Below are 57,671 nucleotides of genomic sequence, written 5' to 3'. Positions count from 1 at the left end.
AAGGCTACAAGAACATCTTCTGCATGTTCCCGCGGGCCTCGCGCCAGCTCTACAACACGATCGAGTATTTCAAGGTGCTCCAGCCGGCGCCGAAATCGATCATGTTCGCCATGGCCAACGACGCCTTCTCGAAGACGCTGGCAGAAGGCGCCATCGCCTTCGGCAAGGAGAAGGGCCTGCCGATCAACGACATCGTGACGCTGCCGGAGAACATCACCGACGCCTCCAGCCTGGTGAACCAGATCCGCAGCAAGAAGCCGGACGTGCTTCTCGCTACGACGCATGACCAGAACTCGCTGCTGATCGCGCGCCAGCTGATCTCCTCCAATGTCGATGTGCCGCTGCTCTATCTCTCGCTCGGCCCGCAGCTGAAGAGCTTCCGCGACGCACTCGGCGGGTACTCGGAAGGGCTCTACTTCCAGCAGTTCTGGGATGAGCGCTCGCCCTACAAGGATGCGTTCTTCGGCTCGGCCCAGAAGTTCGCGGACTATTACCGCCAGCACTTCAAGCGCGACATCGCCTATCACACCGCCTCGGGCGCGGCCTGCATCGTCGCCTATGTCCATGCGATGAAGGCCGCCAACTCGCTCGATCCGGCCAAGGTCCGCGACAAGCTCGCCACGCTCGACGTGGAGTCGCTCTATGGCCGCATCAAGTTCACCCCCGAAGGCGATGGCGACCCGGTCCATCTCGGCTCGACGGTCGGCCAGGTCCTGAAGGGCACGGCGGAGGTCGTGTTCCCGGAAGCCTCGCGCACTGCCGCTCCCGTGTTCCCCGCCCCGAAATGGGCCGAAAAGCGTCGCGGCTAGGCCTGATCGCATGACCATGCAAACCCTTGTCGACGGCCTCGTTCTCGGGGGGCTGTTCTCCCTTTCGGCCGTCGGCTTCTCGCTGCTCTTCGGCGTGCTCGGCGTCGTGAACCTCAGCCACGGCGCCTTCGTCCTGATCGGCGGCTACGCCGCCTATACCCTGCACGAGAAGCTCGGCCTCGATCCTCTGCTGGCGCTGCCGGTGATCATGCTCGGCATGTTCTGCCTCGGCTATGCCTTCCAGCGCTCGGTGATCCAGTGGGCGACCAAGCGGGCGAGCCTGCTCGCCTCGATGTTGCTGACCTACGGCTTCGCGCTGATGATCCGCAACGCGCTGGTGCTGATCTACTCGCCCGACTTCAAGAGCGTGACGCCGGCCTATGCGTTCGACTCGCTGAGCTTCGGCGAGGTCACGGTCGGGCTGACCCGCGTCGCCGCTCTCCTCGTCAGCATCGTGCTGCTTGCCGCACTCGCCGCCACCCTGCGCTACAGCAGTATCGGCCGCACGATCCGCGCCACGGCGCAGCAGGAGCAGGCGGCGGCGCTCTGCGGGGTCAATATCCGCCATGTCTTCGCGCTGACCAGCGGACTCTCCGCCGCCTTCGCCGGCGCGGCCGGCGTCGCGATCGGCCTCGTCATGCCGTTCTCGCCGCCCGACGAGACGCTCTGGACCGTCAATGCCTTCGTCGTCGTGACCCTGGGCGGCATCGGCAGCCCGGCGGGCGCCCTGGTCGGCGGGCTGATCCTCGGCGTCGTCAATACCATGACGGCTCAGCTCATCGGCGCGGCCTTCCCCAACGCCATGATGTTCCTGCTGCTCGTGCTGATGCTCGTGGTGCGTCCGGCCGGCCTGCTCGGCAACAGCTTCAAGGGCTCGCGATGAAACTCTTCGTCTCCGGCCGTTCGGCCTGGGTGTCGATCGCGATCACCCTCGCCGGCGCCCTCCTGTTCGCCCTGCTGCCCGCCTTCCTCTCGCCTTATGGCGTCCGCGTCGGCCAGCTCTTCGTCCTCGCCGCCGGGCTCGCGGTCGCCTGGACGGTGCTCGGCGGCTTCTCCGGTTACTGGAGCTTCGGCAACGCCGCCTTCGTCGGCACCGGTGCCTTCGTCGCCGCGCTTATCGAGCTTGCCCTGCCGGGCTGGTCGCCGGCCGGCGCCTTCACGGTCGCCCTGCTCGCGGCGATGCTGCTGAACGGGCTGCTGGCGCTGGTGATCGCCTGGCCGATCCTGCGCCTGCGCGGCATCTATTTCGCGATCGCCATGCTTGGCGTCAGCCAGGTCTGCTACGAACTCGTCAGCAATATCGACGCCCTGCGCGGCGCGCTCGGCGTCAACCTCATCGACATCGTGCCCAAGGACGTCCGGCCCGAGCGTTTCTACTACTGGGCGCTGCTGCTGGCCGCGACCGCCATCATCCTGATCGCGATCTGCGTGCGCCATTCCAAGCTGGGCTATGGCCTGCTGGCGATCCGCGAGGACGAGGACACCGCCCGCATGCTGGGCGTGCCGACCGCGCCTTACAAGATCTCGGCCTTCGTGATCTCGGCGATGCTGACGGCGATGATGGGCGTGATCTATGCCCACAACCTCGGCTACATCACCGCCAACTCGGTGTTCCGCAACGAGTTCAACCTCAACGTCATCGTCTACTCGCTGCTCGGCGGCATGGGCACGATTATCGGCCCGATCGTCGGCGCCGGCGTGATGACCTACGTCACCCAGGTCCTGCTCGGTGACCTCCTCGACATCCACATGTTCATCACCGGCCTCTTGCTCGCGATCCTGGTGCTCGCTGCGCCGAACGGGCTCTACGGCATCTACGACACCTACAGGCTGCGCCTGAAGCGGCAAAAGCGGGAGGCGGGACGATGAGCGCGGATGTGATCCTCGCCGTCCGCGGCGTCAGCAAGTCCTTCCGCGGCCTGAAGGCGGTGCGGGATGTCAGCTTCGAAGTGCCGCGCGGCGCGATCTGCAGCCTCATCGGGCCCAACGGCGCCGGCAAGTCGACCTTCTTCAACCTGGTCACCGGCTATTTCCGTCCCGACAGCGGCACGATCCTCTTCGAGGGGCGTGACATTGCCGGCGCCTCGCCGGTCGACGTCGCCCATCTCGGGGTGGCCCGCGCCTTCCAGATCGCCAAGCCCTTTCCCGGCATGTCGGTCACCGAGAATGTCCGCATCGGCGCGCTCTTCGGCCGGGCCGGGCCGCGCGATGTCGAGGCGGTGACGCAATCGGCGATGCAGCTCGCCGGGCTCGCCGAACTGCATGACCGCGAGGCGCGCGAGCTCACCGTCGGGCAATTGCGCCGGCTCGAGGTCGCACGCGCGCTGGCCGCCCGGCCGTCGCTGCTGCTCGCGGACGAGCCCTGCGCCGGTCTCAACCCGACCGAAACCGCCGAGATGGTCGCGATCCTGCGCCGGGCCCGCGATGCCGGCGCGACCGTCGTCCTGGTCGAGCACGACATGCCGGCCGTGATGGAGATCTCCGACACCGTGCTCGTGCTGGAAGCCGGCGCATTGATCGCGCAAGGCGCGCCTCAGGCGATCGCGCGCGATCCGCGCGTCATCGCCGCTTATCTGGGAACCGAGGAATGACGTTCATCAAGAGGAAGGAACTGACGCCGCAGGAGCGCGCCGCCAATGGCGCCGCCGCGCTCGCCAAGGCGCTCGATGCCCGCGGCTACCTGCTGGCCTATCACCGCATGCTCTGCACCTACGATCCCGATCTGATGGGAGCGTATGACAACTATTATCGCGAGCTGACCCTGCTCGAGCGCTCCTTCACCTATTTCGAGCGCGAGGTGGTCTGGCTGGTGCTGCTGACCTCGGCCCGCGAGGCCTATGGCGACATCCACATGCCGCGAGCCGAGGAATCCGGCCTGTCACGCGCCCAGATCCACGATTGCATGGCGCTGGCCGGCGTCGCCGAGGCCTACCCGGCGATGGATTTCTCCAAGAGCTGGTCGAAGTGGATCTCGCCCGAGGAGGCCGATGCCCGCTATGCCAGGATGGTCGAGGTGGCGCGAGGCGAGATCCCCGAGCAGATCGCCGAGATCGCGCTCGTCGTCGCCCATGCCGCGCGCAAATGCCGGGCCGGCATGCGCTTCCATCTGAAGCGCGCCACCGCGCTCGAGGCTCCCGCCGAGAAGATCGCCGAGGGCGTCTCCTATGTGATGCTGCCCTGTGGCGGACCGACCCTGGTCGAGGCTTGCGACACCTGGGACGAGCTCGCCCGCGAAGGCGGCTGCCCGCCGCCCTGGGTCCTGGGCTGACCCCATGCTCGAGGTCGCCAAGCTCCATTATGCCTATGCCGGCGCCGTCGCGGTCAGCGATGTCAGCTTGACCGTCGCGGAGGGCGAGATCGTCGCCTTGCTCGGGGCCAATGGCGCTGGCAAGTCGACCACCGTGCGGATGATCGCCGGCGCCCTGCAGCCGCAGGGTGGATCGATCCGCTTCGAAGGGCAGGACGTGACCCGTGCCGAGTGCCACGAGATGGTGCCGCGCGGCGTGGCGCTCTGCCCTGAGGGCCGGCTGATCATGCCGCAGATGAGCGTGCTCGAGAATCTGCTGATGGGCGGCTACACGCAGCGCGACCCGGCCCGGCGACGGGAGGCGATCGAGGAGATGTTCGCCCTCTTCCCGCGCCTCGCCGAGCGGCGCAACCAGCTCGGTGGGCTGATGAGCGGCGGCGAGCAGCAGATGCTGGCGATCGCCCGCGCGCTGATGAGCAAGCCGCGCCTGCTCATCCTCGACGAGCCCTCGCTCGGCCTCGCGCCGAAGCTGGTGGCCGAGATGTTCCAGCTGCTGAAGCGGGTCAACGAGACCGGCACCGCGATCCTGCTGGTCGAGCAGAATGCCCGCCAGGCGCTGCGCGTCTCGCACCGGGCCTATGTGCTGGAGAAGGGCCAGACGGTACGCGAGGACCGCTCGAGCAATCTGATCGACGACGACGCCATCCGGGCGGCGTTTCTCGGCATCTGAAGACTGGAACTGCGGGCAAGGTTCGATGAGCGATTTCGATCTGGTGATCACCGGCCGCGTCGTCGGCACGGACCGCGTCCGCGAGAACGGCTATGTCGCTGTTTGCGCCGGCCGCATCGAGCGGGTCGGCGAGGGAACACCGCCTTCCGCCAGGACGCGCCATGATTTCGGCGATGCCTTCGTGCTGCCCGGCGCCATCGATGCGCAGGTGCACTCCCGTTCGCAGAAGGGCCAGGAGGATTTCGTCTGGTCGACGCGGTCGGCCGCGGCCGGCGGCGTCACCACCATCGTCGACATGCCCTATGACGATGGCAACCTGATCTGCACGGCCGAGAAACTGGAGACCAAGGCACGAGAGGCGGGCGAGCAGGCACGCGTCGATTTCGCGCTCTACGGCACCGTCGACCCGCAGGAAGGGCCAGCCCGGATCGGCGAGATGGTCGCGGCCGGCGCCGCGGGTTTCAAGTTCTCGACCTTCGGCACCCATCCGCAGCGGTTTCCGCGCATTCCGCCACAGACGCTTCAGGCCTGCTTCGCGGAGATCGCCCGGCACGGCCTGATCGCCGGCGTGCACAACGAGAACGACGAGATGGTCCGCGATGCCGAGACGCGCGTCGCGCAGGCCGGCATCACCGATTATCGCGCCCATGGCCTCGCCAGGCCGCCGCTCTCCGAGGCGCTGGCGACCGCCGAAGTCTACGAGATCGCGGCGGCGACCGGCTGCTCCGGCCATATCGTGCACTGCTCGATCGGGCGCGGCTACGAGCTCTGCGAGAACTATCGCCGCAACGGCTTCGACACCACGATCGAGGCTTGCGTGCATTATCTCGTGCTCGACGAGGAGAACGACGTCTCCCGGCTGGTCGGGAAGGCCAAGATCAACCCGCCGATCCGCTCGCGCAGCGAGGTGGAGCGGCTCTGGCAGCATCTCGCCGCAGGCCATGTCACCATCGTCTCGACCGACCATGTCTCCTGGTCGGAAGACCGCAAGAACGATCCGGTGATGGCGCGGAACGCCTCGGGCGTGCCGGGGCTGGAAGCGCTCTATCAACTGCTGATCAAGGGGCTGGTCGAACGGGAGCTGCCGGTCAGCTGGGCAGCCAGGCTGCTCGCCGCCAACCCGGCCCGGCTCTTCCGCATCGGCCATGCCAAGGGCGCGCTCGCGCTCGGGCGCGATGCCGACATCACGGTGATGGCGCATGATCCGCGCCGCTACGATCCTGCCCTCAGCGGGCACAACTTCGTCGGCTGGAGCCCGTATGAGGGGATCGAGCTACCGTACCGACCCGTCGCGACCTTCCTGCGCGGCGAGCTGATCTTCGACGGCAAGGACGTTCTGGCCGCTCCGGGCAGCGGGCGCTTCGTCTCACCGGCCCGGTACTGACCGGCTCGGCGAGGCAACGCGGCGACAACATATCCCTGCCAAGCATTCGGCTTGCGCCTGAAGGAAATCGACCCACCTTCTGCTGCAGGAGTGAAACGTCCCGCATGCCGCGCGGCTGACCTTTCCGATTTGACAACGCTCGCGTGCAGGACGACAACAATGCACGACCATGAGCGCAAGGCCTGAATGCCTTGCAGCAGGCGAGTGCTTTGCGCCAATTCGGTCGCCGGCGGAGCCGAGGTTCGGCCATGGCTAGGAGAAGGCAACGTTCGAAACGCAAGGGCGCGCTCCACCGAGCATGCGCCCCGTGGCTTTCCTGCGCCGAGCCTTGCTTAGCCGTCCCCCACACAGTCTTCGACGCCCCCGCGCGCGCTGCGGGGTCCGTCACAATTTTCGCGCCTGACTGGAGCTTGCCTTTCTAACGTCGCGACGCGGCCCTCGCGCAGCGACGATCAGTGTCCTGTTCATCGACGCCCCGGCAAGGATGACAGAGATGGCTATCGCGATCGCACTGATCCTGGTTGTGATTGGCTCGGTGGTCTTCCACTTCGTGAGCCCGTGGTGGTGGACGCCGATCGCCTCGAACTGGGGCTATATCGACCAGACCCTGATCATCACCTTCTGGATCACCGGCGCGGTGTTCGCGGCCGTCGTGCTGTTCATGGCCTATTGCGTGATCCGCTTCCGCCATCGCGAAGGCAATCGCGCCGCCTATGAGCCCGAGAACAAGAGGCTCGAATGGTGGCTCGCAATCGGCACCGGCGTCGGTGTCGCGGCCATGCTCGCGCCCGGCCTCGTGGTCTGGCATCGCTTCGTCACGGTGCCGGCCGATGCTGCGACGGTCGAGGTCGTCGGCCAGCAATGGCAGTGGAGTTACCGGCTGCCGGGCGCGGACGGAAAGCTCGGCGCCACCGACATCGCCCATGTCACCACGGAGAACCCGCTGGGGATCGCCCCGAACGATCCGCATGGGCAGGACGACGTCATCATCCAGGGCGACCAGCTGCATCTGCCGATCGGCAAGCCGGTCAAGCTGCTGCTGCGCTCGCTCGACGTGCTGCATAATTTCTACGTGCCGGAATTCCGCGCCAAGATGGACATGATCCCGGGCGTCGTCACCTATTACTGGCTGACCCCGACCCGGCCGGGGACTTTCGAGGCGCTGTGCGCCGAGCTCTGCAGCACCGGCCACGCCTTCATGCGCGGCGGCGTCATCGTCGAGCCGGACGAGAACTACCAGGCCTGGCTGCAGCAGCAGAAGACCTTCGCCCAGTTGCAGGCGCCGTCGAGGGCGCAGGCGAAGAACTAGGAGCGGCTCCGGGCGGGCCCGAACCGGGTTCGCCGAGCCGTCGGGACGGAAAGGTGCCCTGATGGCGGACGTGACGCATGGCGTGGCAGGGCCGGTGCCGACAGTCGGGCACGACGATGTCGAGCTCTATCATCCGAAGAGCTGGATCACGAAATATGTCTTCTCCCAGGACGCGAAGGTCATCGCGATCCAGTATTCGGCGACGGCGCTGGCGATCGGGCTGGTCGCGCTCGTCCTGTCCTGGTTGATGCGGATGCAGCTGGCCTTTCCCGGCCTGCTCTCCTTCATCGACGCCAACTACTACTACCAGCTCATCACCATGCACGGCATGATCATGGTGATCTACCTGCTGACGGCGCTCTTCCTCGGCGGCTTCGGCAACTACCTGATCCCGCTGATGCTCGGCGCGCGCGACATGGTGTTCCCCTATGTCAACATGCTGAGCTTCTGGATCTATTTTCTCGCCGTGCTGGTCCTCGTCGCCGGCTTCTTCGCGCCGGGCGGGCCGACCGGCGCCGGCTGGACCCTCTACCCGCCGCAGGCGATCCTCGCCAACACCGCCGGCCAGGAATGGGGCATCGTCATCATGCTGGTCTCGCTGATGCTGTTCATCATCGGCTTCACCATGGGCGGGCTGAACTATGTCGTCACCGTGCTGCAGGGGCGGACGCGGGGGATGACCCTGATGCGCATGCCGCTGACGATCTGGGGCATCTTCACCGCGACGGTGATGGCGCTGCTGGCCTTCCCGGCCCTGTTCGTCGGCGCCGTGATGATGCTGCTCGACCGGCTGATCGGCACCAGCTTCTTCATGCCCTCGATCATCGCGATGGGCGAGCGGCTCGCCTATAAGGGCGGCAGCCCGATCCTGTTCCAGCACCTGTTCTGGTTCTTCGGCCATCCCGAGGTCTACATCGTCGCGCTGCCGGCGTTCGGCATCGTCTCCGATTTGATCAGCACCCATGCCCGCAAGAACATCTTCGGCTACCGGATGATGGTCTGGGCGCTGGTCGCGATCGGGGCGTTGAGCTTCGTGGTCTGGGCGCACCACATGTATGTCAGCGGCATGCATCCGGCCTTCGGCTTCTTCTTCGCCACGACGACGCTGATCATCGCGATCCCGACGGCCCTCAAGGTCTACAACTGGATATTGACGCTCTGGCGCGGCGACATCCACCTGACCCCACCGATGCTGTTCGCGCTCGGCTTCATCGTCACCTTCGTCAATGGCGGGCTGACCGGCCTGTTCCTCGGCAATGTCGTGGTCGACGTGCCGCTCTCCGACACCATGTTCGTCGTCGCGCATTTCCACATGGTGATGGGCGTCGCGCCGATCCTCGTCGTCTTCGGCGCGATCTACCACTGGTACCCGAAGATCACCGGGCGCATGCTCGACGACACGCTCGGCAAGCTGCATTTCTGGGTCACCTTCCTCGGCGCCTACGCGATCTTCTTCCCGATGCACTATATCGGACTGATGGGCGTGCCGCGGCGCTATCCCGAAATGGGGACGATGGCCTTCGTTCCGCCCTCGACCGTGACGCTGAACATCTTCATCACCGTGGTCGCGCTGATCGTCGGCGCGGTCCAGCTGATCTTCCTGTTCAACCTGATCTGGAGTCTGAAGCGGGGCCGGCCTTCCGGCGGCAATCCCTGGCGCGCCACCACGCTCGAATGGCAGACGCCGCAGACGCCGCCCGCCCATGGCAACTGGGGCAAGGAGCTGCCGGTGGTCTATCGCTGGGCCTATGACTACAGCGTGCCCGGCGCCGCGCAGGACTTCCTGCCGCAGAACCAGCCGCCCGAGCCGAGAGCCGCCTAGGGAGCCGGCGATGGTCGTGATCGTCACCTTCATGGTCGTCATGGCAGGCTTCGCCGGCTGGTGGCTGCTGCGCCAGGGCCTCACCGCCAAGCCCTGGCTGGAGGTCGGCGTCGTCGGCGAGGCCGAGTGGGCGAGCCTGTCCCCCCGGCCGATCGCCAAGATCGGGCTCGCGGCGTTTCTCGTGGTCGCCGGCTCGCTGTTCGCCCTGCTGGTCAGCGCCTACTTCATGCGCCGCGGCATGTCCGACTGGCGCCCGCTACCGATGCCAACGGTACTCTGGTTCAGCACCGGCCTGCTGGCGCTGAGCAGCATCGCGCTGCAGACGAGCGTCGTCGCAGCGCGCCGCGGCGAACTCGACGGCGTCAGGTCCGGCCTGCTCGCCACCGGCGTCTCGGCACTCGCGTTTCTAGCCGGGCAGTTGCTGGCCTGGCGGGAGCTCGGCGCCGCCGGCTACTTCACCGCGGCCAACCCGGCCGGTGCCTTCTTCTATCTGGTCACCGCGATCCACGGGCTTCACCTGCTCGGCGGGCTGGTGGCGCTCGGGCGAACGACCGCGCGGGCCTTTGCCGTACCGATGGGCAGCGCGCCGGCAGGCTGGGGCCGCCTGCGGCTCAGCGTCGAGCTCTGCGCCACCTATTGGCATTTCCTGCTTCTGGTCTGGCTCGTGCTGTTCGCCCTGCTGATGCGCTGGACGGACGATCTGATCGAGATCTGCCGGGCCCTGCTGACTTAGGCGTGAGTGCGAACACGGATTGAATTACGGGCGGCGCGATCCGCCATTTCGACGAGATCCGGGTGCAGATTCGTGATCATCCGGCTCCCGGCTGCGAGCGAGGCGAGCGATGAACGAGGTCTTGCCGTCCACTGCGCATACCGAGGCCACCCCTGCCACGGGCTGGCCGGGCATCGTCTCGGACTGGTCGTCCGACAAGCAGGCCTTCAAGGAGGTCTCCTGGGGGAAGGCCATGATGTGGGTCTTCCTGCTCAGCGACACCTTCGTCTTCGGCAGCTTCCTGATCGCCTACATGACGGTCCGGATGTCGACGACAGTGCCCTGGCCCAATCCGAGCGAGGTCTTCGCCCTCGAAATCGCCGGCCACCATCTGCCGTTGATCCTGATCGCGATCATGACCTTCGTGCTGATCAGCAGCAGCGGGACGATGGCGATGGCGGTCAATTTCGGCTACCGGCGCGACCGCCGCAAGACGGCCGCCCTGCTCCTTCTGACTGCACTGCTCGGCGCCGCCTTCGTCGGCATGCAGGCCTTCGAATGGTCGAAGCTGATCTCGGAAGGGGTGCGTCCTTGGGAGAATCCCTGGGGTGCGGCGCAGTTCGGCTCCAGCTTCTTCATGATCACCGGCTTCCACGGCACGCACGTCACGATCGGCGTGATCTTCCTGATCATCATCGCCCGAAAGGTCTGGCGTGGCGATTTCGACGACGGACGGCGCGGCTTCTTCACCAGCCGGCGCGGCCGTTACGAGATCGTCGAGATCACCGGGCTCTACTGGCACTTCGTCGATCTCGTCTGGGTCTTCATCTTCGCGCTGTTCTATCTCTGGTGAGGGAGGAAGCCATGTCGCAACCGACGAGCCCCGCCACGGTGCAGGCGCCTCCCCCGGCCGAGGCGCAGCACCATCCGATCAGGCTCTACCTCGTGGTCTGGATCTGGCTGTTCATCCTCAGCGCCTGCTCCTATCTGGTCGACTATTTCCAGCTCGTCGGCCTGCTGCGCTGGTCGCTGATCCTGCTCTTCATGGCGCTCAAGGCGGGGCTGATCATCGCCGTCTTCATGCACATGGCCTGGGAGCGGCTGGCGCTGAGCTATGCGATCCTGCTGCCGCCGCTGGTGCTGCTGGTCTTCGTCGGCATCATGATCCTCGAAGCGGACTACACGCTCCTCTCCCGAATGACCTTCTTCTCGGCAGGATCGTGAGGCGGTGAATTTCAGGGCCGGCGCGAGATGCCGGCCCGCCAAGCGAGCGCCCGTCGCATGCGCTCGGGAGCGACGTGATCGGCAGGGACCGGCCAGAAGGAGACTCGCACGAGCCTCCTGCGCGCGCCGGTACTGCCATCGCCAGAGGAGGGCCCAGGCCATGGCTGCGAAGGAACTGAAGTTCTCGTCCGAGGCGCGAGAGAAGATGCTGCGCGGCGTCGAAATCCTGGCCGATGCGGTCAAGGTGACGCTCGGGCCGAAAGGCCGCAACGTCGTGATCGAAAAGAGTTTTGGCGCGCCCCGGATCACCAAGGACGGTGTCGCGGTGGCGCGCGAGATCGAGCTCTCCGACAGGTTCGAGAACATGGGCGCGCAGATGGTGCGCGAGGTCGCCGCCAAACAGCATGATGCCGCCGGCGACGGCACGACGACGGCGACCGTGCTCGCCCATGCCATCGTCCGGGAGGGCGCCAAGGCGGTCGCCGCCGGCATGAACCCGATGGACCTGAAGCGCGGCATCGACCTCGCCGTCGAGGCCGCGGTCGCCGATCTGAAGGCGAACGCCAAGAAGGTCACCGCCAATAGCGAGATCGCCCAGATCGGCACCATTTCCGCCAATGGCGACACCGAGATCGGCAAGATGATCGCCACGGCGATGAAGAAGGTCGGCAATGAAGGCGTCATCACCGTCGAGGAGGCCCGGACCGCGCTGACCGAGCTCGACATCGTCGAGGGCATGCAGTTCGACCGCGGCTACATCTCGCCCTACTTCATCACCGACGCGGAGAAGCTGCGCGCCGAGCTTGAGGACGCCTATGTGCTGATCCACGAAAAGAAGCTCTCGGCCTTGCAGGCCATGCTGCCACTGCTCGAAGCCGTGATGCAGACCGGAAAGCCGCTGCTGATCATCGCCGAGGATGTCGAGGGCGAGGCCCTGGCGACGCTGGTCGTCAACCGGCTGCGAGCCGGGCTGAAGGTCGCCGCGGTCAAGGCGCCGGGCTTCGGCGACCGCCGCAAGGCGATGCTCGAGGACATAGCGATCCTGACCGGTGGAACCGCCGTCTCCGAGGACCTCGGCATCAAGCTCGAAACGGTGACGCTGGACATGCTCGGCCGCGCCAAGAAGATCGTGATCGACAAGGAGAACACGACGATCATCGACGGCGCCGGCAGGAAGAAGGACATAGAGGCCCGGGTTGCGCAGATCAGGGCGCAGATCGAGGAGACCTCCTCGGACTACGATCGCGAGAAACTTCAGGAGCGCGTGGCCAAGCTCGCCGGCGGCGTCGCGGTGATCCGCGTCGGCGGCGCGACCGAGACCGAGGTCAAGGAAAAGAAGGATCGTGTCGACGACGCCATGCACGCCACCCGCGCGGCGGTCGAGGAAGGCATCCTGCCAGGTGGAGGCGTCCCCCTGCTCAGGGCCTTGAAGGCGCTCGCCGCGCTCAAGCCCGCCAATGCCGACCAGCGCACCGGCGTCGACATCGTGCGCCGCGCCCTGCAGGCCCCCGCCCGCCAGATCATCGAGAATGCCGGCGCCGACGGCCCGGTCATCGTCGGCAAGCTGATCGAGAAGAACGATTATGGCTGGGGCTACAACGCCGCAACGGGCGAGTACCAGGACCTGATGGCGAACGGTGTGATCGATCCGGCCAAGGTGGTGCGCACGGCGCTCGAGGACGCAGCCTCGATAGCCTCGCTGCTGATCACCACCGAGGCACTGATCGCCGACCTCCCGAAGAAGGAGGCGCCGCCGGCGATGCCGGGCGGCATGGACTTCTAGACCCCGCTCACCGCAGGTCGATCGTCGTCTCGACCACGTGTTCGAGCGCCGGTGCGTCCTCAGAGGTCAGCGTCATGCGCAGGCGCACGCGTCCCCCTTGAGCCGTGCCCTCCCGCACGATGCGCTCGATTTCGCGCTGCGAGGTGACCCCGACCTCCTTCAGGAACTTGCGGACTGCCATGTTGAAACGGTCTTCATCCATGATCTGCCTCCGGGCCGGAGGACGCAGGACGCGTCCTCGATCGATAGCTTGGCTTCAAGGCCATCCTATCGGAGGCAAATCGGCGATCCATCCCTTTGTCGCGGCAACGGATTGCCGTGACGTTCAGCCGCCCCTCGCGAACATGAACGACGTACCGGCACGTGCCGGCCAGGCGCTCAGGAGACGCGCGCGAGCAGGCCGCGCACCCCCGGCAGGAAGCGCATGGTCAGCCAGCAGGCTACGACGCCGCAGACGCCACCGGCCAGCTTGACCAGTAGATCACCCAGGCGGGCATGCCGGTCCGGCGAGAGCAGCTGGAAGAACTCCAACCCGATCGCGACCGCCACGACGAACAGCAGTACGGTCACGATCCGCCTCGGATAGACGGCCGCGAACAGGAAACCCAGGAGCCCGAAGGCGCCGAAGCGTTCGAGATGAACGGCATGGCCGATCCGCGGACGCATCTCGAGCGAGGACAGGGTGGCGAAAACGATGAAGGCGAGCAGCAGCCAGGGCAGGACGCGCAAAAGCGCTCTTGAATTCATGATCCGCTCGTCTCCGGTTGCGGCGAGCCGGCCTTGTCGCGCGCCCGCGGGCCTGAGGCAAGCAAACTAGTTCACCAGGGTGGAACGGTAGACCTGAAGGGTCTTCTGGGCGACGCTCGGCCAACTATAGGCCTGCTCGACCTGCAGCGCCTGGGCGCGCGCCTGCTCCTCGCTGAGCGGATTCGCGATCTTGATAGCCATGGCTTTTGCGAGGGCGTCGATGTCACCGAGCGGAAAGTAGTCGTCGGTCGGCAGAGCGAGCGCCTTGTTCGCGGCGATGTCGCTGGCGAGGACCGGCAGGCCCGACGCCATCGCCTCGAGCAGCGCGATCGGCATGCCCTCATGACTCGACGGCAATACGAACAGCGCGGCATTGGCGAAGAGCTCCGCCAGCCTGTCCCCCGTCTGGAAGCCGGTCAGCACGACCCCGGGCACGCTCTTCGCCAGAGCCCTCACCTCACGAGAGTAAGGCGTCTCGAACTCCGCATCGCCGGCCAGCACCAGTTGAAATCCGGCAGCGCCGCATTTGGCGAAGGCCTTGATCAGGTCCGGCTGTCGCTTCTCCGGGACGAAACGCGCCGCCAGCAGCACATAGCGCTTCGGCTGCAGGCCGAACTCGTCGAGAATGCCTGTCTCGGCGCCGGGCGGCGCGACACTCACGCCATTCGGCACATAGGTGACGGGCGCCGCATAACGCGCCGCCATGGCCTGCGCGACCTCGCTGGAGACCGCGATGCGGCCGTGCGACAGGCGCATGCCGAAACACTCGCCGAGCTTGAGGACGCGCCGGGCAAGGCCACCCCATTTCTGGCGCTCGTAATCATAGCCGTGATGGGTGACGACGACCCTGAGACCCAGCAGCCGGGCGAGTGGCACGAGCAATGCGGGACCGACCGCATGGATGTGCAGTATGTCGGGCCGGCGCAGTGCTGCCAGCCATACCCCGATGAAGGTGTGGACGAGGGCCTCGAACGCCATCCTGCGCGGCGCCCAGAGCGGAGAGACGCGAATGCCGTTCCACGAGCCGGAGCCGACATGCGGCAGATAGCGGCTGCGGCCGATGACCTCGACATCCCAGCCGCAGGATACGAGCTCGCCGGCCAGCATCTCGACATGCTTCTCGACGCCGCCCTGGACATTGGGAATGCCGCGCAGGCCGAGGAAGACGATCCGGCGGCGGGGCTCGGGCATTGCCGCAGCGGAAGCCGATTTACCGGGCGGCATCGCGATGGGAAGACTGGTCATGGTCGCCTCCACCCGTCACGCCCAGTCGAGCCGGGTGCAACGCTGCAAGCCGAACGGCGTTGCAAATGTCCCTCTTCAATCCCGAAAGTTCTCCCTGAGGGCCGGAGAAATCTACGGCTCGAGACCCTCACGCCCCAAGCTGCCAGCAGACATAAGGAAAACGGCCATTCCGTCGCAAGTGATGCAGCAGGCACCGGACCATTTTCCATTTGTTAACCTTTACGTCGCGCGCTCTTCCTCGCTTCAGCTGCCGAGCCTGCCGTAAAGATCGAGCGTCCGGTCGCGGTAGGCGGCGGCTGAGAACTCCCGTGCGATCCAGGCACGCCCCGCACGGCCCATGCGCTTGCGGTCCTCAGCTGAAAGCACCGCCAGATCCGCCAGCCTCTGCGCGAGATCGTCGACGTCGCCCGACACGCTGAGCAGCCCGGTCTCCCCGTCCCGGATCATTTCCGGAATGCCACCGATAGCAGCACCGATCACCGGGCGCCCGAGCGCATAGGCTTCGAGGATGCTGATCGGCGCGTTCTCGTACCATTCGGACGGCAGCACGAGCGCGCGCGACTGGCCGATCAGGCGGTGCAGCTCCTGCCCCGAGAGATGCCCGACGAAGCTTGCATCGGCGCCGGTCCTGGCAGCGAGCTCGCGGAGAGCCGCTTCCTCTGGCCCTGTTCCTGCCAGGATGAGCCGCTGTCTTGAGCGGGCTGCCGCCTGGACCAGCGTCGCGAGCCCCTTTTCCGGCGCGAGCCGCCCGGCGAAGACGACATAGTCGCCCTCGTCCCAGGCGTCGCGAAAGCCGTCGACCTCGACGAAATTCGGGATGTAGACCAGCTTCTCGCGCGGCCAGCCCCATTCCACCAGCTTCTCCAGATAGAAGCGGCTGGGAACCACGATGCGGTCGAGCTTGTCGCGGTAGAGACCGAGCGCCCGGTGCACCATCGTCTCGACCAGGACGAGTCCGCTGAGGGCCACTGAGTCCTTGACGCAGCGATGGCGCAGGACGTTGCGTATCCGCCCGCCCTTGCAGTCCTCGCAGACCTTGCCATCGCGCAGCATCTTGTAGGCCGGGCAGGCGAGCTTCAGATCATGCGCTGTCATCACCACCGGAATCCCGGCATCCTTCAGGGTCGAAAAGATCGCCGGCGAGAGATGGTGGTAGACATTGTGGGCATGGGCGACGGAGGGGCGCGCCTGCTCGATCAACCGCGCGAGATTACGCTGCGCCTCGCGCGAGTAGATGATGCTGGCGGCCTGCGCGACCTTGCGCAGCGGGCTCGTGCGCCGGCCATATTCGATCTCCGAGACGAAATAGCCCGACCATGGCGAGGACGCATTGTTCTCGTGCTGCATGGCGAAGGGGACGACGTCCCAGCCGATTTGCGAGAACATCGCCATATGGTCGAAGAAGACCGTCTCCGCGCCGCCGCGGCGATAGAAGTAGTTGTTGATTGCCAGCAGGCGCTTTCCGGCAGGTTCTGCGTTCGACACGACAGCCTCCTCACCAACCGAGCCGGTCGAGCACCCGGTCGACCGGCAGGACGGTGCATCCGCGCGCAACCGCATGAGCGACCAGATGTTCGAACGTCTCTGGCGTGCAGCCATAGGGCGTCGGGCGTGCTGCGATATCGTGGGTGAAGAAGACGAGCCAGCCGGGCGACCTCGCCACCTCGTCGATCCAGCCGGTCAGGGCTCGCGCCTCCTGGTCCGGCTGGCGGATTTCGACCGCCTTCAGCATGAGGGGGTCGACGGGTCCGCGATTGATCGTCTCGCCGGCGGCCCTGCAGCTGCGGAAACGACGCCGGAACTCGGCGCGCGCCGGCGGCCAGGCCGCGTTGTAGGGAAAGGCGAAATTGACCGGAGGGGCCGTGATCCCACTTCCGGCGAGATAGGCGGTGTTGCGGTCAAGGTCGCGCGGCAGCTCGGCCAGGGACATGTCGCGGACCCTGCGATGCGAAAAGGTATGGCAGCCGACCTCATGACCCCGCTCCGCGAGTTCCCGGCAGCCCTCCGGGCCGATCAGAACCCGCTCTGGCTCGACCTGCCCGGCCAGCCCGCCGGCAATGTAGAAGGTGCCGCGGGCACCGTGCCGTTCGAGGATCGCGGCACCTTCGCGCAAGGCGCTGTCGGGCACGTCGTCGAAGGTGAACGAGACCAGTGGGATTTCGGTCTTCAGGATGCGCCGGGGGCCGGCGAACTTCCAGATCAGACGGTTCGCCAACCGGTCGGCGAGGCCCCCATGCCGACCGATATCGCTCAGGCTAGGCATGCGCAACGATCCCCTGCGGCTTCGGCCGGGCCACAGGCGTCAACACCGCCGACGCCTGGAATGAAAACCCGTAGATCGCGACGAGGAACATGAACCAGAGCGTGTTGCCGCCCTCGAAGAACAGGCTTTCGAGCCCGGCGGTGAAGATCGTGTAGAGCCAGATTCGGGTGAACAGCCTTGTCAGATGCGAGTGCTCCGCCTCCGGTGGCAAGTGCGAGATGTTGCGCAGCGGCAGGATGATCACCCAGAGCAAGGTAAGGAGCAGCCCAGGCACGCCCGTCATCAGCGCAATATCGAGATAGGAGTTGTGTCCGTTCGCGGCAGCCACGGCCCAGGTCTCGACCGAACCACCGCTGTGGACGAGCTCCGAAGTCTGCCAAAAGGCCCTGAAGCCATAGCCCGTCAGCGGCTGGTCCGCGATTGCGGAAAAGGCGAAGCGCCAGATATCCGCGCGATTGGTGAAGGTCGCGTCGACCCCGAACTGGTTGATGAATTCGCTGAGCGGCCGGAATACGGCGGCTCCGACCGCGACGAAGTTGAACAGCGCGACACCGCCCACCGCGATCGGAATCCGCAGGAAGCGGACATTCTCAAAGATCCATGCCAGCAGCAGGATCGCCGGCAGCATCGCCGTCGAGGTCTTGCCGCCCGTATGGATCAGGAACAGGAAGGACAGCGCCAGGATAGTGAGGCCGGCGAGACGCGACCAGACATTCATGACGAAGAAGCCGAAGAATGCAGCCAGCACCATGGCAGCCGCGGCGCTGTTCTTATGCGGGAAATGGCCGCGCCACAGCCCGACATTCATCGGCTCACGCAGTTCGGAGGCCTGATGGATCGCCAGAGTCGGCTTGAACAAGATGCCGTAGTAGCTCAGCCCGAGCGCGAACAAGGTACCGATGCCGAGCATCCGGGCAAAATGCCTCTCGGATGCGGGTAGCAGCAGATAGACGCTCGCGTTGATCGTCACCATCACGGCCAGGATAGTGCCCTTGATCCCGAGCATCGGATGGGCGGAGATCAGCGAGATACCGAAGAACCAGACGAAGAGCGTCGCCAGCAGCAGGCGGGGTTGCAGGATCACGCCCCGCATCCGGTGCAGCAGGCCATAGGTCAGCAGCGAGAAGAACAGCAGCAGCGAAACGATCTGGTTCGCGAAGTTTGAATTGCCCGCGCTCGGATCCAGGACAGCCGTCCCTGTCAGATCGAAGAAGGGGTTCAACGATATGAAGTAGAACAGGAAGACCGCCATGAAGAGGAAGGTGCCGACACGGCGCCTCAGCGCCTCCGCCCCACCCCCATTTTCGCTGGCATCCTGCATGACCGGCGACGCCCTCAGGCGGTCGCGGGCCGCGGATCGCGCAGATAGCGCCACGCACCGCGCCCCAGGGCGATCGCGATGCCCAGGCAAAGACCGAGAAAGGCAGCCACGCCGAGCAGGATCAGCGTCCGCGGCGGCCAGCTGCGCGCCTTCGGCGGCAGAGGCCGCGAGATGACGCGGACGTTGCTGGTATCGATCTGCTGGCGTTCGCCGATCTGCTGGGTGCGGGCGAGATGGGTCTCGTAGAGCGCCGCCTTGGCCCGCGCATCGCGCTGCAGGTCTCGCAGCTGGACCTGCTCCTCATTGTCGCTGAAGACGTTCGACTTCTCGTCATTCGCCTTGCCGCGCAGCGTCGACAGAGTCGAGCGCTCGCGCTCGAACTCCGCCCGTGCGCCATCGAGAATGCGCCGTGCCTCGCGCACCAAGGCCGCCTCGATCGCCTGCTGTTCGGACAGCGCCGTGACCATCTGCGGATGCCGCGTGCCGAATGTCGCCCTGATCGAGCCGATCTGCTGCTGGAGCTGGTTGAGCTGGGCTCGCAGGCTGATCATGGTCGCGGAATCGAAGATCGCCGCGCTGGTGGTCCGCCGTTCGGCGATCGCCGCGCTCATCTGCCGATAGCGTGTCTCTGCCTGGATGAAGCGCTGCTGGGCATCGAGCACCTGAGTGTTGAGCTCGCTCGAAAGCCGGGCGCTGACCGGCTCTCCATTGTTCAGCTGCAGCCCTTTCGAACGGCGAAAATCCTCGACCCGCTGCTCCGCCTCCGTGACGTTTCGGCGCAGCTCGTCCAGGCGGTTATTGAGGTTCTTCACCACCCGGCCGGCGCTTTCGGCGGAGGACTGGAAGAGCTCTGCCTCAAAAGCATCGACGATGGCATTCGAGATCACCACCGCTTTTTCGGGGTCCTCGGCCCAGAAGCGCATCACCACGACGAAGGAGCGCTCTTCGCGGCGTGCGTCGACGCGCTCCGACAGGGCGCGCATCACGGCCAGCCGGTTGTCGCGGGCGACCTCCGCCGGCGAAATCAGGTTCCAGAGTGGCGCCAGCAGGCCGGGTTTGACGAATTCGGGATCATTGGCGAGATCGAGCTTGTCGATCACCCGCGAGAGGACGTTGCGCGAGGTCAGGATCCTGAGCTTGCTCTCGACTTCCAGGAGCTGCGCATCGCGCTGCGGGTTGGAGGTGAAGACGTCGTCCCGTACGACATTGAGGTTGGACGGATCGATCAGGATGTCGGTGTAGACGGTGTAGCGCGGCGGCGTCACCACGGCGTAGAGCAGCGCGCCGATGAGGCAAAGGATTATGGCGCCGATGATCCAGCCGAGGCCGTCGCGAAGCCAGGCGAGGACGTCATCGACCCCGATACGCGCGAGCTGCCCGATGCGCGCGAGCGGGCTCTTTCCCGCCACCGCCGCCGTGCCATCGGAACCGACCACGAAATCGGCGGCCGCCCTGGCGCCACGACTCTGGCCGACGGGTCGAGGCGTCTGACGCTGCTCCGCCTCCTTCGGCCCGTACATTACGCCTCGCCCTCGGTACGCAACTCAAGACGGAAGAGACGCACCTGCCTCCCGCAACTCTGCCTCAGAGCTAGGCATAGCCCCCTGAAAATTGCGTTAATCCAGTAGAAGACACGGCAAGGTCGGCAGTGGCGCCGGAGCGATATCGTCGGGCCCTAGGGTGGTATTGGCCGTCGCCCCGCTGCCGGCTTCCGAATTTTCGGGCCCATCCGGCGCAGCCTTCCCTTGCGCTTTCCGACCTTCCAAAATTTACCATTCGCGTGAATATCCGACGGCGTTAACGCCTGCCCTCACCCGGCTGGCTATAATCCGAAGAAGAACTGACCGAATTTTCGGAAACATCTCGGTATGTGTGGTTTCGTTGGCTATTTCGGCCCCGGCCGGGATGGAAGAGATCTCCTTGAAAGGATGACGGCTGCGATCGCCCATCGCGGCCCCGACGCGCAGGGATTCTTCGCGACTGAGGACGCCGGCCTCGGCCATGCCCGGCTCTCGATCGTCGGCCTCGGCGACGGCCAGCAGCCGATGTCGGATGCGAGCGGCGAACTGACGATCGCCTTCAACGGCGAGATCTTCAACTATGTCGAGCTGCGCGAAGAGCTGCAGGCCAGGGGCCGCCGCTTCCGGACCGCGAGCGACACCGAGGTGATCCTGCATCTCTATGACGAGATGGGGGAGGACTGCCTTTCGCTCCTCAACGGCGATTTCGCCTTCGCGATCTGGGATGCGCGCCGCCGCCGCATGGTCCTCGCGCGCGACCGCATGGGCGTGCGGCCGATGTTCTACACGCGCCAGGGCGAGCGCTTCTATTTCGCCTCCGAGGTCAAGGCACTCCTCCAGGTACCCGGGGTCAGCGCTGAGATCGACCCTGTCGCCCTCGACCAGATCTTCACGCTCTGGGCGCCAATCGCGCCGCGCACGGCCTTCCGCGACATCTGCGAGCTCGAGCCGGCGCAGCTGATGATCGTGCAGGAGAGCGGCGTCTCGACCCGGCCCTATTGGCAGCTTGACTATCCCGACCAGGGCGCTCCCTCCCGGCACCGCTGCGAACGCGAGGCCGCCGAGGAGCTGCGCGCCCTGCTGACCGAGGCGACCCGCATCCGCATGCGGGCCGACGTGCCGGTCGGCTCCTATCTCTCGGGTGGGCTCGATTCTTCGATCACCTCGGCGCTCGCCGTCGGCATGGCGCCGGGCGGGCTCAGGACCTTCTCCGTCACCTTCGACAGCGCCGAGCATGACGAGAGCGAATTCCAGCTGGAGATGGCACGCGCGCTCGGCACGCAGCACAGCGCCGTCGCCTGCCGCGAGGGTGACATCGCCGCGGTCTTCCCCGAGGTGATCCGCTTCACCGAGAGGCCGATCATCCGGACGGCCCCTGCCCCGCTGTTCAAGCTTTCCGGGCTGGTGCGCGAGGCCGGGCTGAAAGTGGTGCTCACCGGCGAAGGTGCCGACGAGGTCTTTGCCGGCTACGATATCTTCAAGGAGAACCGGGTGCGCCGCTTCTGCGCGCGCCAGCCGGGCTCGCGCATCAGGCCGCATCTCTTCCGCAAGCTCTACCCTTACCTGCCCGGCCTGCGGCAGCAATCTGCGGAGTATCTCGCCTCCTTCTTCGGCGCGAACGGCCACCCCCTTGGTGACCCGCTCTATTCGCACCGGCCGCGCCTCGACGGCACGGCGGCGACGAAGCTGTTCTTCTCCGGCGACCTGCGCGCCAGCCTCGCGAATTACGACGCGGCCGACGAGATGGCCTCGCGCCTGCCGGAGCGGTTCGCGCGCTGGCACCCGCTGCATCAGGCGCAGTATCTCGAAGCCCGTTTCCTGCTGCCCGGCTACATCCTCTCCAGCCAGGGCGACCGCATGGCGATGGCCCATGGCATCGAAGGCCGCTTCCCCTTCCTCGACCACAAGCTGGTGGAGTTCGCCGCCGGGCTGCCGCCCGAGATGAAGCTGAAAGGCCTCGTCGAGAAGCACATCCTGCGGGAGGCGACCAAGGACCTGCTGCCGCCTTCGATCGGCAAGCGCAGCAAGCAGCCCTATCGCGCGCCCGACAGCGCCTCCTTCGTCGGAGCCGGCGCCGCCGACTATGTCGAGGCCGCGCTCAGCGAGACCGCAATCGCGGCGAACGGCCTCTTCAACCCGAAGGCGGTGGCAAAGCTGCACGAAAAATGCCGCGCGCGCCCCGCCTCCGGTTTCCGCGACAATGCGGCTTTCGTCGGCATCCTGTCGACGCAGCTCTGGCTCGAGGCTTTCACCGACGCCGGCAGCCAGAGCTCGAAAGCCGCCTGAGATCTCTTCAGAAAAGGAACTGACATGAGCGATACGATCAGGGATGCGGTGAAGGCCTTCGTCATCGAGAATTTTCTGTTCGGCGACAGCAGCAACCCGCTCGCCGACACGGACTCGCTGATCGAGAACGGCATCATCGACTCCACCGGCGTGCTCGAGCTCGTCGCCTTCATCGAGGATCGCTACGGCATCACCGTCGCCGACGCCGACATCATGCCGGCCAATCTCGACTCCCTCGCGCGCATCACGGCCTTCATCGCCTCGAAGACCGCGGCGCCCGCATCGGCGTAACAGGCAGGCGGGATACCGGGCAGATGCGGGTCGAGCACTTCGTCATCAACAGCGCGAAGGCGCATGGCGCCAAGATCGCGCTGGTCTCCGGCGGGAAGCGGCTGGATTATGCCGAGCTGGACGCGCTTTCCAGCCGGCTCGCAGCCGCGCTCGCTGCAAACGGGGTGAAGCGCGGCGACCGCGTCCTCGTCTTCATGGACAATTGCTGGGAAGCGGCGGTCTCGATCTTCGCGATCCTGAAGGCCGGCGCGACCTTCAGCCCGATTAACGCCTCGACCAAGGCCGACAAGCTCGCCTACATCATCGACGATTGCGAGGCCGCCGCGATCCTGACGCAAGGTCGGCTGATGCCGGTCGTGACACAGGCGCGCGCGGCCAGCGCCGGGCGGCCGCTCTTCGTCGCGTCAACGCAGGCGACGCCGGATCGCACGCCAGACGGGGCGGTCGCCTTCGAGGACTGCCTCGAGGCTGAGCCGACCCCGGTCGCGCATGGCGGGATCGACATCGATCTGGCCATGCTGATCTACACTTCGGGCTCCACCGGCCGGCCCAAGGGCGTGATGATGACCCACCGCAACATCGACGCGGCGGCGGAATCGATCACCACCTATCTGCAAAACACGCCGGACGACGTCATCCTCAACGTGCTGCCGCTGGCCTTCGATTACGGGCTCTACCAGCTGCTGATGGCGATGCGGCTCGGCGCGACCCTCGTCCTCGAAAAATCCTTCGCCTTCCCGCAGGCGATCTTCGAGCGCATCCGCACCGAACAGGTCACCGGCTTTCCGCTGGTGCCGACCATGGCGGCGCTGGTCCTGCAGATGCGCGATCTCGAACCCGGCTTCCTGCCGAGCCTGCGCTACATTTCGAACACCGCCGCCGCCCTGCCGCCGGTGCATATCGCCAGGCTGCGCGAGCTTCTCCCCGGCGTGCGAATCTACTCGATGTACGGGCTCACCGAGTGCAAGCGCTGCACCTATCTGCCGCCGGAAGAGCTCGACCGCCGGCCGGGCTCTGTCGGCATCGCCATCCCGAACACCGAAGCGCTCGTGGTCGACGACGAAGGCAATCGCGTGCCGCCGGGCGTCGCCGGCGAGCTCGTCATCCGCGGTCCGCATGTGATGCAGGGCTACTGGCGCAATGACGCCGCGACCACCCAGATGCTGCGCCCGGGCCCGAACCCGTGGGAGAAGCGCCTGCATACGGGCGATCTCTTCCAGACCGACGCGGACGGCTTCCTCTATTTCGTAGGTCGCAAGGACGACATCATCAAGACTCGCGGCGAGAAGGTCGCTCCCAAGGAAGTCGAGACCGTCCTGCATGCCCATCCCGGCATTGCCGAGGCCGTGGTCATGGGCGTGGCCGACCCGGTGCTCGGCCATGCCATCGCGGCGCTCGTGGTCCGTTCGGACGAGAGCCTGAGCGAACGCGACATCATCCGGCACTGCGCCGCCCATCTCGAGGACTTCATGGTGCCGAAGATCGTGGAATTCCGCAGCGAACTGCCGAAGACCGACACAGGGAAAGTCAGCCGCAGGCTGGCCGCCGAAACGCTGGGAGCCGCCGAATGAACATTGCTCCTGCCCCGGAAAGCCTCGCCTTCTCGGCGGAGACGCTGCAGATCGACGGAGCCGCCGAGATCGAACGCATCGTCGCCGGCCTGCGCGCACAATTGCGCGGCATGCGCAAGCGCGGGCTGGTGCTCGGCCTGTCCGGCGGCATCGATTCCAGCGTCTCGGTGGCGCTGGCGGTGCGCGCGGTCGGCGCCAAGAACGTCTTCTGCCTGTTCATGCCGGAGAACGATTCCGATCCCGAGAGCCTGCGGCTCGGCCGGCTGGTCGCCGAAACCTTCGGCGTCGCGGCCGTGGTCGAGGATATCGGCCCGACGCTGCAGGCGATGGGCTGCTATGAGCGGCGCGACGGCTTCATCCGCGAGCTGGTGCCGGAATATGGGTCCGGCTGGGCCTCGAAGATCGTGATCGCCAACTCGCTCGCGGGCGAAGGCTACAACATCTCCTCGCTGGTGGTGCAGGACCCGGAAGGCAAGCGCACCAAGCTGCGCATGCCCCCCGCGGTCTATCTCGGCATCGTCGCCGCGACCAACATGAAGCAGCGCACCCGCAAGCAGATCGAGTACTACCACGCCGACCGGCTGAACTTCGCCGTGCTCGGCACGCCGAACCGGCTGGAGTACGATCAGGGCTTCTTCGTCAAGAACGGCGACGGCGCAGCCGACGTCAAGCCGATCGCGCATCTCTACAAGAGCCAGGTCTATGCGCTGGCCGCCGATCTCGGCATCCCCGAGGAGATCCGGCGCCGGCCACCGACCACCGACACCTATTCGCTCGAACAGACGCAGGAGGAATTCTACTTCTCCCTGCCCTATGACCGCATGGATCTGTGCCTCTACGGCCTCAACAACGGCCTCTCGGCCGAGCAGGTCGGCACTGCCGCCAAGCTGAGCGCGGTCGAGGTCGAGCGCGTCTTTGCCGACATCGCCGCCAAGCGACGGGCGACGCGCTATCTGCATCTCGAACCGCAACTGGTCGAGCCGGTGGCGGAGATCGCAGGCTGAGGCCGGCACCGCCGGCGCGGGCGATCCTCGCGCAGGCGCCGGCGTTATTCGAAGCGTCCGCCGACCAGCCGGCTCCAGCTCTCGCCAGCCAGACCGTTGAAGAAGCCCTGGCCGGCTCGGAAGGCGTCGACCAGCACCGGCTCGCGCGCATGCACCACGGTCGAGGCGAGATGGGTGAAGGCGATGCGGCGTCCCAGCATCGCCTCCAGCAAGGCAGGCTGCGTGCGGCCGCGCAAGCCGGCGGCGCCGCGCTGCGCCGCATGCCCGATCAGGCAATCGATCACGGAACCGGCCTGGCCCGGCGCGGCCAGGATCTGCAGGACGCGCGCGATTCCGCCCGAGTGCAGATGGTAGAAGAAGGCGCCGATCGGTGTCGCGCCGGGCGTTGAGACCGCGGCGAAGACCCCCTCGCCATGTTCCGGCTTGCCGGAGGCTTCGGCGATGATGTGGGCGAGTTGCTCGGCGCTCCAGTCCGGTCGAAGCGCGAACTGCCGGGTCAGTGGCTCGACGAGGGCCGCTAAGCCGGCCTGATCGATCTCGGTAACCTTGAGGCCGCCCTTGACCGTCCAGCTCTCCGGCACGCCGGACCAGCGCAGGTCGTTCTCCTGCATTTTCCCGCGCAGACGGCGATCGATGACCCCGGCGAGCGGGGAGAGCAGCCGCGCCGCGCCGACACGGCTGGATGCGAGCTCCACCATGAAGGCCGAGGGGCGGATGATGCGAACCCAGTCGAGACTGTACTCCGGCAGCGCCACGCCGCGCAGCTTCGTCCACATCTGTGCCGAGACCTCGCTCGCCGTCTCACTGAAGGAGAGATCCTGCGGCCCGGCCAGGAAGGTCTTGAGGAGCCTCGCGCCGGCCATCGGGTCGCTGCCTCGGCGCTCGACCATGAGCGAGCCGCAGACCGCGGCGCGCAGCTTGCGGCCATCATGGCTCATCGGCAGGGCATTGACGCCGATGAAGCCGGAAATGTCGCCGTCGCCGGAAACATGGACCAGCGGCCCGATCTGCGGATCGCAGCCCGGCGCTTCGAGATAATGGCGTGCCAGATAGGCGGTGAGCGCCGCCGGCGGCGGCGCATCGCTGTTGCGAAACACGCGCTGGAAAAGCCCGGCGACCGCCGGGATATCGGCGGCCTCCAGGGGACGGACCAGGCTCATGCCGGCCGCCCCGCCGTCTCGCCGGATGCCGGTGCGGCAGCGAGTTTGCGGACGAGCGCGACCCGCGGCGTACCGGTCTCGTTCACCGCGAAGCGCACGGGCTCGTAGGCCTTGGCGCGGGCGATCAGCGCCGCCGCCTGGCGGTCCTGGCCTTCACCGAACTCGAACAGCAGCCAGCCCCCGGGCTTCAGGAACTCAACGGCATCGCGGATCACGCGCTGATGGATCGAAATGCCGTAAGGCCCGCCGTCGAAGGCCTCGCGCGGTTCTGCCGCGAGCAGATGCGCGCTATCGCCCTCGAGCCGGGCGGTCGAGATATAGGGCGGATTGCAGACGATCAGGTCGACCGTGCCGGCGAGGCTATCGTCCGCCAACGCATCGAAGAGATCGCCCTGGCGGATGGACACCCGATCCTGAACGCCAAGGCGCTCGGCATTGCGACGGGCGAGCGCGACCGTGCTGTCGGTCAGATCCGCCCCCCAGATTCGGGCGGACGGCACGTCGCTGGCGATCGCCAGAGCGAGGTTGCCAGAACCGCAGCACATGTCGACAACCACCTGCCCGGGCGGATGCTCGCGCAGGATCGCGACCGCGCGCGCCCCGAGCAGCTCGGTCTCCTGCCGCGGCACAAGGACGTCGGGCGCCAGCTCCAGCTCGATGTTCATGAAGCGCTGCATGCGAGGCTCGCTCTGGCCCGCAAGGTCGACTGCTTTGCCCGGCATCGGGGCTCCTTCCCGCACTGGTCGGATGTTCATGGGCGGCAAGCTAGCCCCACCCGGGTAAACACCTGCTGAAACGCGGCTTCGGTGTTAACTGCACCCTTATTTTTGCCTGCTACAGACGCCGCTGCGATGGTAGGTCCATTGTGGCGGCCTCGTTCGGTCGATGTCTAAGGCGGGAGAGGATGGCTCCGGGCAACGCAAGAGGATCGGGCAGTCGCGGAGCCCTGCTCCCGATGCTGATGTCCTATGCCGCCTCCGGCGGCAGCCTTGTCATCAGCTCGGCCGCGCAACTCCTGACCTTCGCGATCCTCGCCCGCTTTCTTGGCGTCCACGAATTCAGCCTGTTCGTCGCGATCACGGCGATCTCGAACATCGCGGTCCATATGTGCGGGCTCGGCGCGATGGAATGCCTCGTCCGCCGCGTCGCACGCGATCGGGCGATGTACCCGGTCATGCTCGGGCACAACCTGATCCTGACCGCCGCTAGCGGCGTGGCGCTGGTCCTGATCGGCGCGGTTGTCCTGCCCTTTTTCTTCACGCTGTCGCCGGATCCGACGACGAATGCCGCCGTGATCACCCTGATGCTCGCGACCAACATCGTGCTGGTGCGCATGATCGTGCTGGCCGAACAGATTTTCATCGCCCATTCCGACTTCGCTTCGGCGAACACAGTGGTGGTCGGCTTTGCTTTGGCGCGGACCGCCGCCGCAGGCCTTGCCTGCCTCGTCTTCGGCGTGGCCAGCATCGCGTCCTGGGCGATCTGGCAATTCGTCTGCCATGTCCTCGTCGCCCTCCTCTGCTGGCATGCCCTGCGCAGGCTCGGTCGCCCCGAGTACCGGCTCGTGCGCGAGGAATTGCCGCTCGGCCTCTATTTCAGCGTGCCCTTCATCCTGCGCGCGGTGCGCCAGAATGCCGACCTGCTGGTGCTCAGCCTGGTCGCGAGCGCCGAGATCGTCGCGAGCTACAGCGTCGCCCGGCGCATGCTGGAAAGCAGCTATCTCTCGGTCGAGGCCCTCAACCGTCTCGTTTATCCTGGCTCGGCCCGAGCGACGGCGGAAGGCCTACAGCATGCCATGCCGCGGGTCCGCAAGGTTCTCGTCGCGGCCACGCTGATCAGCATCGCCGCTGCGGTGGCGGTTTTCGTGCTGGCCCCGATCCTGCCTCTCCTCTTCGGCCGCGATTACGTCTCGCTCGTCGCCTTCGTCAGGGTCCTTTGCTGGGCGGTCGTCCCACTGGCGATCTGGGCGGTGGCGATGGAAGCGCTCGGCGCATCGGGCCATCAACCGACCCGTGCCGCCGTGATGGGCCTCGGCAGCGTGCTGGGCGCCGCCCTAGCCGCGATCGCGACCTGGTATGCGCCGCCGACCGGCACTTTTATCTCGTTCTACGTCATCGAAATCGCCATGGTGGTGGCATCCTGGACGGCCCTGATGAGGATCGTGCGCCGGGACCGGGAGCGGGCGATCGAGCAGGCCCCGGGAGCCGGGATGGCGCATGGACGCTGAGCTGCAACCGGATCTGGAACGCGCCTGCGCGCCCGGCGGCGAGGCGCCTGCGCGCGTCGGCAGTGTTCGGCCGATGGCCCGCAGCGACCTCCCGGCAGTGGCGCGTTTGTTCAGCAGGACCTTCCGCGCCCGCAAGGGCGTGGTGGCGCCCGGTCTCGAAGCCTATCTGGAGACGGTCTTCTTCGGCAGCCCGCATTACCGGCCGGAGAACGGCAGCATGGTGCATGCGGGCGAAAACGGCGTGACCAGCGCGATCCTCGCCGTCCCCATGGAATTCAGCGCACATGGCCGCCCGGTCATGGCGCGGCTGCTCTGCGCCTTCATGGCCGACGGCAAGGACGGAGCGACCGGCGCCGCCCGCCTTGCCCGTCAGATGCACGCCGCGCGGCAGGAGATGTGCTTCTCAGACAGTTCGTCGCCAGCCAGCGCCGATCAATGCCTCGCTGGCGGCGGCAGCGTGCTGCCGATCCAGAGCCTCGAATGGCGCCGCGCCTTCAGGCCGTTGACGGCGGCGGCCATCGCTTGCGGCCGGGCAGTTCCGGTCTTGCGCTCGCGGGCAGTCCTTGCCCCGCTCGGCTGGCTAGACCAGGCAATGCGCCGGCGCAGACCCTCGATCAGGCCGCCCTCTGTCCCGGAATGCCGGACGATTCCTGCGACGCCCGACGCCTTCTTCGCCTGCGCCGCACCGATGCTGTTCCGCTTTCCGGTCCGCCCCGCCTGGACCAGGGAGGAGTTCGACTGGCTGGTCGGCATCGCCTCGCTGAACCGGAGCCTCGGCGAACTGCATGTCAGGATCGTGCTCGACCGCGGCGGGCTACCGATCGGCGCCTTCCTCTATTTCGGCAGGAAGGGCCGGGAGGCCACGGTGCTGAACCTGCTCTGCGCGGCCGGACGCGAATTCGACGTCGTCGGCCAGATGCTCTCCAGCCTGGACGCGGAGGGCTACGCCTGCGCCGGCGGCATCGCACAGCCTTTCATGATGAACGCAATATCGCGGCAGCGCTGGCTGAGCTTCAAGCATCGCGGCTATTTCTGCCTCGTCACGCGCCATGCCGACATCAAGGAAGCCGCGCTGCGCAACGACATCTATATCGGTGGCCTGGCCTCGGAGAGCTGGAGCAGGCTGCTCACCGACTTCTGATGTCCTGCCACAAATCGCATTGATACCGGAGCCCCGATTGGCCGTTTCGATCATCATCAAGACCCTGAACGAAGAGAAGCGCATCGCCGCGACCATCGAGAGTGCCCTGGCCGCGCTCGGCGGGGTGCAGGGCGAGGTGATCATCGCCGATAGCGGCTCGTCCGACCGCACCATCGAGATCGCATCGCGCTATCCGGTCCTGGTCGTGCAGATCGTAGCGCCGGCGCGGCCGAGCTGCGGGATCGGGCCGCAGCTCGGTTTCCAGCATTCCCACGGCGAGCATATCTGCCTGCTCGACGGCGACATGCTGCTCGATCCCGGCTTCCTGCCCGCGGCAGTGCGCTTCCTGGAAGAGAACCCGGCGGTCGCGGGCGTCACCGGCCATGTCGAGGAGATGCTGGTCGCCTCTCTCGAATATGCGCGCAGGGTCCAGCGCAGCGGTTCCCAATACGGCACCGGGACGGTCGACCGGATGAATGGCGGCGGGCTCTACCGGCGCAGCGCCATCGTGCAGGCCGGCTATCTCTCGGACCGCAACCTGCACGGCCATGAGGAGTTCGACCTCGGCGTGCGCCTGCGCAGCGCCGGCTGGCAGCTGCATCGGCTCGACCGACGCTTCGTCCAGCATTTCGGGCACACGGTGAACTCCTACCGACTGCTCCTGCGGCGCTGGAAGAACAAGTACCTGCACGGCGTCGGCGAATTGCTGCGGGCATCGCTCGGAAAGCCCTATTTCCTCCAGATGCTGCGCGAGCTCCCCGAGCTCAAGCTATGGAGCGCGGTCTATCTTTGGTGGGCGCTCTCCATCGCCATTCTGCTGTTCGTGTCCAACAAGGGATTGGCTCTGGGACTGGTGCTTGCGCTTCTTGCCGGGATGATCGGGCTGATGAGCCTGCGCAAGGGCGGACTGAGCATGGGGCTCTACACCGTCACCGCCTGGTTCTTTCATGCCGCGGCGCTGCCCGTCGGCTTCCTGCGGCAGCGGCTCCCACCAGCCGCGCCGATCGAAAGCCGCATCCTCCACAAGCCTTCGCAATCGGCGGCCTGACGCGCGCCGCGCCGCAAGCATCTCAGGAAAGCCCCCTTCATGACCGACGACAGCGTGAAGAAAACCGTTTCGCTCTGGGACCGGATCGTTCACTCATCCTCGGAGTATTTCCGGAGGAAGCGCGGCGGCCTGTTCCGGGAGACGCTGCCCGACTTCACCTCGCTCAAGATCTGCGATGTCGGTGGCTCGCGGCATTTCTGGGAAAAGCTCGATCCGGCAGACGTTCCGCGGGACCTGACGTTGGTCAACATTCGCGATGACGGGCAGGCGCGCTCGTTCACCGGCTCGTACGGCCATGTCAAAGTCATCGTCTATGACGGCGACCGTCTTCCCTTCCAGGACAAGTCGTTCGACGTCGCGGTCTGCAACTCGGTGATAGAGCACGTGCCGCCGGCCAAGCGCGCCAATCTGATGCGCGAGATCAACCGGGTCTCGAACTACTATTTCGTCCAGACGCCGGCCTATGTGTTCCCGATCGAGCCGCACTTCTTCTGCCCCGGCCTGCACTGGCTGCCGCGCTCGATCGCCCGCCACGCCGTCAGGCTGTCGCCCTGGCGCTTCCTGTCCAAGCCTTCCGAGGAGCATATCCGGGAGTATTTCGAGGAGATCCAGATCCTGACGCTGAAGGAGTTCCGCTCCTACGCTCCGGACGCGAATCTGGTCCGAGAGAAGATCGCGGGCCTCACCAAATCCTACACCCTGCACGGCCCTTCGCGGCCCTGAAGGCGCAACCGGATCATCCGGCGGCGCCGGAGAAGTGTGGGCGGCATGAAGAAATGGCTTTGCTCGATGATGGCGGCGCTGGCGCTGGGCGCCGTGACGTCCCGCGCCATCGCCACCGAGACATGGCTGCCGGTGCGCGAGGTGTCGCTGGAAATCCGTCCGGGCAGCCCGCTCGACTTCTCCGGGATGCTGCCCAACCGGCCCATCGGCACCAGGGCCGGTAGCGGCGCCAGCCAAGGGATAATCGTGCGCCAGGATGGCCGCCTTGCCTTCGCCGACGCGCCGGGGGAACCGGCGCGTCTGTTCTGCGCGTCCCTCGCCTGGAGCCCGGCTTCCGGCGGCTTCCCGGATCGTGCCGGGGCCGACCGCTACGCCCGCCAGCTCGCGCTCCACGGCTACAACATTGCGCGGCTGACCTTCCTGGACGCCTCGCTGATGCACGGTCGCGCCAGGGATTTCGATTTCGATCCCGAGACGCTCGACCGGGTCCATTACCTGCTCGCCGCGCTGAAGCGGAACGGGATCTACTGGATAATCGACGGCATGACCTCGTGGCGCGGCGCCTATGGCGGCCATGCCGAGCGCTGGGACCCGGGCGGCAATCTCAAGCTCGCCTTGCACCTCGACGACGCCGCCTTCGCGCACTGGAAGCAGATCGCCGAGAAGATCCTCGCCCGCGTCAATCCCTACACCGGCATCGCGCCGATCCATGACGAGGCGCTAGCGCTGGTGATCCTCGCCAACGAGAACGGTCTCGAATTCGAGAGCGTCGTCCAGGACCGGCCGGGCAAGGCGCCCTATGACGCGATGTTCGCGGCGCCGTTCAATGCATGGCTGGCCAAGCGCTATGCGTCGAGCGAGGCGCTCGCCAAGGCCTGGGGCAGGCTCGGCTGGGGCGAGAAGCTGGAGAACGGCACGATCCGGCTGCCCGCGAACCGCTATGCCCCGAATCCCCGCCTGCGCGACCTGCAGGCCTATTTCGCCGAGGTCGAGGCCGCCTCCGCGAAGAGGATGAGCGAGGCGCTGCGCGATCTCGGCTACAAGGGCCTGATCAGCACCTACAACAACTGGCCGACGGTGCAGACCGCGCTCAGCCGGCGCGGCCTCGATGTCGTGACGATGAACACCTATCACGACTGGGCCAGCGGCTATGCGCCGGGCAGCAAGCTGCTCCAGCAAAGCTCGCTCGGCGACGCCGCCAATGCGATGCGCATGGCCGCGGCGGCGCGCTGGCTCGGCAAGCCCTTCGTCATCAGCGAATATGACCACCTGTTCTGGAACCGCTATCGCTACGAGGCCGGGCTGGTGTTCCCGGCCTATGCCGCGCTGCAGGGCTGGGACGCGCTCTGCCGGCACGCGCATGGCCCGATCGCCCTCTCCTATGGCGAGCCCTACCCACACAAGCGCGCCATGCTGCCCTATGCGATCGCACTCGACCCGGTGGCGCGGGCAGGCGAGACGCTCACGGCGCTGCTTTACAGGCGCGGCGATGTCTCGGCCTCAAGACTCACTATCCCCTTCGCCGTCCGCGGCGAGGAGGATCTCGGCCCGAACATGCAGGCCCGCGAGCCGGAAAAGCTGACTGAGCTCGCTCTGCTCGGAAGAATCGGGCTCGAGGCAGCCGACCGCATCGGCGAAGGGATCGCGGTTACGCAACCGCGCGACGCCAACCGGCCCGAGGCGATCGTCGAGAAGCTGCGGGCAAGCCGCCTGCTTCCGGCGGAGAACGAGACGAAGCTCGCCGCCGGCCTGTTCCAGAGCGACACCGGCGAGATCCTGCTCAACCGCCGTGACAGGCAGATGCGCCTGACGACGCCGGCGAGCGAGGCCGTCGCCTTTTCGGAGAGCAGCCTGCCGGTCAGCTTCAAGACCCTCAGCGTCGAAGGGGCGCAAGGCGACGGGCTGATCGCGATCTCCTCGCTCGACAAGCCGGCATCGCTGGCTAGGGGCAGCCGTTTCCTGCTGGTCTTCGCGACCGACGCCCGCAATACCGGGATGATCTTCCGCGACCGGGACGAGAAGGTGATCGAGGATTTCGGCCGGCTGCCGGTGCTGATCCGCAAGGGGCATGTCGACATCAGGCTCGCCCGGAGCGCCCGGCAATGGCAGCTCTCGCCGATCGGCCTCGACGGCAGCGTGAAGCCGCCGGCCGTGAGCGGCAGCGGCCCCGTCGCCTTCCGGCTCAGCAACGACCTGCCGACCGGGCCGACCACCTATTTCCTGCTCGAGCTCAAGGAAGCTCGCCCCTGACGCAGAGCTGGTCGGAGCGGCATCGGCCGCCGCTATCCCCCGAACACCTCCGGGTAGGCGAAAAGGCCAGGGGCGCCGCCCGTGTGCCAGAAGACGACGCTTTCGGTCGGAGCGATGGCGCCACTCCTGATGAGCGCGAGCAGGCCGGCCATCGCCTTTCCTGTATAAACCGGATCGAGCAAGATACCTTCAGTGCGCGCTACCAGCTCGACGGCCTCGACCATCGTGGTAGTGGGCTGACCATAGCCAGTGCCGATGTGGGAATCGTCGATCTCCAGTCCGGCCTTAACACCTCTCTGGCGGCCCTCCAGTTCGAAAATCTCCCGGACCAGGACGGAGACAATGCCGCTCGCCTCCTCGGCGGAGCGCGAGACACTGATGCCGTGCACGCGGCAGGACAACCCGGCGTCCTCGACACCGGCCAGGATGCCGGCATGCGTGCCGCCGCTTCCAGTCGCCACGATGAGATGGTCGAGGCCTAGCCCCTTCTCTCGCGCCTGCACCGCGAGTTCCAGAAGCGCCTCGCGATAGGCGAGGCTGCCGAGGGCGTTCGAGCCTCCGACCGGGATGAAGTAAGGCTTCCGGCCCTGCGCCGCCAATGCCGACATCGTCTCCGCCGCAACCGCCATGCCATCCTCTCCCGCGGCGAGGAAGCGGATCTGCGCACCAAAGATGCGGTCGAGCAGTTGGTTTCCGTTCGTGTGATAGGCCTCGCTGCGATCCGCCACCGCGTCGGCCAACAGCAGGACGCAGCCGAGGCCATGCCGCGCCGCCGCTGCGGCAGTCTGACGGGCGTGGTTCGATTGCAGCGCCCCCATGGTCACGAGCACGTCGGCGCCCTGCTGCAAGGCCTCGGCGACGAGATACTCCAGCTTGCGGGCCTTGTTGCCGCCGCCTGCGAAGCCCGTGCAATCGTCGCGCTTGATCCAGATCGCCGGAGCCGGGCCGTGCCGCCTGAGTTCCCGCGACAGGCGCGTCAGTTGCTCGAGGGGCGTCGGCAACGTTGCGAGCTCGACCCTGGTCCGTTCAGACGACATTGCGGGCTTGGTCATTCCAGCTGGTCCCCTGCCGAGATCCGGCGCCGCGGCGCCTCGCCTCACCATATTGGCCGTGTCGGAAAAGGCAGCAGCAATCCTGCATTCCTGCCGAGCGTCCCGGTTCTGGGAGGGCGGGTTACTCCATCTTCGACATTGATGGCGCAGGGGCGGGTAGGCTCTACTGGGAGGTAACCTGGCGAGCGGCCCGATAGCGGCTCAGCGCCCGAACTTTGCCTGCGGCCATCCCGCGCAGACGGAGATGCAATCGAAGCGCGACGCTTTGCTACCGCGCCTTACAGCCGTTGCGATCGCTCGGAGTGCCCGCCATCATGCATCCGGCTCCTACGCCTGCGCTCTCGGTGGTCGCTTCCGCCCTGTCCTCCTGCCGCGGCGCGTTTGCGGCGGTCGGGGTGTTTTCCGGCTGCATCAATCTTCTGATGCTGTCGGGCTCGTTCTATATGCTGCAGCTCTATGACCGGGTGCTGACCTCGCGCAGCGTGCCGACGCTGATCGGGCTGTCCCTGCTCCTGCTCGCCGCCTACGCCCTGCAGGGCGTTCTCGACGCGATCCGGGTCAGGATGCTCTCGCGGATCGGCGCCCGGTTCGACGAAGAGGTCTCGCCCTCCGCCTTTGCGGCGGCACAGCGCCTGCCCCTGCTGGGCTGCCGGCCGGAACAGGCGCTGCAGCCGATCCGCGATCTCGACCAGGTCCGTGCCTTCCTGGCCTCGCTGGGACCGACGGCCCTGTTCGACATGCCGTGGATGCCGCTGTTCTTCGCCGGCTGCTTCCTGCTGCATCCCTGGCTTGGCTGGCTCGCCATTGCCGGCGGCGTCGTCATTCTCGGGCTGACGGCGCTGGCGGAGCGGAAAAGCGGCCAGACGGGCGCGGCGCAGCAGACCAGCGGCATGGGCCGGCAGATGATCGCCGAATCCAGCCGCCGCAATGCCGAGGCCCTCGCCGCGATGGGCATGGGCCCGGCCTTCGAGCGTCGATGGCAGGAGGTCAGCCGGCGCCATATCGGCGACTGGCTGGCCGGCGCGGATGCGATCGGCGGGATCGGTGCCTTCGCGAAGATCTTCCGCATGGTGCTGCAGTCGGCCGTGCTCGGCCTCGGCGCCTATCTCGCCATCCATGGCGAGATCTCCGGTGGCGCGATGATCGCCGCTTCGATCCTGACCGCGCGCGCCCTGGCTCCAATCGAGATCGCGGTCGCGCACTGGAAGGGTTTCGTTGGGGCACGCGAGGGGTTGAAGCGCCTGAGGCAGGTGCTGGATGCTCCCGCTATTGCCGCGCGTGAGCGCACGGCTCTGCCGCAGCCGCGGCGCGAGCTCTCTGCCGAGGGCTTGCTGGTCGCGGCGCCCGGCCAGCAGGCGCCGATCCTGCAAGGCGTTTCGCTGAAGCTCGAGGCCGGCCAGGGCCTAGGCATCATCGGCCCCAGCGCGTCCGGCAAATCGACCCTGGTGCGCACCCTGGTCGGCGTCTGGCGACCGCTCAAGGGCACGGTTCGGCTGGATGGGGCCGAGATCGACCAGTGGAACCGCAGCGAACTCGGACAGCATATCGGCTATCTGCCGCAGGATATCGAGCTCTTCGACGGCACCGTCGCCGAGAATATCGCCCGCTTCCAGGCGGACGCCTCCGACGAGGCGATCGTCGCGGCGGCGCGCGCCGCCGGAGCGCATGAACTGATTTTGAAGTTCGAGAATGGCTACGATACCCGCATCGGTGAGGGTGGCTCCATCCTCTCGGGCGGCCAGCGCCAGAGGATCGCCCTTGCGCGGGCGCTGTTCGGCGATCCCTTCCTGGTCGTGCTCGACGAGCCCAATTCCAACCTCGACCATGACGGCGACGAAGCGCTGACCATGGCCGTCAGGGGCGTTCGCGCCCGCGGCGGGATCGTCATCGTCGTGACGCATCGTCCGACCGCGATCGCAGGCGTCGACCAGATCGCGATGATTGCGGAAGGCCGCATCCAGGCTTTCGGCCCGCGGGAGGAGATTCTGCAGCGGGTTCTGAGGCAGGGCGGCCTGGCCAGCGTGCAGCGGCAGACGGTGGCGTCATGACGAAACCGGAAGGACAGGACCAACAGGATTTCCGGCGGGCGCTGCGGCGCCTTTCCGTGATCGGCGGCGCGAGCATTGCCCTGTTTGCCGGAACGGTCGGCGTCTGGGCCGTCGCCACCACGCTTTCGGGCGCTGTCGTGACCACCGGCCAGTTCGTGGTCGACGGCAATGTCAGGAAGGTGCAGCACCCGACCGGCGGCGTCGTCGGCGAACTGCTGGTGCGCGAAGGCGCGCGTGTCGAGCAGGGCGCCGTCCTGATCCGGCTCGACGATACCGTGACCCGCGCCAATCTGCAGGTCATTACCAAGCAGCTCGACGAATTCGCGGCACGGCGTGGCCGCCTGCAGGCCGAGCGGGACCGCCGCGACGCGATCGCCGTCGCGCCGGAGCTGGCCGGCCGGCTGCATGAGCCAGAGATCGCCGAGCTCGTCACCGCCGAGCAGGCCCTGTTCGAGGCACGGCGCGCGTCGCGCGAGGGACAGAAGGCACAGCTCATCAAGCGCGTCGGCCAGCTTCAGGACCTGATCGTCGGTCACCGGGCGCAGCAAGAGGCGCGGGATCGTCAGGCGATCCTGATCGAGGAGGAGCTTCTCGGCGTCAGGGGCCTCTACGAGAAGAACCTCGTGTCGCTCAGCCGCAAGGCGGTGCTGGAGCGGGAGGCAGCAAACCTCGAGGGCCAGAAGGGGCAGCTGCTGGCCGCGGTCGCCCAGGCCGAAAGCCGGATCGGCGAGACGCAGCTCCAGATCATCCAGATCGAAGATGCGCTGCGCGAGGAGGTGATGAAGGAGCTGCGCGAGATCCAGGCACGCAGCGCGGAACTGGTCGAGCGCCGCGTCGCGGCCGAGGATCAGCTGAAGCGCGTCGAGATCCGGTCGCCGAGCACCGGTTTCGTGCATCAGCTGGCGGTCCATACCGTCGGCGGGGTGATCACGCCGGCCGAGCCGATGATGATGATCGTTCCGGTCGAGGAGGGGCTCGAGGTCGAGGCCCGCATCCTGCCAGCGGATATCGACCAGTTGGCCCTCGGGCGGGCCGCGCTGGTCAAGGTCCACGCCTTCAACCAGCGCACCACGCCGGAGCTGAACGGGAAGGTCTCGCGTATCTCGGCCGATACCAGCCGAGACCCGCAGACCGGCGTCGCCTTCTACACGATCCGCGTCGGCGTCGAACCCGGGGAACTCGCCCGTCTCGCGCCGCATCGCGTCGGCGCCGGCATGCAGGCCGACGTTTTCGTCAGGACCGAGGACCGCACCCCGCTCGAATACATCCTGAAGCCGCTCAGGGACCAGATCGCCAAGGCCTTCAAGGAAAGGTGAGCCGCGGCGGACCGGGGCGTCCGGTTCTGGCAATGCCTGACGCCGAATGCGACGGCACTATGCCGCGCCGAAGTCAGTGGGGCGGATCGGCTCCCACTGCCCGAACAGCAAGGACAGGTTGCCCAGCGCGGCCTTCGCAAGTGCGTCAGACGAACAGGAAATCGCTCGCCTGCAGCGCCGTGGCGGACACACCCGTAAGCGTCACGCTGTGGCCTGGCTCGATGGTCACGATCGCGTCGGTGCCGGACGCCGCGATGTGCGCCTGACGCCATGACGCGAAGTCGCTGACGTTCAAGGCGAAGGCCTGGAAGTCGAGTATGTCCTCGCCGCGAACGAAGTCCCGGATCGTGTCCTGGCCAAAGCCGGGCGCGAAGACGAAGCTATCGCGGCCGGCCCCACCCGTCAGGGTGTCGTTTCCGCCTTCGCCCCTGATCCAGTCGGCGCCCGCGCCACCCGAGAGTTCATTGGCCCGGGCATCGCCGATCAGAAGATCGTTGTTGGCCGACCCGACAACCGTGGTTACCGCGGCACCGATCGCCGTGCCGGCCGCGGCAGCGGGCGGCGCGGCCAGGAAGGCCGCCGTCCAGTAGTCCGCCATTTCGCGATAGCCGGTATCGGTCGGGTGGATGCCGTCGAACAGATCGGACAGGGTGACGCTCGGCATCTCGACGAGGCTGACATTCTGCCCGCGCGCGACCGCATCCGCGACGGCGCTGCGGATCGCGGCGTTCACATTGGCGACCTGCGTGTCGTAGCCCGCGAGCGGGATCAGCGTCGCGACATAGACATGGGTGGTCGGGCTCGCCTGAGCGACATGGTCCAGCATGCCGGCGATCTCGGCCCGGACCGGGATCTGCGGATTACTCTTGTAGAAGATGTCGTTGGTGCCGGCCATCAGCAGGATGGCGCTCGGCGTATAGGTGGAAAGAAGGCTGGGAAGCAGCGCCTGGATGTCGTCGCCGGTTTCGCCGGGATAGCCGGCATGCTGGGGATCGGGCACCTGACCGTTGCTGTTGGGCCCGACCATGTCGACGAGGCGGCCGGACTCGACCAGGTTCTGGTAGAAGAAGCCGCGATAGCCATGCTCGTCCTGCCCGGGAGGCGCATCGCCATTGGTGATGGAATCGCCGAGCGCCATCACCTTCGTGGCGAGCATCCATTGCCCGGCGCCGAGATCGACCCTGACGCCGCGCGCGGCACCCGAAAGATCGAGTGTGAACCCGCCACCACTCGCGACATCGAGGACGAAGCTGCGCGCCACCGGCGTCGAGGCATCCTCGTTGCCGTCCTCTACGGAGACGGAGAAGGAAGGCGATGCCGAGGTTCCGTCATGCCGGAAGGAGACCTGGCCGGCGGTGAGCTGCTGCGGCGTGAAGCCGGTCGCCGCAGCACCGTTGACCAGGAGCGTGCCGCCTATGACGCCCGAGACCGTGAAGGCGACGCCCGTCGCGGCGTCGTCCGCGTCGGAATAGTAGAGATCCGTCTCGTTCAGCACATAGGTGCCGCCGTTGGCGACGCTCGCCCTGAGGTCGCCCGTCAGACTTGGTGGAGCGTTGACCGGCCCGGTCGTGATGTTGAAGGTGAAGGTCTGAGCGACCGGCGTCGAGCCATCCTCGTTGCCGTCCTCGACCGCGATCCTGAAGCTGCCGACCGGCTCGGTGCCGTCGTGCCAGAAGGTGATCTGGCCAGCGGCGAGCTCGGCCGCCGTGAAGCTGGACACGGCAGTGCCATTGCGACGGACATAGCCATTGTCGAGGTTGCTGACCGTGAAGGTGACGCCGGTCGGGCCGTCATCCGGATCGGTGTAGAAGAAGTCGCTGGTGGTGAACTGGTAGGTGCTGCCATTGGCGATGGTCGCCTGAAGGTCACCGGTCAAGGTCGGGGCGACATTGCCTCCGCTGGCCGCGATATCGAGGACGAAGCTCCGCGCCACCGGCGTCGAGCCGTCCTCGTTGCCATCTTCGACCGAGACGGAGAAGGATGGCGTCGTCGAGGTGCCGTTATGCCGGAACGAGACCTGTCCGGCGGTGAGCTGTTGCGGCGTGAAACCGGCCGCTGCCGTCCCATTGACCAGCAGCGTGCCGCCGGTGACGCCTGAAACCGTGAAGGCGACTCCCGTCGCGCTATCGTCCGCGTCTGAATAGTAGAGATCCGCCTGGGTCAGCACATAGGTGCCGCCGCTAGCAACCGTCGCGCGAAGGTCGCCCGTCAGGCTCGGCGGCGCGTTCACCTGGCCCGTCGTGATGTTGAAGGTGAAGGTCTGAGCGACCGGCGTCGAGCCGTCCTCATTGCCGTCCTCGACCGCGACCCTGAAGCTGCCGACCGGTTCGGTGCCGTCATGCCAGAAGGTGATCTGGCCGGCAGCGAGCTCGGCGGCGGTGAAGCTCGACACCGCCGTGCCGTTGCGACGGACATAGCCATTATCGAGATTGCTCACCGTGAAGGTGACGCCGGTCGGGCCGTCATCCGGGTCGGTGTAGAAGAAGTCGCTGGTGGTGAACTGGTAGGTGGCGCCATTGGCGATGGTCGCCTGTAGGTCGCCGGTCAGGGTCGGGGCGACGTTGCCCCCGCTTGTCGCGATGTCGAGGACGAAGCTGCGCGCCACCGGTGCCGAGCTGTCCTCGTTTCCATCCTCCACCGATACTGAGAAGGACGGCGATGCCGAGCTGCCGTCATGTCGGAACGAGACCAAACCGCTGGTGAGCTGCTGCGGCGTGAAGCCCGAGGCCGCAACTCCATTGACCAGCAGCATGCCGCCGACGGTACCCGAGACGGTGAAAGCGACGCCCGTCGCGGCATCGTCGGAGTCGGAATAGTAGAGATCGGCCTGTGTCAGCACATAGGTTCCGCCACTGGCGACGCTTGCGCGAAGGTCGCCGGTCAGGCTGGGCGGCGCGTTCACCGGCATCGTCACGCCGAACAGGAAGATCTGGGCAATTGGCGCCGAGCCGTCCTCGTTGCCGTCTTCCACCGAGACGGAGAAGGACGGTGCTATCGAGGCACCGTCATGCCGGAACGAGACTTGGCCTGCGGTGAGCTGCTGCGGGGTGAAGCTTGAGGCGGCGCTGCCGTTGACCAAAAGCGTGCCGCCTGCGACGCCAGACACGCTGAAGGCAACGCCCGTCGCGCTGTCGTCCGCGTCGGAATAGTAGAGGTCGGCCTGGGTCAGCACATAGGTGCCACCGCTGGCGACATTGGCGCCGAAATCGCCCGTCAGGCTCGGCGGGGCGTTTGCCGGCACCGTCGTGACGCCGAACAGGAAGGTCCGGGCGACCGGTGTCGAGCCATCCTCGTTTCCATCCTCCACGGAGACGGAGAAGGACGGCGATGCCGAGCTGCCGTCATGGCGGAACGAGACCTGACCGGCGGTGAGCTGCTGCGGCGTGAAGCCGGTTGCTGCAACCCCGTTGACCAAAAGCGTGCCGCCTACGACGCCTGAAACCGCAAAGGCGACGCCTGTCGCGGCGTCGTCCGCGTCGGAGTAGTAGAGATCGGCCTGGGTCAGCACATAGGTGCCGCCGCTGGCGACGGTCGCGCCGAGATCGCCCGTCAGGCTCGGCGGCGTATTCACCTGGCCTGTCGTGATGTTGAAGGTGAAGGTCTGTGCGACCGGCGCCGAGCCATCCTCGTTGCCGTCCTCGACGGCGATCCTGAAGCTGCCGACCGGCTCTGTGCCGTCATGCCAGAAGGTGATCTGCCCGGCGGCGAGTTCCTCGGCGGTGAAGCTCGACACCGCCGTGCCGTTGCGGCGGACATAGCCATTGTCGAGATTGCTGACCGTGAAGGTGATGCCGGCGGCACTGTCGTCGGGGTCGGTGTAGAAGAAGTCGCTGGTCGTGAACTGGTAGGTGCTGCCATTGGCGATCGTCGCCTGCAGGTCGCCGGTCAGCGTCGGGGCGACATTGCCCTGGCCTGTCGTGAGGTCGACCGTGGCGACGGCGCTCGCCACCGCGACGCCGCCGTTGGCCGTGCCGTCCCCGTCGTTGAGCGTGAAGGTGACCTGGCGCGGCGCGGTCGGGCTGCCGGTAGAAGTCGAGAAGCCGATATGCTGGACAAGGATCTGGACGACAGCGGGCATCGCGCTCGTGTTGAGGCTGATCACGAGATCGCTGCCGCCCGTTCCGCCGGATACCGATCCGATGCTGGTGCCGTTGACCCTCAGGGTGGTGCCGCTGAGCGTCACCGTCGCATCGGTGATGATCCGGAGCTGGTCGCCGGCGGAGCCGTTCGCCGTAAGCGCTACGCGCAAGGACCCGCCGCCGAAATTCGCCGAGTCGATGTCGGCAACGCTCGCCAGAGCGGCAAACTTCGCCGGCGCGTCGCCGGTCCGATAGGACAGCGTCACGCCGGTCCCCGCGGCCGCTCCGTTCAGGTCGAGCAGCGGTGCATCGTTGACGCGCGTGATCGAGACGCTCGCATCCTGCGTGAGGCTGGTCGCGCTGCCATCGCTCGCCTGGATGCGGACGGTCCTGGCCGTGGTGGCGGGCTGGTCGCTGCCGTTCTCGTAGAGGATGCCGCGCAGGATGGCCTGATAGGTCGCCGCGGACGCGCTGCCATCGATGCTGAGCACGCCCGTGGAGGCGGTGTACGAGACCAGGAGCCCGGCCGCGGCCGCGGCGCTCGCGGCCGCGGCATCGAGGCTCAGCCGCTCGACCGCGTTGCCGTCCGGCCGGGCGAGGAGCGTTGCCCTGAGGAAGACGAGGTTGCTCGTATCAGGGTCGGTCAGCGTTGCGTTCAGCGCGACGGCGACGGAGCGGTTCTCGATGAAGCTCACCGAGGCGCCAGTGCCCGAGGCGGCGCCGTTCAGGTCGAGAAGCGGCCGATCATTGACCGGAACGACGGTGACCGCATCGGTGCGGACCGTGCCGGCGAGATCGAAGCTGATCGTCTGGCTTTCGGTCGGCGTATCGCTGGTGCTGACATAGGTCAGGTTGCGCAGCACGGTCTGAACCCGACTTGCCGTCGCGTTCGTGTTGAACGCGATCACGAAGTCGGTGCCGTTGGTGCCGCCGCTGATGGAGCCTATCGTCACTCCGCCGACGCGAAGGCTCGTGCCCGAGAGGCTGACCCCGCTCGAAAACCCGATCTGAGACTCGGCCAGCAGGCCCGAAAGGCGAAGCGACTGCCCGTTGAAATTGCCGGTCGCGCCGAGCGTGGCGCTCGGGGCGAGGAGCAGGGCGGCTGCGCCCTCCTGATAGGTCCTGCTCTCGTTGAGCCCGGTGCCCGAGCCGTTCAGATCGAAGCTGGTGAGAGTGGCCATGTCGTCTCCCCGAGAACGCAGGGCGCGCCTGCCGAGCGGATCGATCTTCCTTGCTGCATGGCATGGATCTGCGGGCCGGCGGAGTGGCATTGGGGGTAGCGGCCGGCGCAGCCGAGGTAGGGCGCGCAGCGGTTCCGGACGCGGCTGAAGGGAGACGAACGGCGCGGCGCCGGTTCTGCGTCGGGCGAGGTCGACGATAATCGAGAAGACTTACCGTTGCCGAGCGATTGGACTAACATTCCTGGGCGTCAAGCAAGCATCCGATGCTGGTTGGAAGGAGAGATGGCCTTGCGCTTCTTGCCCTCCGCCTCGACCGAAATCACCGCCGGATTGAGGCGCCGTGATTTCATCGTGCTTGCCGGCGCCGCGACGGCATGGTCCGTCCCGGCCTATGCACAGCGCCCCGCGCTGCCCGTGCTCGGCTATCTTGGCTCGGAGACACCGGAGCGCTACGCCAGCCGGCTCGCGGCCTTCCGTGACGGGCTGGCCGAGACCGGCTTCGCCGAAGGCCGCAATGTGGCGATCGAGTATCGCTGGGCGGAAGGCAATTACCGGCGCCTGCCGGCGCTGGCTAAGGAACTCGCCGATCGCCAGGTCGCCGCGATCGTCGCGCCCGGAGGCGCCGAAGTCGCGCTCGCCGCGAAATCGGCGACGACGACCATTCCGATCGTGTTCGAGATGGGTGGCGACCCCATCGCGCTCGGCGTCGTCGATAGCCTGTCCCAGCCAGGTGGCAACCTCACGGGCGTCTCGAGCCTCAGCGTGGAGGTCTCGCGCAAACGGCTGGAATTCATGGCCGAGCTACGCCGGGGCGCCAGGCTGTTCGCGGTTGCCGTCAATCGCGCCAGCCCGACCTCGAACTCGCAAGTAAGGAATCTCCAAGCCGCTGCGGCCAGCCTCGGATTGCAGTTGCTGCAGCTCGAGGCCAGCACCGAACAAGAGTTCGACGCATTGTTCGCCGCCGTCGCACAAGCCGGAGCGGGTGGTCTCGTCTTCACCTCCGATCCCTATTTCGCCTATCGCAGCCCCCAATTGGCAGCGCTTGCCGTCGCCCATGCCGTGCCTGCGATCACCCAATCGCGCGATTTCCCGATCGCTGGCGGTCTGATGAGCTACGGCGGCGACTTCCAGCAGTCGCATCGTCACACCGGTGTCTATGCCGGCCGCATCATCAAAGGCGAGCAGCCGTCGCAACTGCCGGTCCAGCGCGTCACGAAGGTCGAGCTGTTCATCAACCTCAAGGCCGCGAACGCACTCGGGCTGTCAGTCCCGCCCTCGCTTCTGAGCAGTGCCGATCTCGTGATCGAATAAGCCCCCCGGTCGCCTGCCAGGTGAGCCATAACCGTGCCCAGTCCACTCCCCGCCCCGCGAACCTCGCTGTTCAGGAAGTATTTTCTCGCACTGTTCGCTGCAGTCGTCATTCCGCTACTGATCGCGGGCGCCGGTGAGGCTTGGTTCGGCTATCGCGATCAGCGCGCAAGCCTGAATGACCTGCTCGATGCGGAAGCGCGTGCCGCTGCGGCGAAGATCCAGGATTTCATGGAGGGTATCCGCGACCAGCTTGGCTGGGCGGTGCTCCTACCCTGGTCGGAAACGGCCGACGACAAGCGCAGGCTCGACGCCCTGCTCGTGCTCCGCCAGGTCCCGTCCATCCAGAGCCTCAGCCTGGTCGACGCCTCCGGGAAGGAACGGCTCTTCGTATCCCGCATCGGGCTCAACCGCTTCGAGAGCGGCGACGACCACTCAAAGGATCCGGCCGTAGTGGAAGCGCGCGCACACCGCGTCTGGTTCGGCCCCGTCGCGTTTCATGGTGGCTCGGAACCGTTCACTACCATTGCGGTCGCCGGCAATCGTGCAGCTGCCGGCGTCGCGATCGCGGAGGTCAATCTCAAATTCATCTGGGATGTGATCCTGGCGATCCGTGTCGGACGCACCGGGGAGGCCTTCGTGCTCGACCGGCCCGGTCGGCTCATCGCACATCCGGACATCAGCCTGGTCCTGCGAGCCGACGACACCGCAACCCGGCCGCTCCGCGATCTGCGGGCCGCGATCCTTGCCCGGCCCGGTCAGGCGATTGCCGGTCAGGACATTGCGGGGAACACGGTTCTGGCCGCGATGGCGCCGATCGCCGGCGTCGGCTGGAGCGTCGTCGTCAAGCAACCCATCGTCGAAGCCTTTGGCCCGATCCATGCGGCTCTCTGGCGAACCGTGGCCCTGATGATTGCCGGCGCGATCCTGGCCGCAGCGCTCGCCTATTGGCTGACTCATCGCATGACGGGGCCAATACGCCTCCTCGAGGACGGAGCCTCGCGCATCGGCGCAGGACAATTCGAGCACCGGATCCACCTCGCTACCGGGGACGAGCTCGAGCGCCTCGCGATCCGGTTCAACGAGATGGCGGGCGAGCTGGCGATCTCGCAGGAGCGCTCCGAGCGTATTGGCCGCCTCAAGCGCTTCCTTGCGCCGCAAGTTGCCGAACTCATCGATCGCACGGGCAGCGACCATATGCTCGACGGACGACGGGTCGAGGTGGCCGTCGTATTCTGCGATTTGCGGGGCTTCACGGCCTTCTCGGCACGCGCCGAGCCCGAAGCCGTCATCGGCATGCTGGGCGAATACTACGACGTTCTCGAGAGGGTGGTCAGGGCACATGAGGCGACGCTGACGAGCTTCTCCGGCGACGGGGCAATGGTGCTGCTCAACGCCCCTGTCTCCTGCTCCGATCCGGCGTTGCGCGCGGTGGACATGGCGCGCGAGATGCAGATGAGCGTGCAGCGGCTGCTGGCCGCCCGGCGCGCACTCGACCATCGCCTGGGCTTTGGGGTCGGCCTCGCAATGGGGCTCGCCACCGTCGGCCGGATCGGCTCCGAGGGCCGCCTCGACTACACCGCGGTCGGAACAGTCGTGAACCTCGCATCGCGCCTTTGTTCGATCGCGGGTGACTTCGAGATCCTGGTGGATCGCAGTGCCGCTCAAGCCGTCGGCCCGCGGCTCCCGCTCGTCGAACTGGGAGCGCGGAGCTTGAAAGGTTTCGACAAGCCCGTGTCGATATTCGCTGCGGTCCTCGGCGACGAAAATTAGCTCCTCCTGCCGGAGGCCCGAAGGACGGCATCGACCATCGGCTTCGAGTGCGGACCTTCGGCGGCCGCGCCGTTCCCACGCTATCGCAGGCGCGCTCCGAATGCCGGGAGCCGTGTGAGCCGGCGGAAATCGTCGATATCATGAATCACCAGATGCCCGCGCCCCAGCGCGAGAATACCGGTGCGCTTCCACCTCTGGAGTTGGCGATTCACCGTTTCGCGCGTGACGCCGGCGAGCAATGCGAGCTGCTCCTGCGAAGCATGCACCACCGATCCGTAGTCGTCGGCGAGCATCAGGATGCGTCGCGCTAACCGCGTCTCCGCAGGCAGAAACGCCGATTCCTCCATGCGTTCGATGACATCGCGCAGACGGTTGCAGAGAAGCTCGATCACCTGCAATGCAATCGCCGGCTCGTTCGCAAGCAATTGCAGGAAATCCCTGCGCGGCAGGAAGAACATGTCGGTATCCTCGATCGCGACCGCGTCCGCCGTCCGGAAACGGCCATCGAGAACCGAGATCTCGCCGAAGATATCGCCGCCCCCGAGCAGGTTCATCGTCATTTGCTGGCCGAGGTCGTCCGTCGTGCCGATGCGGATCAAGCCACGCCGAATGGCGTAAAGCCCGTCGCTCGGGTCTCCTTTCAGGAAGAGCACCGCTCGCGCCGCGAGATGCTGCTGCCGGCAGATGGCCGCGATCCTGTCGAGGGTGCCCGGCGCGAACCCGGCAAAGAACGGGCTCGCCGACAGGAGGCTCGCAATCCGACGAGGGCCATCGTTCATCCCGCGAACTCGACATCCGGCTTTACCGAACCGCCGGAGCCTGTGTGATCCGGCGCACAGAACCTGAAGCAGAAGAGGTACAGAAACTCGTCTCTATCGCCCGCCACGACCGCCGTCGGCGCAAGGGTGGGCCGATCGGGACGGGAGTTTCATCGTGCAGCACGCTCTGGGCCGCGATAACGCGCCGTTGAACCTAACACCTTTGGAGTCGCCGGGCGAGCATGGCCGGACCGCCGGGACGGACGAAGCCCAGATCGCGGCACAGCCGTCGCGCGGGACCGTGATCCTGCACCACTGGCTGGCCTGGGCCGGCGTCCGACAGCGAACGCCCGATCCGGACCTTCTTGACGATCATACACTGAGCGATATCGGATTGAGCCGCATCGAGACGCTCTACTGGGATTCGTGATAGCGCCTTCGCGGCCTCCGGGCGACCGGCCGCGACATGAGACGGTCGGGGCCCTTCGTATTGAGCTCGCGCTCCGAAGTGCTGCCAAAGTCACGAAAGCGCGACTACCCACTGTCCCAGTAGACGTTCATATCCCGACACCAAGCGCCCGAGGTGGACCGGGAAGGGCTCTCATGCCAGCATTCCATGAAGCTGCCTCATTGCTGGCCGCCGGGACCGGCGCGGAGCGGTTCCCGGATCCGAGGGCTTCATCGCGACGATGCAACGCCACCTGGTCGCCATTCTTTCCGCCGACGTGGTCGGCTACATGCGGCTGAGCGAGGCGGCCGAAGAGGAGACGCATCATCGTCTGATGGCGCTGAAGACCGAACTTATCGATCCTTGCGTCAGCGAGCAGGGCGGTCGCATCGTCAAGAACACGGGTGACGGATTTCTCGCCACCTTCGACAGCGCCCCGGCCGCGACCCGTTGCGCGCTCTGGCTCCAGAATGCCCTTGCCACGGCAACGGCCGACCAGCCTGTCGCGCTGCGCATCGCCTTTCGCATGGGCATCCATCTCGCCGACGTCATTCTCGACAGCGGCGACATCTTCGGCGACGGCGTCAATGTCGCGGCCCGGCTGCAATCCTATGCCGAGCAAGGAGGCGTGATCATGTCGGAAGCGGTCTTCGAGCAGGCCGATGAAGCGATACGGGCCCTCGCCTCCGACATGGGCGAGATTTTCCTGCGCAACCACAAGCAGCCGGTGCGTGTCTTCGCCCTTCGTTCGGAAGCAGGCTCGCCTCCCCAGCAGATCGGCGAAGGCCCCGCCGGGATCGATGCCAGAGCGTCCATCGCCGTCCTCCCTTTCCGCCTGAGCGGTTCCGGGTCCCACAGGAGCTCCGTCGCGGACGGCGTCGTCGACTCGATCATCCAGTCGCTGTCCGGCCTCAAGGAGCTGTTCGTCATCTCGCGCGGGTCGACGCTGGACTATGGCCGGCGGCGGATCGACCCGGTCGCGGTGGGGCGCAAGCTCGGCGTGCGCTATGTGATGGACGGCACCGTCTCGCTGTCCGACCGGCGCGTGCGCATCAGCACCGAGCTGATCGCCAACGAGAACGGAGCGGTGGTCAGCGCCGATCACTATGACGGCAAGGTCGGTGAGCTGTTCGACCTGCAGGATCGGATTTCGCTGAAGCTCGTCAAGACCATCGCCCCGCATGTGCGCGAGCACGAGCTGCAGCGGGCTCTTCGACAGCACCCACAGAACATGACCGCCTATGACCTGCTGCTGCAGGCGCTCGGCCTGCTCTACAAGATGGATGGGGACAGCTTTGCCCATGCGCGCGGGCTGCTCCAGCAAGCCATGGCGCTGGACCCATCCTATGCGCCGCCTTTCACCTATACGGCGCTCTGGCATGTGTTCCGCGTCGGCGAGTTCGGATCGCCCGACCCGCAAGGCGATGCCCAGGTCGCGGCCGAGCGCGCGCGGGCCGCGCTCGAGCGCGACGGCAACGACGCGCTCGCTCTCGCGATCTATGGTCACGTCCAGGCGTTCTTCCTGCGCGACATGGTCACGGCCCAGCGCTTCCTCGATCGCGCCATCGAGGCCGGGCCGAGCGTGGCGATGGCGTGGACGATGAGCAGCGCCACGCGCGGTTTCGCCGGCGATGGCCGCCTCGCCGTCCTGCACGGCGAGACCGGGCAACGCCTGGCACCCGCAGATCCCTATCGATTCTTCCACGAGGGCATCCTTGCCCAAGCTCACTATGTCAGCGGCGACTACGACCAGGCCGTCGGCTGGGCGCGCAGCGCCGTCGCCCACAATCCATCGATCCGCTTTACAATGCGGACGCTTGTCGCCAGCCTAGTGGCGGCCGGTCGGCTGACCGAGGCCGCAGATGCGGTCGACCGCCTTCTGCTGGTCCAGCCTGATTTTCGACTAGCTTCCTATGCGCCACGCTGTCCGTTCCTGCCGCCCATTCTCGAGCAATGGATCGGACATCTGCGGCAGGCTGGCCTGCCCGACTGAGCCTTTGGCCTAACGAATTTGCCGCAACAGCAACCGTTCGGGGTCCAAGCCATGACCGGCAACACAGGGAATACGGGGAACACCGGCAATACGGGCAATACCGGGAGCGCCGGCGTCGGCAGCGACGGCGCCGGCTGGGTCCTCGCGGAAAGAGCCGATTTTCCGTTCTCGATGGAGGCGACGGCCAGCGGCGGAGGGAGGATCCGGGACCTGCGGAGAACAGTCCATATCAGCCAGGAGCCGAGCGCCTCGCCCGAAAAGACCATCGTCTTCATGAATGCCGGCACCGGCGGGAAATCGGTCGGGTTCGCCGACCGCAACTGGGCCGCGCGCTGGTATGCGTTTCGAACCCTGGCGGAATTCGCGGCCACAAACTGGCACACCACGGCGCTGCATAACACGCTGGCCGATATTCTGCTCGATCTGAACACGGCGACAAGCGGCGAGACGAAGCAGGTACTGGAGATCAAGAACCTGCTGGTTGCCGCACGTGACGAACGCGCAGCGGCTCTGGGCGAGATTTTGACGCAGGATGCCGAATTCATCACTGCCTACATGGAAGCCTTGGCCATGAATCCAGGTTCCCATCCGCAGACCTTCCGGATCCTCCATATCGCCAGCCTGCTCGCCTCCTACACCGCGCTCTACTACAAGCATGTCTTCCAGCGGCCGCGACCGTCCTGGGAATGCCCGGCCCTGCTGCCGCCGATTCCGGTCCCCGGGCACTCGGCCTATCCCAGCGGCCATGCCACCCAGGCCCACCTGATGGCGGCCTGCATCGAGCATGTTCTGACGATCGTGACCCCGGCCCTGCCGTCCGCCGAAATCGCCGCCGTGGCAGAGACGCTCAAGGCGCTGGCACGGCGCGTGGCCCGCAACCGCGAGATCGCCGGGCTGCACTATCCCAGCGATTCCGCCGCCGGTGCGGCCTTGGCGGCCGCCGTCTTCGCGGAGCTGTCGAAGCACTCGGGCGCCGGCCAGAGTGCCAGCGACTATGTGATCAAGGCCTTCGGCGGAGCTGCGACTGCAGCCGCTGCCGAATGGAAGCCGGTCTAGGAGGTGGGGCGATGGCCAGAAATCCCACGGGCGAGACCGCCGACGCCCTACCACGAAATGCGGCTCTCGAGTTCTACCCCTTGCCGCCGGAGGATTTCGATCCCGCCGCGGCCTCCGACGCCGACCTGGAACACTTCGGCCTGCCGACGCCAATGGAATTCGGGGGCAACCCGGCGGCGACGGCGTTCCGCCGCGCCTTTCTTCAGAGGCGTGAGGGGGGCGCCGCGCTGCGCTTCCTGCCCGCGCTCGAACCGGCTGTCCCCACCGTGATGGAGCTCGTCATCGCATTCGCCGCACCACAGACCCGCCCCGCCCAGAAAAGCCTGAACTGGTCCGGCGGCTATGTCACGCCGCGCGACGGCCGCAGCCTGATCTCGGTGATGGCGAACTGGACAGTGCCGGCGGTGGATCGCCCAGCCAACGGCAACGCAGCGGAATATCAAAGCTCGACCTGGATCGGCCTCGACGGCCAGAAATTCTATCTCGATTCGTCGCTCCCGCAGGTCGGCACCGGGCAAAAACTCCTCAACCGCCCGATCCCCGAAGCCAAGTACTCGGCCTGGTTCCAGTGGTGGGTACGAGGGCGCCACCTCCCGCTATGGGAGCTGGCGCTGCCGGTGAAAGCCGGCGACGAGATCAGCGCCATCCTGACCGTTTTCGACGAGAGGATTGTGCGCTGCAATCTGAAGAACGTCAGCCGGGACATCGTCCTGCAGGCCTTCGATGCGCTCGTACCGGAAGGCTTGCGTGTCAGCGGCGCCACTGCGGAATGGATCATGGAGCGGCCCAGCCCGATGGGGACCGACGGATGGGAAGCTTATGAGCTGCCGGCTTATACGGGCCTTGGCTTCACTGCCTGCCTAGCCGAGTCCGTCGTACCTGGGAACCCCGAGCGGCAGGAGCATGATCTCGAAGGCGCCCGGCTGCTGCGCATGTACGAGCTCGACCGGAATCCGGCGAGCGTGCGCACCATCTCGACCGCCCAGCGCGATCTCGGCCCGCCGCAAAAGCTGGTGATGAGTCACGTCGCTTCATGAACGGTCCGGCGCAACATCCGCGCCGAGGCGCGTCATCGCCGCCGGCGTAATTCGGGGCGAGTCTGCCCCGCTGAAACAATTTGTAACCCACAGACCGCGCCCGGAAACGTAGAGCTACGTACCGGAAGGAGCCTGGGCGTCTAAGCAGCGGGGCTTCCACCGAACATCGGCGATCCGGTTTGTTCCGGGGGCGGATCATCCGTGCCCGGGGGCGCCGATGTCTAGCGATCCCCCAAAAGCTGGTTCCTTGCCGCGTAGAGCTCCGCTGTGAAGTCGGAGACGAGCTGGGAATTGATGCCGTCCGGCGGCCGCAGGATCAGAGAACGAAAATGGATCGCCGGCTCGAAAGGGCGCACCGCGATGCCGCCGATCATCCGGTCGGCGATGACGAAGGGGTTGACGAGGCCGATGCCGAGCCCCTGCGCCGCGAGGATGGCGATCGTCACACCATAGGGGGTCTCGACCAGGATGCGCGGATGAATGCCCTGCTCGGCGAAGATGCGATCCATCGCGAGGCGAACCGTATCCTCCGGCGACAGGGCGAGAAACCCTTCTTCGCCGATATCCGCGGGGGTGATGATGGAGCGGCCGGCGAGCGGGTGGGCCTCGGGCATGACGCAGACCGCGCGGGGCGTCGTGAAGACGCTGTGCAGGACACCGCTCGTGTCCACCTCGTCGGCAGCAAGGCCGATATCGAAGCTGCCGGACGCAACGAGGTCACGCACGACGTTGGAGGTGCGGACCTGATAGCTGATCCGCACCTGCGGATGCCTGCGCGAGAACGCGACGATGGCACGCGGCACCAGCCCGTGGCCGAGCGCCGACAGGCTGGCGACGCGGATGCTGCCGGCACCGACTTCCTTGATCTGCGCGGCCCTGAGCTTGAGGCGGTCGAGGCCGACCAGATTGGCCTTCACCTCGGCGTGAAAGAGCTGGCCTTCGCGCGTCGGCACCAGCCGGCCGCGGATCCGGTCGAACAGGCTGAAGCCCAGCTCTGCTTCGAGCTTTGCCAGGGACCGGCTGATCGCCGGCTGCGAGGTGTCGAGCAGAGCGGCCGCGGCGCCAGCACCACCGCTCAGCATGATTGCGTTGAAGACGTCGATATCGCGCAGGTTCATCGGCAGCCCATATCAAAATCGGATGGACTCTATCGCGACAGCCATAGATGGCAATGGGCCGGTCGGCTTAGCTATCCCGCATGAGCCAAGCCGACGACACCTCTCATGTTCACCCGCCACGGCGCTCGCGGGAGCCTTTCGAGGCTGTCGCGATGCCGGTCGAGCGTGCCTCGACCATCGTGTTCCGCGATCTCGAAACCTTCGAGCAGCGCGCCGAGCGCGTCTACGACGGCTTCAGCTACGGGCTCTACGGCACGCCGACGAGCCGACAACTCGAGGACCATATCGCCCAGCTGGAAGGCGGCGTGCGCGCCCTCGTGGTGCCCTCGGGAATGGCGGCGCTGACGTTGGCCACGATGGCGACGTGCAGGAGTGGCGACCGGGTCCTGATGCCAGAGACGCTGTACGGCCCGGCGCGGGACATGATCCTGCGCTTTCTCGGGCCGCTGGGCATCGAGGCGACATCCTATGGTCCGCGGCTCGATGCCGAAATCGCGGCGCTGCTCGATGCGAGGACGCGACTGATCTGGGTGGAATCGCCGGGGTCCGCGACCTTCGAGGTCCAGGACGTGCCTGCGATCGTCGCCGCGGCGCACAGGGTCGGCGCGCTCGTCGCCGCCGACAACACCTGGGCCTCGCATCTGCTGTTCAAGCCGCTGACGCATGGCGTCGACATCAGCATGCAGGCGCTCTCGAAACATGCCGGCGGCCATGGCGACCTGCTCCTGGGCTCGCTCGCAGTGCGCGATGCGGCCCTGTTCCGGCGGCTGAAGGATACGGCGCGTTTTCTCGGTTACGGCGTCTCTCCGGAGGATTGCGTGCTCTGCGAGCGCGGCCTGATGACCATGCCGGTGCGCATGCGCCATGCCGCCGCGACGGCGCAGACGGTGATGTCCTGGCTTGCCGGCCGGGACGAGGTCTCGCGCATCCTGCATCCGAGCCTACCGGATCATCCGGGCCACCCGATTTGGAAGCGCGACTTTGCCGGTTCGGCCGCGGTGTTCTCGCTCGTACTTCGGCCGGACCTGGCTCCGCTGCAGTCGGAGGCGCTGCGCAGCATGCGCTTGTTCCGGCTGGGGGCGAGCTGGGGCGGGGTGCACTCGCTGATCGCGGTCAGCGATCCGCGCAAAGGCCGGACGAGCCTGGACTGGCTGCCGTCCGGTCCAGTCTGGCGGCTTTCGATCGGGCTTGAGGCCCTCGAGGATCTCCTTGCCGATCTGGAGACAGCCTTCGCGTCCTTCGCGGAGGCAATGCCAAAGCCCGGCCACGCCAGTGGCCGGGCCGCGGAATGACGACAATCAACCCAACAACAAGGGAACGGAGGGAACCATGACACGGTTGATGGCACTTGCCGGGGCGGCCTTCGCCGCCGTCGGTCTGACGGCAGGGATCGGCGATGCTGCCGCGCAAAGCGTCGTGAGCAAGATCAAGCAGCGCGGCTATCTCAGCTGCGGTGCGAGCCAGGGCGTGCCCGGGCTCTCGCGGCCGGACGAGAAAGGCTATTATCGCGGCTTCGATTCCGACATCTGCCGGACCTTCGCCGCGGCCATCCTCGGCGACAAGGACAAGATTCGTTTCGTCCCGCTCAATGCCGGCCAGCGCTTCCCGGCCCTGCAGACCGGCGAGATCGATGTCCTCTCCCGCACCTCGACCATCACCTATTCGCGCGATTCCGTGGTCCGCTTCGTCTGGATCACGCTCTACGACACTGACGGCGTGCTAGTCCGCAAGGCCGACAAGATCACGAGCCCGAAGCAGCTCGACGGCAAGACGGTCTGCCTGCAGAGCGGCGGCAGCCTGACCGAGAAGGCGATCGAGGAGACGGAGGAAGAGCACAACATCTCGATGAAGAAGGTCTACTTCGACTCGACGATCCAGGCTCGCGACGCCTTCTTCGGCGGCCGCTGCGACAGCTATGTCACCGACGGCACAGCCGCGGCGGGCCAGCGGGCTTCGGTCGCGAAGAACCCCGACGACTACGACATCTTAAGGGTCGGCCATGCGGCCGAACCCAATGGCGTCGCCGTCGCGCGGGGCGACGACCAGCTGTTCGACGTCGTGCGCTGGACGGTCAACGCGCTGCTCTGGGCCGAGCTCCACGGCATCACCGCGAAGAATGTCGATGACAAGCTGAAGGCCGGCAATTCCGAGATCAAGCGTGTCCTCGGCCAGGAGCCCGGCTTCGGCAAGCCGTTCGGGCTCGACGACAAGTGGGTCTACAACGTCATCAAGCAGATGGGGAACTACGCCGAGATCTGGGACGCCAATCTCGGCAAGGCCAGCCCCCTCAAGGTCGAGCGCGGCATGAACGCGCTCTGGAAGGATGGCGGTCTCAACTACCCGTTCCCCTGGGACTAGCGGCCCGTCCGGGGAGCGCTCGTCGCGCTCCCCGCTTTCAACGACCGTCGTGGAACCGGGAGAATGGCATGCTCAGCGACGCCAGGGCCAGATCGATCTTCATCCAATGCGCGCTGGTGGCGGCGGTCGTCGGCTTAGCGACGCTTCTCATCACCACGACCTTCTCGAACCTGCAGGCCCGGGGCATTCCGATCGGGTTCGACTTCCTGACGATGCCGTCGCGGATCGTCATCTCCGAGGCGATCCTCTCCTACAAGTCGCGGGATCCCTATTACTGGGCGATCATCGTCGGCCTCGCGAACACGATCTTCATCTCGGTGCTCGTTATCCTCTTCTCGTCGGCTCTCGGCCTGATCGTCGGCGTCACCCGGCTGAGCAGCAATCCGCTTGCTGCCGGCACCTGCCGGATCTGGGTCGAGATCGCGCGCAACTCGCCGCCGATCGTCCTTCTGATCTTCCTCTATTCCTTATGGTGGAAGGTCCTTCCACCGGTCGGAGAGGCGCTCAATCCGCTGCCGGGCGTCTACGCCTCGATGCGCGGCTTCGTCGTCCCTGCCGCCAGCCTCGAAATGGACATCGCGGGGGTCATCCTGGTCGCCGCCGCGCTGCTTCTGGCCCTCGCCACCTGGCGTTCGACTCCGCTGCGACGGCTCCGCCGCGAGATCGCCTGGGGAGCCACCGCAGCGCTGCTGCTCGGCCTCTGGCTGGCCGAATTTTCATTCTCGGTCGAGTGGCCGGTCTTCACCGGCTCGAACTTCCGCGGCGGTTTGGAGCTGACGCCCGAGTTCAGCACGATCCTGATCGGGCTGACGATCTACACGATCGGCTTCATCGCCGAGATCGTGCGGGGCGGCGTCCTGTCGGTCGGCAGCGGGCAATGGGATGCCGGCCGCTCGCTCGGCCTGTCGCGGGCCAAGATCCTGCGCCTGATCGTGATCCCGCAAATGCTGCGCGTGGTCGTTCCCCCGCTCAACAGCCAGTACATCAACGTCGTCAAGAATTCGACGCTCGCGATCGCAGTCGGCTATCCGGATTTCTTTGCGGTGATGAACACCATCATCAGCAAGTCCAGCCATTCGATCGAAGGTGTCTTCATCATCCTGGGGGTCTATCTCGCCCTCAACCTGACCCTGTCGAGCGCGGCCAATTGGTACAACCGCCGCATCGCGATCGTGGAACGCTGAGACCGTGAAGACGATTTCGCTCCCTCTCCCCGAGGCTCCGGCCTCGACGAGCCCCCGGCTCGCACCGATCCTGGCAGCCTTGCGCAGGAGTGCCGGGCTCCTGTTCGGCTCCCCGCTGAATGCCGCGCTGACGCTGGTCTTCGGCGCGCTGCTCATCAGCGCAGTGCCGCCCATGCTGCGCTGGCTCGTGCTCGATGCGGTGCTGTTCAACCCGGACCCAGCGGCCTGCCGGGCGACGTCGGGCGCCTGCTGGAGCTTCATCTACGCCAAATCGGGCCAGCTCCTGTTCGGCATCTATCCGGTCGACGAGCGCTGGCGGCCGGCTCTGGTCTGCTTGCTGATCCTGGCGCTGCTCGGCTGGTCGGTCCGGCCGGCGAGCTGGACGCCACGGCTGATCGGCTTGTGGATCGCGGCGCTCGCGCTGATCCTTTGGCTGATGGGCGGCGGCTTCGGATTGCCCGAGGTGCCGACCTCGTCCTGGGGCGGGCTGCCGGTCACGTTGATCCTGACCGTCGTTGCGATCGGCGTAGCCTTCCCGGTCGGAATCCTGCTGGCACTGGCGCGGCGCTCGACCATGCCGGTGGTCAGGATCGGGGCAGTCGTCACCATCGAAGCCGTGCGCGGGCTGCCGCTGCTGTCGATCCTGTTCGTTGCCTCGATCATGTTGCCGCTCTTCCTTCCGGAAGCGCTGCTGCCCGACAAGTTCGTGCGGGCGCTGGTCGCGCTGACGATCTTCGCGGCGGCCTATCTCGCCGAAGTCATCCGCGGCGGACTGCAGGCCATCCCGAAGGGCCAGTACGAGGCCGCCGCTGCGCTCGGCCTGCCGTTCTGGCGGACCCAGTATCTCGTCATCCTGCCGCAGGCGATCAGGGTGGTGATTCCGGCCCTGGCCAACACCATCATCGTGATGATCAAGAACACCAGCCTCGTGCTCGTCGTCGGCCTCTTCGACCTGATCAGCTCGGGCAAGGCGGCGCTGGCCGACCCGGCCTGGCCTTCGCCGGCGGCCGAAACCTTCCTCTTCATCGGCGCGATCTTCTTCGCCCTCTCCTTCGCCTTCGCCCGCTTCGCCGATTTCCTCGAGCGCCGCGGCCCGGCCTCCCGCTAGGAGACGAGATCATGACCATGGCCATGGCAGAGACCAA

General features: G+C 66.6%; 47 protein-coding genes (1 of these 47 running past the window's edge). 34 read left to right on the top strand and 13 right to left on the bottom strand.

Annotation, left to right across the window (positions count from 1 at the left end; all coding sequences use genetic code 11):
* From DK26_RS18690 to groL, 13 genes are all read left to right on the top strand, one after another.
* On the top strand, positions 1 to 809 hold the 3' portion of the coding sequence (locus tag DK26_RS18690; RefSeq protein WP_198162369.1) for an amino acid ABC transporter substrate-binding protein. Its footprint begins 430 nt before the window's first position; only the last 809 of its 1,239 coding nucleotides appear in the window; its start codon lies off the left edge, out of view; the stop codon is at positions 807 to 809.
* Positions 810 to 819: 10 nt separating this feature from the next.
* Positions 820 to 1,692 (top strand): branched-chain amino acid ABC transporter permease, encoded by an 873-nt coding sequence (locus DK26_RS18685; protein ID WP_066475681.1) that lies wholly within the window; start codon positions 820 to 822, stop codon positions 1,690 to 1,692.
* The gene (locus DK26_RS18680) at positions 1,689 to 2,678 is read left to right on the top strand and encodes a branched-chain amino acid ABC transporter permease (RefSeq protein WP_066475679.1); all 990 of its coding nucleotides are present in this window, start codon (positions 1,689 to 1,691) and stop codon (positions 2,676 to 2,678) included. The genes DK26_RS18685 and DK26_RS18680 overlap by 4 nt, the downstream gene beginning before the upstream one ends.
* Positions 2,675 to 3,400 (top strand): ABC transporter ATP-binding protein, encoded by a 726-nt coding sequence (locus tag DK26_RS18675; RefSeq protein WP_066475677.1) that lies wholly within the window; start codon positions 2,675 to 2,677, stop codon positions 3,398 to 3,400. The genes DK26_RS18680 and DK26_RS18675 overlap by 4 nt, the downstream gene beginning before the upstream one ends.
* Positions 3,397 to 4,077: a hypothetical protein gene (locus tag DK26_RS18670; protein WP_066475674.1), complete on the top strand. Its 681-nt coding sequence runs from the start codon at positions 3,397 to 3,399 to the stop codon at positions 4,075 to 4,077. The genes DK26_RS18675 and DK26_RS18670 overlap by 4 nt, the downstream gene beginning before the upstream one ends.
* A gap of 4 nt (positions 4,078 to 4,081) precedes the next feature.
* Positions 4,082 to 4,786 (top strand): ABC transporter ATP-binding protein, encoded by a 705-nt coding sequence (locus DK26_RS18665; RefSeq protein ID WP_066475673.1) that lies wholly within the window; start codon positions 4,082 to 4,084, stop codon positions 4,784 to 4,786.
* Between the two features lie 25 nt (positions 4,787 to 4,811).
* A complete protein-coding gene (locus DK26_RS18660) occupies positions 4,812 to 6,170 on the top strand; it encodes a dihydroorotase family protein (RefSeq protein ID WP_066475672.1) in 1,359 nt (452 codons plus the stop codon).
* 493 nt (positions 6,171 to 6,663) lie between these two features.
* A complete protein-coding gene (locus DK26_RS18655) occupies positions 6,664 to 7,479 on the top strand; it encodes a cytochrome c oxidase subunit II (RefSeq protein ID WP_066475670.1) in 816 nt (271 codons plus the stop codon).
* Positions 7,480 to 7,540: 61 nt separating this feature from the next.
* Positions 7,541 to 9,301: a cbb3-type cytochrome c oxidase subunit I gene (locus DK26_RS18650; protein ID WP_066475669.1), complete on the top strand. Its 1,761-nt coding sequence runs from the start codon at positions 7,541 to 7,543 to the stop codon at positions 9,299 to 9,301.
* Positions 9,302 to 9,311: 10 nt separating this feature from the next.
* Complete coding sequence (locus tag DK26_RS18645; RefSeq protein WP_066475668.1) at positions 9,312 to 10,034, top strand: cytochrome c oxidase subunit 3; 723 nt, start codon at positions 9,312 to 9,314, stop codon at positions 10,032 to 10,034.
* 109 nt (positions 10,035 to 10,143) lie between these two features.
* Complete coding sequence (locus DK26_RS18640) at positions 10,144 to 10,866, top strand: heme-copper oxidase subunit III family protein (protein WP_066475667.1); 723 nt, start codon at positions 10,144 to 10,146, stop codon at positions 10,864 to 10,866.
* An 11-nt stretch (positions 10,867 to 10,877) separates the two neighbouring features.
* The gene (locus DK26_RS18635; RefSeq protein ID WP_066475665.1) at positions 10,878 to 11,237 is read left to right on the top strand and encodes a cytochrome C oxidase subunit IV family protein; all 360 of its coding nucleotides are present in this window, start codon (positions 10,878 to 10,880) and stop codon (positions 11,235 to 11,237) included.
* 160 nt (positions 11,238 to 11,397) lie between these two features.
* On the top strand, positions 11,398 to 13,020 hold the full coding sequence (gene groL, locus DK26_RS18630; protein ID WP_066475664.1) for a chaperonin GroEL: 1,623 nt from the start codon (positions 11,398 to 11,400) through the stop codon (positions 13,018 to 13,020).
* Between the two features lie 7 nt (positions 13,021 to 13,027).
* Here groL and DK26_RS18625 read toward each other — a convergent pair whose 3' ends face one another.
* The 7 genes from DK26_RS18625 to DK26_RS18595 form a co-directional block, all read right to left on the bottom strand.
* Positions 13,028 to 13,222, bottom strand: a complete 195-nt coding sequence (locus DK26_RS18625) for a DUF6494 family protein (RefSeq protein WP_066475663.1) — start codon at positions 13,220 to 13,222, stop codon at positions 13,028 to 13,030.
* A gap of 176 nt (positions 13,223 to 13,398) precedes the next feature.
* Positions 13,399 to 13,767 (bottom strand): VanZ family protein, encoded by a 369-nt coding sequence (locus tag DK26_RS18620; RefSeq protein WP_066475662.1) that lies wholly within the window; start codon positions 13,765 to 13,767, stop codon positions 13,399 to 13,401.
* 66 nt (positions 13,768 to 13,833) lie between these two features.
* Positions 13,834 to 14,991, bottom strand: coding sequence for a glycosyltransferase family 4 protein (locus DK26_RS18615; protein ID WP_066475826.1), 1,158 nt, complete (start codon positions 14,989 to 14,991; stop codon positions 13,834 to 13,836).
* A 264-nt stretch (positions 14,992 to 15,255) separates the two neighbouring features.
* Positions 15,256 to 16,497 carry a glycosyltransferase family 4 protein gene (locus tag DK26_RS18610; protein ID WP_066475661.1) on the bottom strand — a complete coding sequence of 414 codons (1,242 nt, stop codon included), beginning with the start codon at positions 16,495 to 16,497 and terminating at the stop codon, positions 15,256 to 15,258.
* A gap of 10 nt (positions 16,498 to 16,507) precedes the next feature.
* On the bottom strand, positions 16,508 to 17,275 hold the full coding sequence (locus tag DK26_RS18605; protein WP_066475660.1) for a polysaccharide deacetylase family protein: 768 nt from the start codon (positions 17,273 to 17,275) through the stop codon (positions 16,508 to 16,510).
* Positions 17,268 to 18,596, bottom strand: coding sequence for an O-antigen ligase (locus DK26_RS18600; protein WP_066475658.1), 1,329 nt, complete (start codon positions 18,594 to 18,596; stop codon positions 17,268 to 17,270). Before DK26_RS18600 ends, DK26_RS18605 begins: the two co-directional genes overlap by 8 nt.
* A gap of 14 nt (positions 18,597 to 18,610) precedes the next feature.
* Complete coding sequence (locus DK26_RS18595; protein WP_066475657.1) at positions 18,611 to 20,116, bottom strand: GumC family protein; 1,506 nt, start codon at positions 20,114 to 20,116, stop codon at positions 18,611 to 18,613.
* A gap of 348 nt (positions 20,117 to 20,464) precedes the next feature.
* On the opposite strand from DK26_RS18595, the gene asnB reads away from it, so the two are divergent.
* Genes asnB through nadE form a run of 4 tightly spaced genes read left to right on the top strand, consistent with a single transcriptional unit; the run spans position 20,465 to position 25,268 of the window.
* Positions 20,465 to 22,402 (top strand): asparagine synthase (glutamine-hydrolyzing), encoded by a 1,938-nt coding sequence (asnB, locus tag DK26_RS18590; RefSeq protein ID WP_066475656.1) that lies wholly within the window; start codon positions 20,465 to 20,467, stop codon positions 22,400 to 22,402.
* A gap of 24 nt (positions 22,403 to 22,426) precedes the next feature.
* A complete protein-coding gene (locus DK26_RS18585) occupies positions 22,427 to 22,693 on the top strand; it encodes an acyl carrier protein (protein WP_066475654.1) in 267 nt (88 codons plus the stop codon).
* A gap of 23 nt (positions 22,694 to 22,716) precedes the next feature.
* Entirely contained in the window at positions 22,717 to 24,264 is a 1,548-nt protein-coding gene (locus DK26_RS18580; RefSeq protein ID WP_066475652.1) for an AMP-binding protein, read from the top strand.
* Positions 24,261 to 25,268 carry an NAD(+) synthase gene (gene nadE / locus DK26_RS18575; protein WP_066475650.1) on the top strand — a complete coding sequence of 336 codons (1,008 nt, stop codon included), beginning with the start codon at positions 24,261 to 24,263 and terminating at the stop codon, positions 25,266 to 25,268. The genes DK26_RS18580 and nadE overlap by 4 nt, the downstream gene beginning before the upstream one ends.
* A gap of 44 nt (positions 25,269 to 25,312) precedes the next feature.
* On the opposite strand, the gene DK26_RS18570 is transcribed toward nadE, so the two are convergent.
* Both DK26_RS18570 and DK26_RS18565 read right to left on the bottom strand, forming a co-directional pair.
* Positions 25,313 to 26,428, bottom strand: coding sequence for a hypothetical protein (locus DK26_RS18570; RefSeq protein ID WP_066475648.1), 1,116 nt, complete (start codon positions 26,426 to 26,428; stop codon positions 25,313 to 25,315).
* Positions 26,425 to 27,150 (bottom strand): HemK family protein methyltransferase, encoded by a 726-nt coding sequence (locus DK26_RS18565; protein ID WP_066475645.1) that lies wholly within the window; start codon positions 27,148 to 27,150, stop codon positions 26,425 to 26,427. The genes DK26_RS18570 and DK26_RS18565 overlap by 4 nt, the downstream gene beginning before the upstream one ends.
* A 182-nt stretch (positions 27,151 to 27,332) precedes the next feature.
* Here DK26_RS18565 and DK26_RS18560 point away from each other — a divergent pair, with 182 nt between their 5' ends.
* The 5 genes from DK26_RS18560 (at position 27,333) to DK26_RS18540 (ending at position 33,817) form a co-directional block, all read left to right on the top strand.
* On the top strand, positions 27,333 to 28,655 hold the full coding sequence (locus tag DK26_RS18560; RefSeq protein WP_066475644.1) for a lipopolysaccharide biosynthesis protein: 1,323 nt from the start codon (positions 27,333 to 27,335) through the stop codon (positions 28,653 to 28,655).
* Positions 28,656 to 28,728: 73 nt separating this feature from the next.
* Positions 28,729 to 29,796, top strand: coding sequence for a GNAT family N-acetyltransferase (locus tag DK26_RS18555; protein ID WP_184231750.1), 1,068 nt, complete (start codon positions 28,729 to 28,731; stop codon positions 29,794 to 29,796).
* 37 nt (positions 29,797 to 29,833) lie between these two features.
* The gene (locus tag DK26_RS18550) at positions 29,834 to 30,844 is read left to right on the top strand and encodes a glycosyltransferase family 2 protein (RefSeq protein WP_066475640.1); all 1,011 of its coding nucleotides are present in this window, start codon (positions 29,834 to 29,836) and stop codon (positions 30,842 to 30,844) included.
* A gap of 39 nt (positions 30,845 to 30,883) precedes the next feature.
* Positions 30,884 to 31,567 (top strand): class I SAM-dependent methyltransferase, encoded by a 684-nt coding sequence (locus DK26_RS18545; protein WP_066475639.1) that lies wholly within the window; start codon positions 30,884 to 30,886, stop codon positions 31,565 to 31,567.
* 45 nt (positions 31,568 to 31,612) lie between these two features.
* Positions 31,613 to 33,817 carry a glycoside hydrolase gene (locus tag DK26_RS18540; protein ID WP_066475636.1) on the top strand — a complete coding sequence of 735 codons (2,205 nt, stop codon included), beginning with the start codon at positions 31,613 to 31,615 and terminating at the stop codon, positions 33,815 to 33,817.
* Positions 33,818 to 33,849: 32 nt separating this feature from the next.
* Here the strand turns inward: DK26_RS18540 and DK26_RS18535 are convergent, their stop codons facing one another.
* A complete protein-coding gene (locus DK26_RS18535) occupies positions 33,850 to 34,869 on the bottom strand; it encodes a D-cysteine desulfhydrase family protein (protein WP_248310024.1) in 1,020 nt (339 codons plus the stop codon).
* Between the two features lie 314 nt (positions 34,870 to 35,183).
* On the opposite strand from DK26_RS18535, the gene DK26_RS18530 reads away from it, so the two are divergent.
* Both DK26_RS18530 and DK26_RS18525 read left to right on the top strand, forming a co-directional pair.
* On the top strand, positions 35,184 to 36,917 hold the full coding sequence (locus DK26_RS18530; protein WP_066475633.1) for a type I secretion system permease/ATPase: 1,734 nt from the start codon (positions 35,184 to 35,186) through the stop codon (positions 36,915 to 36,917).
* Positions 36,914 to 38,233, top strand: a complete 1,320-nt coding sequence (locus DK26_RS18525) for an HlyD family type I secretion periplasmic adaptor subunit (protein ID WP_066475632.1) — start codon at positions 36,914 to 36,916, stop codon at positions 38,231 to 38,233. The genes DK26_RS18530 and DK26_RS18525 overlap by 4 nt, the downstream gene beginning before the upstream one ends.
* Before the next feature lie 145 nt (positions 38,234 to 38,378).
* Here DK26_RS18525 and DK26_RS18520 read toward each other — a convergent pair whose 3' ends face one another.
* Positions 38,379 to 43,493 carry a cadherin-like domain-containing protein gene (locus DK26_RS18520; protein ID WP_066475630.1) on the bottom strand — a complete coding sequence of 1,705 codons (5,115 nt, stop codon included), beginning with the start codon at positions 43,491 to 43,493 and terminating at the stop codon, positions 38,379 to 38,381.
* A 330-nt stretch (positions 43,494 to 43,823) separates the two neighbouring features.
* On the opposite strand from DK26_RS18520, the gene DK26_RS18515 reads away from it, so the two are divergent.
* Both DK26_RS18515 and DK26_RS18510 read left to right on the top strand, forming a co-directional pair.
* Positions 43,824 to 44,804, top strand: a complete 981-nt coding sequence (locus DK26_RS18515) for an ABC transporter substrate-binding protein (protein ID WP_066475825.1) — start codon at positions 43,824 to 43,826, stop codon at positions 44,802 to 44,804.
* Positions 44,805 to 44,837: 33 nt separating this feature from the next.
* Positions 44,838 to 46,574: an adenylate/guanylate cyclase domain-containing protein gene (locus tag DK26_RS18510; RefSeq protein WP_066475628.1), complete on the top strand. Its 1,737-nt coding sequence runs from the start codon at positions 44,838 to 44,840 to the stop codon at positions 46,572 to 46,574.
* 80 nt (positions 46,575 to 46,654) lie between these two features.
* Here the strand turns inward: DK26_RS18510 and DK26_RS18505 are convergent, their stop codons facing one another.
* Positions 46,655 to 47,353 (bottom strand): Crp/Fnr family transcriptional regulator, encoded by a 699-nt coding sequence (locus tag DK26_RS18505; protein WP_066475626.1) that lies wholly within the window; start codon positions 47,351 to 47,353, stop codon positions 46,655 to 46,657.
* Between the two features lie 154 nt (positions 47,354 to 47,507).
* Between DK26_RS18505 and DK26_RS18500 the strand changes: the two genes are divergently transcribed.
* From DK26_RS18500 to DK26_RS18485, 4 genes are all read left to right on the top strand, one after another.
* Positions 47,508 to 47,762: a hypothetical protein gene (locus DK26_RS18500; protein ID WP_157089722.1), complete on the top strand. Its 255-nt coding sequence runs from the start codon at positions 47,508 to 47,510 to the stop codon at positions 47,760 to 47,762.
* A 259-nt stretch (positions 47,763 to 48,021) separates the two neighbouring features.
* Positions 48,022 to 49,773, top strand: coding sequence for an adenylate/guanylate cyclase domain-containing protein (locus tag DK26_RS18495; RefSeq protein ID WP_066475623.1), 1,752 nt, complete (start codon positions 48,022 to 48,024; stop codon positions 49,771 to 49,773).
* Between the two features lie 273 nt (positions 49,774 to 50,046).
* Positions 50,047 to 50,829, top strand: a complete 783-nt coding sequence (locus tag DK26_RS18490; RefSeq protein ID WP_184231744.1) for a phosphatase PAP2 family protein — start codon at positions 50,047 to 50,049, stop codon at positions 50,827 to 50,829.
* An 11-nt stretch (positions 50,830 to 50,840) separates the two neighbouring features.
* On the top strand, positions 50,841 to 51,866 hold the full coding sequence (locus DK26_RS18485) for a G1 family glutamic endopeptidase (protein WP_066475620.1): 1,026 nt from the start codon (positions 50,841 to 50,843) through the stop codon (positions 51,864 to 51,866).
* 221 nt (positions 51,867 to 52,087) lie between these two features.
* Here the strand turns inward: DK26_RS18485 and DK26_RS18480 are convergent, their stop codons facing one another.
* Entirely contained in the window at positions 52,088 to 52,984 is an 897-nt protein-coding gene (locus DK26_RS18480; protein ID WP_066475618.1) for a LysR substrate-binding domain-containing protein, read from the bottom strand.
* A gap of 80 nt (positions 52,985 to 53,064) precedes the next feature.
* Here DK26_RS18480 and DK26_RS18475 point away from each other — a divergent pair, with 80 nt between their 5' ends.
* The 4 genes from DK26_RS18475 (at position 53,065) to DK26_RS18460 (ending at position 57,634) form a co-directional block, all read left to right on the top strand.
* Entirely contained in the window at positions 53,065 to 54,276 is a 1,212-nt protein-coding gene (locus DK26_RS18475) for a PLP-dependent transferase (protein WP_066475616.1), read from the top strand.
* A 37-nt stretch (positions 54,277 to 54,313) separates the two neighbouring features.
* On the top strand, positions 54,314 to 55,342 hold the full coding sequence (locus DK26_RS18470) for a transporter substrate-binding domain-containing protein (RefSeq protein ID WP_066475823.1): 1,029 nt from the start codon (positions 54,314 to 54,316) through the stop codon (positions 55,340 to 55,342).
* Positions 55,343 to 55,410: 68 nt separating this feature from the next.
* Positions 55,411 to 56,526, top strand: a complete 1,116-nt coding sequence (locus DK26_RS18465; protein ID WP_066475611.1) for an ABC transporter permease subunit — start codon at positions 55,411 to 55,413, stop codon at positions 56,524 to 56,526.
* Between the two features lie 4 nt (positions 56,527 to 56,530).
* Positions 56,531 to 57,634, top strand: coding sequence for an amino acid ABC transporter permease (locus DK26_RS18460; RefSeq protein ID WP_066475608.1), 1,104 nt, complete (start codon positions 56,531 to 56,533; stop codon positions 57,632 to 57,634).
* Positions 57,635 to 57,671: the final 37 nt, after the last annotated feature.

The sequence above is a fragment of the Allobosea sp. WAO genome (assembly GCF_001509835.1).
Lineage (GTDB): Bacteria > Pseudomonadota > Alphaproteobacteria > Rhizobiales > Beijerinckiaceae > Allobosea.
This window is presented reverse-complemented; position numbering and strand designations above follow the sequence as displayed.

Excerpts from the sequence above, each read along its gene's own strand:
- asnB (WP_066475656.1), top strand. The coding sequence starts at position 20,465 with ATGTGTGGTTTCGTTGGCTATTTCGGCCCCGGCCGGGATGGAAGAGAT.
- DK26_RS18540 (WP_066475636.1), top strand. The coding sequence starts at position 31,613 with ATGAAGAAATGGCTTTGCTCGATGATGGCGGCGCTGGCGCTGGGCGCC.
- DK26_RS18685 (WP_066475681.1), top strand. The coding sequence starts at position 820 with ATGACCATGCAAACCCTTGTCGACGGCCTCGTTCTCGGGGGGCTGTTC.
- DK26_RS18665 (WP_066475673.1), top strand. The coding sequence starts at position 4,082 with ATGCTCGAGGTCGCCAAGCTCCATTATGCCTATGCCGGCGCCGTCGCG.
- DK26_RS18505 (WP_066475626.1), bottom strand. The coding sequence starts at position 47,353 with ATGAACGATGGCCCTCGTCGGATTGCGAGCCTCCTGTCGGCGAGCCCG.
- DK26_RS18595 (WP_066475657.1), bottom strand. The coding sequence starts at position 20,116 with ATGTACGGGCCGAAGGAGGCGGAGCAGCGTCAGACGCCTCGACCCGTC.
- DK26_RS18545 (WP_066475639.1), top strand. The coding sequence starts at position 30,884 with ATGACCGACGACAGCGTGAAGAAAACCGTTTCGCTCTGGGACCGGATC.
- DK26_RS18680 (WP_066475679.1), top strand. The coding sequence starts at position 1,689 with ATGAAACTCTTCGTCTCCGGCCGTTCGGCCTGGGTGTCGATCGCGATC.
- DK26_RS18640 (WP_066475667.1), top strand. The coding sequence starts at position 10,144 with ATGAACGAGGTCTTGCCGTCCACTGCGCATACCGAGGCCACCCCTGCC.
- DK26_RS18480 (WP_066475618.1), bottom strand. The coding sequence starts at position 52,984 with ATGAACCTGCGCGATATCGACGTCTTCAACGCAATCATGCTGAGCGGT.
- groL (WP_066475664.1), top strand. The coding sequence starts at position 11,398 with ATGGCTGCGAAGGAACTGAAGTTCTCGTCCGAGGCGCGAGAGAAGATG.
- DK26_RS18580 (WP_066475652.1), top strand. The coding sequence starts at position 22,717 with ATGCGGGTCGAGCACTTCGTCATCAACAGCGCGAAGGCGCATGGCGCC.
- DK26_RS18585 (WP_066475654.1), top strand. The coding sequence starts at position 22,427 with ATGAGCGATACGATCAGGGATGCGGTGAAGGCCTTCGTCATCGAGAAT.
- DK26_RS18650 (WP_066475669.1), top strand. The coding sequence starts at position 7,541 with ATGGCGGACGTGACGCATGGCGTGGCAGGGCCGGTGCCGACAGTCGGG.
- DK26_RS18605 (WP_066475660.1), bottom strand. The coding sequence starts at position 17,275 with ATGCCTAGCCTGAGCGATATCGGTCGGCATGGGGGCCTCGCCGACCGG.
- DK26_RS18625 (WP_066475663.1), bottom strand. The coding sequence starts at position 13,222 with ATGGATGAAGACCGTTTCAACATGGCAGTCCGCAAGTTCCTGAAGGAG.
- DK26_RS18620 (WP_066475662.1), bottom strand. The coding sequence starts at position 13,767 with ATGAATTCAAGAGCGCTTTTGCGCGTCCTGCCCTGGCTGCTGCTCGCC.
- DK26_RS18520 (WP_066475630.1), bottom strand. The coding sequence starts at position 43,493 with ATGGCCACTCTCACCAGCTTCGATCTGAACGGCTCGGGCACCGGGCTC.
- DK26_RS18535 (WP_248310024.1), bottom strand. The coding sequence starts at position 34,869 with ATGACCAAGCCCGCAATGTCGTCTGAACGGACCAGGGTCGAGCTCGCA.
- DK26_RS18485 (WP_066475620.1), top strand. The coding sequence starts at position 50,841 with ATGGCCAGAAATCCCACGGGCGAGACCGCCGACGCCCTACCACGAAAT.
- DK26_RS18530 (WP_066475633.1), top strand. The coding sequence starts at position 35,184 with ATGCATCCGGCTCCTACGCCTGCGCTCTCGGTGGTCGCTTCCGCCCTG.
- DK26_RS18675 (WP_066475677.1), top strand. The coding sequence starts at position 2,675 with ATGAGCGCGGATGTGATCCTCGCCGTCCGCGGCGTCAGCAAGTCCTTC.
- DK26_RS18560 (WP_066475644.1), top strand. The coding sequence starts at position 27,333 with ATGGCTCCGGGCAACGCAAGAGGATCGGGCAGTCGCGGAGCCCTGCTC.
- DK26_RS18645 (WP_066475668.1), top strand. The coding sequence starts at position 9,312 with ATGGTCGTGATCGTCACCTTCATGGTCGTCATGGCAGGCTTCGCCGGC.
- DK26_RS18565 (WP_066475645.1), bottom strand. The coding sequence starts at position 27,150 with ATGCCGGGCAAAGCAGTCGACCTTGCGGGCCAGAGCGAGCCTCGCATG.
- nadE (WP_066475650.1), top strand. The coding sequence starts at position 24,261 with ATGAACATTGCTCCTGCCCCGGAAAGCCTCGCCTTCTCGGCGGAGACG.
- DK26_RS18525 (WP_066475632.1), top strand. The coding sequence starts at position 36,914 with ATGACGAAACCGGAAGGACAGGACCAACAGGATTTCCGGCGGGCGCTG.
- DK26_RS18600 (WP_066475658.1), bottom strand. The coding sequence starts at position 18,596 with ATGCAGGATGCCAGCGAAAATGGGGGTGGGGCGGAGGCGCTGAGGCGC.
- DK26_RS18615 (WP_066475826.1), bottom strand. The coding sequence starts at position 14,991 with ATGCCGCCCGGTAAATCGGCTTCCGCTGCGGCAATGCCCGAGCCCCGC.
- DK26_RS18490 (WP_184231744.1), top strand. The coding sequence starts at position 50,047 with ATGAATGCCGGCACCGGCGGGAAATCGGTCGGGTTCGCCGACCGCAAC.
- DK26_RS18660 (WP_066475672.1), top strand. The coding sequence starts at position 4,812 with ATGAGCGATTTCGATCTGGTGATCACCGGCCGCGTCGTCGGCACGGAC.
- DK26_RS18670 (WP_066475674.1), top strand. The coding sequence starts at position 3,397 with ATGACGTTCATCAAGAGGAAGGAACTGACGCCGCAGGAGCGCGCCGCC.
- DK26_RS18475 (WP_066475616.1), top strand. The coding sequence starts at position 53,065 with ATGAGCCAAGCCGACGACACCTCTCATGTTCACCCGCCACGGCGCTCG.
- DK26_RS18635 (WP_066475665.1), top strand. The coding sequence starts at position 10,878 with ATGTCGCAACCGACGAGCCCCGCCACGGTGCAGGCGCCTCCCCCGGCC.
- DK26_RS18470 (WP_066475823.1), top strand. The coding sequence starts at position 54,314 with ATGACACGGTTGATGGCACTTGCCGGGGCGGCCTTCGCCGCCGTCGGT.
- DK26_RS18570 (WP_066475648.1), bottom strand. The coding sequence starts at position 26,428 with ATGAGCCTGGTCCGTCCCCTGGAGGCCGCCGATATCCCGGCGGTCGCC.
- DK26_RS18465 (WP_066475611.1), top strand. The coding sequence starts at position 55,411 with ATGCTCAGCGACGCCAGGGCCAGATCGATCTTCATCCAATGCGCGCTG.
- DK26_RS18555 (WP_184231750.1), top strand. The coding sequence starts at position 28,729 with ATGGCCCGCAGCGACCTCCCGGCAGTGGCGCGTTTGTTCAGCAGGACC.
- DK26_RS18655 (WP_066475670.1), top strand. The coding sequence starts at position 6,664 with ATGGCTATCGCGATCGCACTGATCCTGGTTGTGATTGGCTCGGTGGTC.
- DK26_RS18495 (WP_066475623.1), top strand. The coding sequence starts at position 48,022 with ATGCAACGCCACCTGGTCGCCATTCTTTCCGCCGACGTGGTCGGCTAC.